At 65.9% G+C, this 44,937-nt stretch carries 40 protein-coding genes; 12 read left to right on the top strand and 28 right to left on the bottom strand.

Annotated features, from left to right (window positions below; genetic code table 11):
• Positions 1-24 precede the first annotated feature (24 nt).
• Entirely contained in the window at positions 25-171 is a 147-nt protein-coding gene (locus AS26_RS14400) for a hypothetical protein (RefSeq protein ID WP_169793472.1), read from the bottom strand.
• A 126-nt stretch (positions 172-297) separates the two neighbouring features.
• On the opposite strand from AS26_RS14400, the gene AS26_RS05200 reads away from it, so the two are divergent.
• A complete protein-coding gene (locus AS26_RS05200) occupies positions 298-1,599 on the top strand; it encodes a glutamate-1-semialdehyde 2,1-aminomutase (RefSeq protein ID WP_062306817.1) in 1,302 nt (433 codons plus the stop codon).
• Positions 1,600-1,602: 3 nt separating this feature from the next.
• Here the strand turns inward: AS26_RS05200 and AS26_RS05195 are convergent, their stop codons facing one another.
• The 4 genes from AS26_RS05195 to AS26_RS05180 form a co-directional block, all read right to left on the bottom strand.
• The gene (locus AS26_RS05195; protein ID WP_245629625.1) at positions 1,603-2,721 is read right to left on the bottom strand and encodes a sodium:calcium antiporter; all 1,119 of its coding nucleotides are present in this window, start codon (positions 2,719-2,721) and stop codon (positions 1,603-1,605) included.
• Between the two features lie 66 nt (positions 2,722-2,787).
• The gene (locus AS26_RS05190) at positions 2,788-3,630 is read right to left on the bottom strand and encodes an ABC transporter permease (protein ID WP_157068451.1); all 843 of its coding nucleotides are present in this window, start codon (positions 3,628-3,630) and stop codon (positions 2,788-2,790) included.
• Positions 3,627-4,562 carry an ABC transporter ATP-binding protein gene (locus AS26_RS05185; protein ID WP_062306814.1) on the bottom strand — a complete coding sequence of 312 codons (936 nt, stop codon included), beginning with the start codon at positions 4,560-4,562 and terminating at the stop codon, positions 3,627-3,629. Before AS26_RS05185 ends, AS26_RS05190 begins: the two co-directional genes overlap by 4 nt.
• Positions 4,559-6,526, bottom strand: a complete 1,968-nt coding sequence (locus AS26_RS05180; RefSeq protein WP_245629624.1) for a DUF8725 domain-containing protein — start codon at positions 6,524-6,526, stop codon at positions 4,559-4,561. The genes AS26_RS05185 and AS26_RS05180 overlap by 4 nt, the downstream gene beginning before the upstream one ends.
• 161 nt (positions 6,527-6,687) lie before the next feature.
• Between AS26_RS05180 and AS26_RS05175 the strand changes: the two genes are divergently transcribed.
• A complete protein-coding gene (locus AS26_RS05175; protein WP_245629623.1) occupies positions 6,688-7,914 on the top strand; it encodes an MFS transporter in 1,227 nt (408 codons plus the stop codon).
• Positions 7,915-7,948: 34 nt separating this feature from the next.
• Here the strand turns inward: AS26_RS05175 and AS26_RS05170 are convergent, their stop codons facing one another.
• Positions 7,949-8,977 (bottom strand): MBL fold metallo-hydrolase, encoded by a 1,029-nt coding sequence (locus AS26_RS05170; RefSeq protein ID WP_373278151.1) that lies wholly within the window; start codon positions 8,975-8,977, stop codon positions 7,949-7,951.
• 18 nt (positions 8,978-8,995) lie between these two features.
• Between AS26_RS05170 and AS26_RS14650 the strand changes: the two genes are divergently transcribed.
• Positions 8,996-9,289: a hypothetical protein gene (locus AS26_RS14650; protein WP_245629628.1), complete on the top strand. Its 294-nt coding sequence runs from the start codon at positions 8,996-8,998 to the stop codon at positions 9,287-9,289.
• 278 nt (positions 9,290-9,567) lie between these two features.
• A complete protein-coding gene (locus tag AS26_RS05165) occupies positions 9,568-10,548 on the top strand; it encodes a Rieske 2Fe-2S domain-containing protein (RefSeq protein ID WP_062306809.1) in 981 nt (326 codons plus the stop codon).
• Positions 10,549-10,643: 95 nt separating this feature from the next.
• Here AS26_RS05165 and AS26_RS05160 read toward each other — a convergent pair whose 3' ends face one another.
• The 13 genes from AS26_RS05160 to queF all read right to left on the bottom strand — a co-directional run bounded on the left by AS26_RS05160 (position 10,644) and on the right by queF (position 24,382).
• Complete coding sequence (locus AS26_RS05160; protein ID WP_062306807.1) at positions 10,644-11,426, bottom strand: enoyl-CoA hydratase-related protein; 783 nt, start codon at positions 11,424-11,426, stop codon at positions 10,644-10,646.
• A 14-nt stretch (positions 11,427-11,440) separates the two neighbouring features.
• A complete protein-coding gene (locus tag AS26_RS05155; protein WP_062306830.1) occupies positions 11,441-12,943 on the bottom strand; it encodes an acyl-CoA carboxylase subunit beta in 1,503 nt (500 codons plus the stop codon).
• 39 nt (positions 12,944-12,982) lie between these two features.
• Entirely contained in the window at positions 12,983-13,888 is a 906-nt protein-coding gene (locus tag AS26_RS05150; protein ID WP_062306804.1) for a hydroxymethylglutaryl-CoA lyase, read from the bottom strand.
• A gap of 18 nt (positions 13,889-13,906) precedes the next feature.
• Positions 13,907-14,122, bottom strand: a complete 216-nt coding sequence (locus tag AS26_RS05145; RefSeq protein WP_062306801.1) for an acetyl-CoA carboxylase biotin carboxyl carrier protein subunit — start codon at positions 14,120-14,122, stop codon at positions 13,907-13,909.
• Positions 14,123-14,134: 12 nt separating this feature from the next.
• On the bottom strand, positions 14,135-15,475 hold the full coding sequence (locus AS26_RS05140; RefSeq protein WP_062306827.1) for an acetyl-CoA carboxylase biotin carboxylase subunit: 1,341 nt from the start codon (positions 15,473-15,475) through the stop codon (positions 14,135-14,137).
• A 12-nt stretch (positions 15,476-15,487) separates the two neighbouring features.
• Positions 15,488-16,621, bottom strand: coding sequence for an acyl-CoA dehydrogenase family protein (locus AS26_RS05135; RefSeq protein WP_062306798.1), 1,134 nt, complete (start codon positions 16,619-16,621; stop codon positions 15,488-15,490).
• A 128-nt stretch (positions 16,622-16,749) separates the two neighbouring features.
• On the bottom strand, positions 16,750-18,723 hold the full coding sequence (acs, locus tag AS26_RS05130) for an acetate--CoA ligase (RefSeq protein ID WP_083515993.1): 1,974 nt from the start codon (positions 18,721-18,723) through the stop codon (positions 16,750-16,752).
• A 35-nt stretch (positions 18,724-18,758) separates the two neighbouring features.
• On the bottom strand, positions 18,759-19,946 hold the full coding sequence (locus tag AS26_RS05125; protein WP_062306796.1) for an acetyl-CoA C-acetyltransferase: 1,188 nt from the start codon (positions 19,944-19,946) through the stop codon (positions 18,759-18,761).
• A 30-nt stretch (positions 19,947-19,976) separates the two neighbouring features.
• Complete coding sequence (locus AS26_RS05120; protein WP_062306793.1) at positions 19,977-20,639, bottom strand: CoA transferase subunit B; 663 nt, start codon at positions 20,637-20,639, stop codon at positions 19,977-19,979.
• A 28-nt stretch (positions 20,640-20,667) separates the two neighbouring features.
• Positions 20,668-21,378 (bottom strand): CoA transferase subunit A, encoded by a 711-nt coding sequence (locus AS26_RS05115; protein WP_062306790.1) that lies wholly within the window; start codon positions 21,376-21,378, stop codon positions 20,668-20,670.
• A gap of 184 nt (positions 21,379-21,562) precedes the next feature.
• Positions 21,563-22,798 (bottom strand): hypothetical protein, encoded by a 1,236-nt coding sequence (locus AS26_RS05110; protein WP_062306788.1) that lies wholly within the window; start codon positions 22,796-22,798, stop codon positions 21,563-21,565.
• A gap of 65 nt (positions 22,799-22,863) precedes the next feature.
• A complete protein-coding gene (locus AS26_RS05105) occupies positions 22,864-23,940 on the bottom strand; it encodes a YheC/YheD family endospore coat-associated protein (RefSeq protein WP_062306785.1) in 1,077 nt (358 codons plus the stop codon).
• Between the two features lie 88 nt (positions 23,941-24,028).
• Positions 24,029-24,382 (bottom strand): preQ(1) synthase, encoded by a 354-nt coding sequence (gene queF, locus AS26_RS05100; protein ID WP_062306783.1) that lies wholly within the window; start codon positions 24,380-24,382, stop codon positions 24,029-24,031.
• A 67-nt stretch (positions 24,383-24,449) separates the two neighbouring features.
• Here queF and AS26_RS05095 point away from each other — a divergent pair, with 67 nt between their 5' ends.
• Complete coding sequence (locus AS26_RS05095; RefSeq protein ID WP_062306780.1) at positions 24,450-25,889, top strand: methyltransferase RsmF C-terminal domain-like protein; 1,440 nt, start codon at positions 24,450-24,452, stop codon at positions 25,887-25,889.
• Here AS26_RS05095 and AS26_RS05090 read toward each other — a convergent pair.
• The gene (locus tag AS26_RS05090) at positions 25,808-26,725 is read right to left on the bottom strand and encodes a 3-hydroxyacyl-CoA dehydrogenase family protein (RefSeq protein ID WP_083515992.1); all 918 of its coding nucleotides are present in this window, start codon (positions 26,723-26,725) and stop codon (positions 25,808-25,810) included. The genes AS26_RS05095 and AS26_RS05090 overlap by 82 nt on opposite strands.
• A gap of 132 nt (positions 26,726-26,857) precedes the next feature.
• Between AS26_RS05090 and AS26_RS14830 the strand changes: the two genes are divergently transcribed.
• Complete coding sequence (locus tag AS26_RS14830) at positions 26,858-26,986, top strand: hypothetical protein (RefSeq protein ID WP_281176946.1); 129 nt, start codon at positions 26,858-26,860, stop codon at positions 26,984-26,986.
• Here AS26_RS14830 and AS26_RS05085 read toward each other — a convergent pair.
• The 4 genes from AS26_RS05085 to AS26_RS05070 all read right to left on the bottom strand — a co-directional run bounded on the left by AS26_RS05085 (position 26,983) and on the right by AS26_RS05070 (position 30,355).
• Positions 26,983-27,759, bottom strand: coding sequence for an SDR family oxidoreductase (locus AS26_RS05085; protein ID WP_062306777.1), 777 nt, complete (start codon positions 27,757-27,759; stop codon positions 26,983-26,985). The two genes, AS26_RS14830 and AS26_RS05085, sit on opposite strands and share 4 nt — an antisense overlap.
• 40 nt (positions 27,760-27,799) lie before the next feature.
• Complete coding sequence (locus AS26_RS05080) at positions 27,800-28,105, bottom strand: LSm family protein (protein WP_245629622.1); 306 nt, start codon at positions 28,103-28,105, stop codon at positions 27,800-27,802.
• A gap of 177 nt (positions 28,106-28,282) precedes the next feature.
• Positions 28,283-29,590 (bottom strand): MFS transporter, encoded by a 1,308-nt coding sequence (locus tag AS26_RS05075; protein WP_062306776.1) that lies wholly within the window; start codon positions 29,588-29,590, stop codon positions 28,283-28,285.
• A gap of 15 nt (positions 29,591-29,605) precedes the next feature.
• A complete protein-coding gene (locus tag AS26_RS05070) occupies positions 29,606-30,355 on the bottom strand; it encodes a PIG-L deacetylase family protein (protein WP_062306773.1) in 750 nt (249 codons plus the stop codon).
• A gap of 150 nt (positions 30,356-30,505) precedes the next feature.
• Here AS26_RS05070 and AS26_RS05065 point away from each other — a divergent pair, with 150 nt between their 5' ends.
• The 5 genes from AS26_RS05065 (at position 30,506) to AS26_RS14640 (ending at position 34,453) form a co-directional block, all read left to right on the top strand.
• Positions 30,506-31,456, top strand: coding sequence for an aldo/keto reductase family protein (locus tag AS26_RS05065; RefSeq protein WP_062306771.1), 951 nt, complete (start codon positions 30,506-30,508; stop codon positions 31,454-31,456).
• A gap of 11 nt (positions 31,457-31,467) precedes the next feature.
• Positions 31,468-32,709: a molybdopterin molybdotransferase MoeA gene (locus AS26_RS05060; protein ID WP_062306768.1), complete on the top strand. Its 1,242-nt coding sequence runs from the start codon at positions 31,468-31,470 to the stop codon at positions 32,707-32,709.
• A 91-nt stretch (positions 32,710-32,800) separates the two neighbouring features.
• On the top strand, positions 32,801-33,691 hold the full coding sequence (gene galU / locus AS26_RS05055) for a UTP--glucose-1-phosphate uridylyltransferase GalU (protein WP_012811348.1): 891 nt from the start codon (positions 32,801-32,803) through the stop codon (positions 33,689-33,691).
• A 165-nt stretch (positions 33,692-33,856) separates the two neighbouring features.
• Positions 33,857-34,102 carry a LysM peptidoglycan-binding domain-containing protein gene (locus AS26_RS14645; protein ID WP_169793471.1) on the top strand — a complete coding sequence of 82 codons (246 nt, stop codon included), beginning with the start codon at positions 33,857-33,859 and terminating at the stop codon, positions 34,100-34,102.
• Positions 34,103-34,204: 102 nt separating this feature from the next.
• Positions 34,205-34,453, top strand: coding sequence for a C40 family peptidase (locus tag AS26_RS14640; protein WP_245629626.1), 249 nt, complete (start codon positions 34,205-34,207; stop codon positions 34,451-34,453).
• Between the two features lie 222 nt (positions 34,454-34,675).
• Here the strand turns inward: AS26_RS14640 and AS26_RS05045 are convergent, their stop codons facing one another.
• From AS26_RS05045 to AS26_RS05035, 3 genes are all read right to left on the bottom strand, one after another.
• On the bottom strand, positions 34,676-35,167 hold the full coding sequence (locus AS26_RS05045; RefSeq protein WP_062306766.1) for a hypothetical protein: 492 nt from the start codon (positions 35,165-35,167) through the stop codon (positions 34,676-34,678).
• Positions 35,168-35,278: 111 nt separating this feature from the next.
• Complete coding sequence (locus tag AS26_RS05040) at positions 35,279-38,974, bottom strand: UvrD-helicase domain-containing protein (RefSeq protein ID WP_062306763.1); 3,696 nt, start codon at positions 38,972-38,974, stop codon at positions 35,279-35,281.
• Positions 38,971-42,480: a PD-(D/E)XK nuclease family protein gene (locus AS26_RS05035; RefSeq protein WP_062306760.1), complete on the bottom strand. Its 3,510-nt coding sequence runs from the start codon at positions 42,478-42,480 to the stop codon at positions 38,971-38,973. The genes AS26_RS05040 and AS26_RS05035 overlap by 4 nt, the downstream gene beginning before the upstream one ends.
• A 116-nt stretch (positions 42,481-42,596) precedes the next feature.
• Between AS26_RS05035 and AS26_RS05030 the strand changes: the two genes are divergently transcribed.
• Entirely contained in the window at positions 42,597-43,811 is a 1,215-nt protein-coding gene (locus AS26_RS05030; protein ID WP_062306758.1) for an MFS transporter, read from the top strand.
• A gap of 92 nt (positions 43,812-43,903) precedes the next feature.
• Here the strand turns inward: AS26_RS05030 and dusB are convergent, their stop codons facing one another.
• Entirely contained in the window at positions 43,904-44,890 is a 987-nt protein-coding gene (dusB, locus tag AS26_RS05025; protein WP_062306755.1) for a tRNA dihydrouridine synthase DusB, read from the bottom strand.
• Positions 44,891-44,937: the final 47 nt, after the last annotated feature.

Genomic DNA, 44,937 nt, shown 5'->3' with positions numbered 1-44,937 from the left:
GGAGCCGCCGGGATGTATCGCCCGTCAGCGCCGATACGGCTTGTCCGGCGAGCCTTTCTCTGTGGGAAAGGCGTCTTCCAAGGCGAGGACGCGCAATTCGGGCTGGCGGCCGACCGCCGCGTGCGTTTGCTGCATCGATCTTCGCGCCATGTCGAGCGGCGTCATGCGCAAGCTCCATCTCCTCCGAACGCCGTTTTCCCTACGTTGCCCCGGCCGCCGGCAGCTCATGCGCGCGGCGCCTTCCCTTGACGGCGCAAAGAGCAGTTGAAACAATGGTGCGCGGAGGAGGAACAGGATATGGAGAGACGTCAGTCGGAAGTCTGGTTTCAGCGAGCCGAACAGGTGATCTTGGGCGGCGTCAACAGCCCGTCGCGATCGTACAAGTCCGTCGGCGGGGGCACGCCCGTGGTCATGGTCCGCGGCGAAGGGCCGTATCTCTACGACGTGGACGGCAACCGGTACATCGACTACCTCGCGGGCTATGGCCCTTCCATTCTCGGCCACGCCCATCCGGCCATCACGCGCGCGATTCAGGAGGCTGCGGAGGACGGCGTGCTCTACGGAACGCCCACGCCGTACGAGGTGGAGTTTGCCGAAATGCTGCGCGCCGCCATCCCGGACTTGGAGCGCATTCGCTTTGTCAACTCCGGAACCGAAGCGGTGATGACGACCGTTCGCGTCGCGCGCGCCTACACGGGGCGAACGAAGGTGCTCAAGTTCGCCGGGTGTTACCACGGCCACTCGGACGCGATGCTCGTCGCTGCAGGCAGCGGCCCGTCATCCATCGGCGTGCCGGACAGCGCGGGCGTCACGCGCAACATCGCGAGCGAGATCGTCACCGTGCCGTTTAACGATCGCGCCGCGCTCAAGGAGGCGCTCGCCGCCCACGGCCGGGACCTCGCGGCCATCCTCGTGGAACCGATTGTGGGCAATTTCGGCATCGTGCCGCCCATCGACGATCGGTACCTGGCCGACGTGATCGACCTGGGCCACGAAGTGGGGGCGCTCGTGATTTTCGACGAGGTGATCACGGCCTTTCGCTTTCACTACGGGAGCGCGGCGCAGCTCTACGGCGTGCATCCAGACCTGTACGCGCTCGGCAAGATCATCGGCGGGGGGTTGCCCATCGGCGCGTATGGTGGGCGGCGGGACATCATGGAGCAGGTGGCGCCACTCGGGCCCGCGTACCAGGCCGGCACCATGGCGGGGAACCCGCTCTCCATGCGCACAGGCATGGCTTGCCTGCGCACGCTGTCCGATCCTCGCCTGTACGACGAGATGGCCCGCCGCGCGGCGTTGCTCGTGGACGTGGCCGAGACGGCTGCTCGCGCGAACGGGATCGATATCGTGGTCAACCGCGTCGGCGGTGCGTTCACCATCTACTTTGGCCGCGAGCCGGTGCGCGATTACGAGGCGGCGACGCGCACGGACAGCCGGCGCTTCGCTCGGTTCTTCCATCTCCTCTCCGATCGCGGCATCCTCATCGCGCCGTCCAAGTACGAGGCGTGGTTTGTTTCGGCGGTTCACAGCGACGCGGACATCGAGGAGACGGCAGAGGCGCTCGATAGTGTGTTCTCCCATCTCGCGAGGGAAGTGTAGCGCCTAGCGGCGAGGGGGCAGGTCGCGCCGAGATCGCACCCACAGGGCCGCGCAGAGCGCCGACGAGGCCAACATCGCGGCTACAAGCGCAAGGCGGGCCGACGGCGACAACGCATGGAGCTGGAAGGCGACGAGGGGAAACGCAAAGTACGCGATGGAGGGAACCACCAACATCCACGGTTCAACGCGCGACGCGAGGTGCACCGCCATCAGCAGGTACGAGGCGGCCGCGACCGTGAGCCCGGCGGTCCACCAGGCCGTGCGCGTGAACGTCCAGTCGGTCAAGAGCATGCCGATGGCAGGCACGAGCGTCCCCTGAAACACCATGGCGCCGGTGATGTTGCCGACGGCGAGGGCGTCCTTTCGGTCTCGCATCCAGAGGACGCTGTTCAACGTCTCGGGCAATTCCGTGGCCAGGGGCACGACGAGCGCGGAGAGCACAAACGCGGGCACCGCTCGCTCCGCTGCGACGGATTCCACGCCCTTCGTGAGAAGGTGCGCGCCTGCCACCACGATCAGAACCGCCAGGGCGATCTGCGCGAGGACGGCGACCGCGGCCGGATGGCCGTGGCGGCGGTTCAGGTAGAGCGGCCGCAGGTCGGGCGCGGACTCGGCTCTGTCGCCGTCGCGCAGGTGCGCGCGGACGAAGACCACATACCAGCCGATGAGCAAACACGCGACCGACGCTTTGAACCAAGGCGCCGGCCACGCTGCGGGCGCGAGGGAGAGGGAGAACCCGACCAGAAAAAAGGCGAGATCGCGCAGAAAGGCCCGGCTGCTGACCGCCATGCCACCCGCGGGATGGCCTGTGCGAAACAGCACAGCGGCGAGCGCGAGCACGAGCCCGCCGAGCGTCGCCAACAGAAACGGCGCCCCCAAAATCCCACCCATGCCGACCTGGTCCGCCTCGCCACCGCCGAGCACAATCGCCGTCATGGGAACCGCCGTCTCGGGCAGCGCCGTTCCGAGCGCCGCCAGCACGCTCCCCACGGCGCCCTCGCCCAGGCGGAGCTTCACGCCGAGCCACTCCACGCCGTTGGTGAACAGCTCTGCGCCAAACAGCACCATGCAGAGCCCGAACGCCATCTGGACGGCCGTCAACTCGTCCACCCCCACGCGCACAGGTCCTTACACCTGTACGCGCCGCCCGCCCCTCCTATGACATGCCCTCGCCGACCGCGCCGCCCGTCACTGATACTGCTTCTCGGTGCCACTCACGAAGGGCAGCCACGAGAACCACTGCGGCCTCAGGCGCCAGAGGCTCGGAACCAACAGGATGGCGATCACGACCGCATAGAACTCCACAAAAGGCACCCACACGTGAGGCGCGGCGGACACCACGCCCAAGAACGCGGCCTCGACGTACAGCGGATCCAACGCGTAGAAAAAGTGAGACCACACGAGCGCCGAGTAGTCGATGGGATTCTGCTCGTACAGGGACTTCAAGCCGTAACCGAGCGCCCCGAAGATGACAGTCATGAGGCCGACACTGCCGTAGGCGAATACCGTGCTCCACGTGGACCTGAGCGCGATGGTCGAAAACAGTACGCATACTACAGAAATGACTACAATCGTAACAAGTTGGAACCCAAGGACGGACGCGACCTGCGCCGGCACGGCACCGCCATAGAGGAACACCAGGCTGTACACGGGCAACGTCAGGACCACGAGCAGGACCAAAAGCGCGCTCGAGGAGACGACCTTGCCGAACAGGATGCCAAAAGGACCGACCGGCGTGGTCAGAAGGACCGCGAGCGTCTTCCGCTCTCGTTCACCGCTCACGGAGCCGGACGCGAACGCCGGCGCCAAAAACGCCACCACCACCATCTGCAAGAGGCTGACCAGCGCAAACACCTGCTGGCTCTTCGTGGGCTGGACCAAGTACAGCTGCCCCTGTACGTTTTCGTACAGGAGAAAGACGGTCAGCGCACTCATCGCAAACAGGTAGGCCGTGATGACGAGCGGGGCCCGAATGGTGCGCATGCGCTGGCGGAACTCCTTGAGGAGCAGCGGGTTGAGGTGCCACTTCACGAGATCGCCCCCTCCTGGATCGCCGCAAGGCGGAGGAACAGTTGCTCAATGTCCGTCGGTTGCTCGCGGAACTGCGTGATGGAAAACCCTTCTGAGACAAGCCGACTCAAAAGTTCGGCCTGCTGCGCCAGCGTGCCCGCGTAGAGCACCTCCCAGCCTGGTGCGAGCGGCCGGACCTCGGCGACGTGAGGATCGGCGAAGAGTGCCTTGACGAAGTCGTCGCCGAGATCGCGCCCGTCAATCACGATGGTGCGGTACGCGCTCGAATGCTGGACCATCACCTGAACCGCTGCCACGGCCACGAGCTCGCCGCGCAGCAGAATGCCCACCTCGTCGGCGACTTCGGCGAGTTCGTTGAGAATGTGCGTGCTGATGATCACGGTCTTGCCCAACTCGCGCAATCCGGCGAGCACCGAGCGCATCTCGAGCCTCGACTTCGGATCGAGGCCGCTCGAGGGCTCGTCCAAAATGAGCACGTCCGGATCGTGCATGAGACAGCGCGCCACCTCGAGGCGCTGCTGCATGCCGCGCGACAGGTGATTGACGTAGACGTCTCGCTTGTCCGCGAGGCGAACGCGTTCCAAAAGTTCCTCCGCGCGGCGCGAGATGGTCCGCCTGTCCACGCCGTAACACTGTGCGAAGAAGCGCAGGTATTCCATCACCGTGAGATCGTCGTAGACGCCGAACGAATCCGGCATGTACCCGATGGCCCGGCGGACCGCCTGCGGTTCCCGCGTCACCTCGTGGCCGCAGACATACGCGCGCCCGGACGACGGCAGCGTCAGCGTCGCGAGCATCGACAGCGCCGTGGTTTTGCCAGCCCCGTTTTCACCCACAAGCCCGAAGATGACCCCACGGTCGACGTTCAGGTTGAGGTTGTTCACCGCCAACGTCTTTCCGTACCGCTTCGTGAGGTTCTGCGTGAGAATCACGATCCCGCCTCCACCACTGGCATCACCGGTGCGTACTCGCGCACAAGCACGAGCGTCTTCTCGCTCGCCACGGCGCGCTGATTGGACGGCACCGAAAGCTCGGGCAGACCGCGACTGGCCGTGGCCACCACGAGGGCTTCCGCAGAGCCAGGGTGCCATTCCGCGACGAGCCCCGACAAATACGCGCCGAGCGTTCGGCCAATTCCGTGCGTCAGTTGGCGGTTGTACAGCCCGTAATCCGAAATCCAGGACGACGTCTGCACCTCTTGGCTCGCGTTGAGCGATCTCGTCTGGCCCGGCGCGAGCGTGCCCAACTTGACCAGCATCCCGTCATACACCACCGCGACATCCGAGAGCGTCATCCGCGTCTCGTTGGTCACCGTGCCGAACAAAAGACCATACGCTTCTTTGAAATTGCACTGGATCCGGCCGGCGGCTTCGTCGAATCCCGACGCGAACACGTAGCGCACATGCCAACGCGGCACGTCGGCGAGAGACACCAGCGTGGCGCCACCGCCGTGTTCGATTCGAGTGTTCGCCACGGGCTCCGTGTCGCTCTGCAAGGTCAGAACGTCGTCGGCAGGGGGCAAGCGGAGGATCTCATCGCCGCTGTCGGGCGACATCATGGCGAGCGCGCCGTACTCAAACGCGCGCCCGTCGCCAAGCAGATCCATCACGCCGACGCCGTTCATCAGAAGTCCCGCGGGCCGCGACGATCCGCCGAGCACAAAGATGCCGACCGTGGTGAGGCCGCTCAGGGCGGGCAGGATGACCCACGCGAGCGCCGCCCGGCGAACGCGCCGGAGCACAAAAAATGCGACCGGCCCCGCCGCCACCAGGTACGCCAGGAGCACCAGGGCAAACGTGGAGAGCCCCGGCATGCGCAGCGGCTCCAGCGCGTCGCCCACGCTCGTCAGGCTAAGCCCGCCCGTCGGGCGCAGGAGGCCGGAGACAGCCACGTCCGCCGTCTGCGCCAGATTGGCGTCGTGAAACAGGGCCGTCCACATCTGCGCATTCCCCGGCCAAGCCAGTAGATCCGGATCGAGCGGAGAAAAGGACGTCTGCCAGATCTGCCCCCGGCCAAACGTTTTGCTCGCCACCAGGGGTTCGGCGTTCGATCCCGCCCAAAGGCGGGCCCAAGCCGCGGCCTGCCCGGCGGTGGACTCGATTTGGCCCGGCCCGCCGCCTGTGCCCGCGAAGTTCGCCAGCGGATCGCCGTTCACCACTTGGAACGCGCCAGGAGAAATGGGAAGCTGCCCGAACTCGGACGGCGCATCGCCCGTGCCCGTCACAATGAGGAGCCCGCCCTGCGCCACCCAGTTCGCGAGCGCCCGCGCCTGCGCGGTGGACAGCGCGCGGAGCTCGTCCACGCTGGCCACCAGCGCGCTCAGATTCGCGAGCGCCTGCGCGGACGTGGGTAAATCGTAAGCCTTGAGCGCAACGGGCAAAACCGGCATGCCGTCCGCGCTCGTTCCGGCCAGAAACTGCGTGGCCTGCGAGCTGTCGCTCACGACCCCGACGAGATCGACGTGCGAGACGCTGTTGCCCCCAAGCCAGGAGCTCGTGACGACGCGCCCACCGACCACCAGGTCGAGCGCCGTCCCCTGCGCAAGCGCGCTGCCCGGCACGTCGATAAACGTCGACGCATAGCCATCCTTTGGCAGCCAAAGCGGCCAGGTCAACACGCCCGTCACGCGCCGATCCCCAATCGACGGGCCGCCCACGCGCAGCACCAGCTTCGCCATGTTCGCCGGGCCCTCGTTTCGGACGAAGACGTGCACCGGCACCCACGCGTCCGCCACGTAATAACCGCCATAGCCCACGGCGGTCGCCATGGATACCGAGTCGGCGGAAGCTTCGGGCGCCAAAAGCATGGAACCGACCAACGACGCCGCGGTGATGGCGGCGCAAGCCAGAGCTCGATATCGGCCAAGCGCTTCAAGGCAGCGCGAGACAAACCTCATGCCACTGTCCCTTTCGAAAGGCATCCCCATGATGCCTCGTGAGATGGCCATCCGGCTCCATTGTAACGCCATCCGAATCTCGCTGCGAATGTCGCGGTGGCTGGCCTTCGCGCCGAGATCGTCGTATGCTGGAATTGTGATCTTTCACTTGGAGGAAGAGGGTGGATCGGGTGCTTCCGTCTCAATCTCCGGGCGATCACGCCTACATCGTGCGAGGCACGCCGGTCTACCGGCGCGTGAGCATCGCCTTTCTCGCTGCGGGCCTCGTCATCTTCGCCAACCTGTATGCGGTGCAGCCGCTCATCCCGACGTTCAGCTTGGCGTTCGCCCGATCGCCGGCAACCGCGAGCCTCGCGCTTTCCGCTTCGACGTTCACCCTCGCGCTGTCCCTCCCCGTGTTTGCGTCACTCTCGGACCGATTCGGCCGCAAACCGATCATGATCTTCTCCCTATTCTCGTCGTCCGCACTCCAATTCGCCATCGGCCTCGTGCCGACGTTCTGGGAGCTGGTTGCCGCGCGGGCCTTGGAAGGGTTCACGCTGGCCGGATTGCCTGCTGTGGCCATGACCTACCTGAGCGAGGAGATGGATGCGTCGAGCCTGGGAGCTGCGATGGGTCTGTACATCAGCGGCAACTCGCTCGGCGGCTTGCTCGGGCGCGTGCTCATCAGCTTGGTGGCCGATGGCGCCTCGTGGCGGATCGGGATGATGGCGTTCGGCGCGGTGAGCCTGGCCTTGAGCGGCTATGTGGCTTGGGCTCTGCCAGCGTCGCGGCACTTTGAGCAGAGAAGGGATGGCGCCCGGGAGATTTTGTCCCGCTTTGCACGCGCGGTGACGCGGCCGGAACTGGACGCGCTGTATCTCGTGGGTGGGCTTCTGATGGGCGGATTCGTGTCCCTCTACACGTACATGGGCTTTCGCCTCGCGCGCGCGCCTTATCACCTCTCGACGTCCGTCATCGGACTCTTGTTCTTCGCCTATCTCGCGGGCACGTTCAGTTCATCGTTCATGGGCAGCTTGACGGATCGAATCGGACGTCATCGCGTGCTGCCGCTGAACATTGCCATCATGGCCGCAGGTGCGGTGCTCACCTGCGCGCGAAGCCTTGCCGCCATCGTCGCCGGGATGGTGGTGTTCACGTTCGGCTTCTTCGGCGCGCATGCCACCGCCTCGTCGAGCGTCGGCAGCCTGGGTGGCGCAGAGCGGGCACAGGCCTCGGCTTTGTATCTCTTTTGTTATTACACTGGTTCTAGTGTCATCGGTTTTGTCGCTGGCCTGTTCTGGACGGACATGGGTTGGCGCGGCGTGATCGGCATGATCTTGGCCGCGCAAGCGGCGGCCGCGATCGCCTTTCTTTTCGCTAAACGAAAATTGAGTGGGGCATCGTGAAGAGACCGGGGCGGCCGGCCGCCTCGGCACCGGCTCACGCCCCGGAAGCCATGGACGCGATGGCGAGAAGGTGAGGCAAGGTGTAATCCACGCGTTCCTCGGGCAGCACCCGCGGGATCCCAGGTGCCATGACGCGCTCTGGATGGAACGAGTGAATGGGCAGGTAGACCCGGGGACGGATGGCCTCGACGGTCCGTTCGATCTCGTCGAGCGCCGCGTGGCCGCTGGTGCCGATGGCGCGAAAGGTCACCTCGAAGTGCGCGAGCCAGCGCTGGAGATTGTCCCAGGCCGGATCGAACGGACCGAGCGGGGCGCCGTTGGAGTGAATATAAAGGCCCGAGGCCGCAGAGCCGAGATCGATGAGCCGCCACAGCCTGTCGTACGCGAGTTCGACGGCAAACGCACCGGATGTTGCCCGCACGCGAGCCGCGTCGAGCGAGGGCAAGCCCGTGTCTTGAAGCCATCTGGCGACCGGATCCGGCAGGGCCTCGTCCGCCCACACGTGGATGCCCTCGGGCAAGTCGTCGGTGAAGTGCGAGGCCACGTAGAGCGTTCGCGCTTCGAACACCGGGATGCGCTTCGCTTCCCGAGCCGCGCGGGCGAACGCGAGCACGCGCTCCGGATGCCGTGGATACGGATTGAAATAGACCATGCGAGCCTCACCCACCATGGCCTCTACAATCAGACGGACGAGCTCCTGCTCCGTCGCCTGCGGGCGCGCCTCGTCTCCGGCCCGTGTCCCCTCGATGAGCAGAACGTCCGGCTCGAACTTTCGCGCCTTCTCGACGAACGCGTGGGTGACCTCGGGCCTCCACCCGTGAAACCGCAGATCTCCCGTGTAGACCAACCGCATATCCGGGGCGCTGACGAAGATGGCCGCGGCACCGGGCGTGTCGTGATCGACCGAAACAAACTGGAACTGCAGATCCCCGACGCTCCGCCACGCCTCGGGCTCCATCGCGATGAGCCGCAGAGGGGGTTGGTCCTCGATCCCGGCTGCGGAGAGAAGTTGCAAGATTTTACAGGTATCTTTCGTCGCAAAAACCGAGATTTCATTTGCCATATAAGGCAAAATAGAGGTATGATCCAAGTGATTATGGCTTATGCAAATTGCCAAAGTGTCACGTATTTTTCCTGCATAAAGTTCAGGAATATCCGGAAGAATGCCGACCGCTCGAAGGTCGGCGGTCGAACGCGGCCGCAGCGCACCTGCGAACATCGGGGAAGTGGGGCGAACGACGTGCCCCATGTCGAAGATGATCTCTGCGGACGAGGTCTTCACCTGGAAAATGGTGCCGCCGATGGTGCGCGTTCCGCCAAAAAACGTGATGCGCGTTGCGTGGTCCACGAGCATCGCTCCTTTGTTCAAGCTTGAATCGCAGCCGAGCACTACAGAATACCACACGAGAGGGGATGAGAACATACTTCGATTTTGAATTTGCGTGAAGTTCTCTTTACTCAATCTTCACTTGGCGCGTCAGACGGATGCGATTACAATGTCGTTGGAGTGGAAGCCGAGGCGCTCGCCGGGCGCTTTCAGACCTGACGAAATCCGGCGGAGGTTCGTGCAGCCCTGTTTCTCTTGCATAATTAACTTACCAGTATATATAATTCAGAATGAATGAGACGATTTCGGCCAGGAGGCGTTTGACCATGGCTGAACGAACAACGCCTACGCCCAGCGAAGACCGCGTGTTTCCCGCGACATGGTACGCGGTCTGTTTCTCCAAGCAGCTCACGCACGGGAGACCGCTTGCCGTGCGCGTGGCAGGGCGCGATCTCGTCCTGTTCCGCGACGCAACAGGGCACGTGCGCGCGCTGTCCCGGTATTGCACCCACCGAGGCGCGGATCTCGCGCTCGGCCGCGTCGAACGCGGACAACTGGCGTGCGCATATCACGGCTGGCAGTTTCAAGGCGACGGCCGCTGCTCGCTCATCCCGGCGCACCCGGACCGCCCCATCCCTGCCTTCGCCCACAACCGCGCGTTTCCCACCTGCGAACGAGGCGGGATAGCATGGGTGTACCTCGGCAGCGACACCAGCCCACCGGAGCCACCCCTGTTTTCCGAGCTCACCGACGGATCGTATCGCCTCGTCCCGTATGAGGACGTGTGGAAGGCCCACCTCACGCGCGTCGTGGAAAGCGTGCTCGACGTCGCGCACCTGGCGTTCGTCCACCGAAAGACCATCGGACGCCGGACACCCGCCGTCATTCCGCGCGTGTCCTTTGACACCGACGATGGCAATCGCATCGTCATTCGCAATGGCGGCGGCGTGCTCGAGTACTGGTTCCCGCAGATGTGGATTCTGCGGCCGGCCGAAGGCAGCGGCTTCATCAATTTTGTCACCTTCACGCCTGTCGACGCGGAGACCACGCGCATTCTCGGCTACGCCGGCCGCTCTTTTCTGCGATCCGTCCCCGGCATCGACGCCCTGTTCCGCCACTACAGCCTGCGGGTGCTGCGCGAGGATCAGCGGGTCGTCGAAAGCCAGCACCCGAGGCCCATTCCCGAAGCGCTCCGCATGGAGGCACACGTGCCCGCCGACGCGCCGCAGGTCCGCTTCCGCCACCGCTGGTATCGGTTTCTGACGGGGGATGAGCCCCGCGTCGCGATCGATCCATCCGCCCCCTGACCGCCCGTGTCGGGGCCGGTGCCTCGCGCCCGCCACAGGGCGCGAGGCGCACCTCCCGCGCGCGGGGCGCGGCGCGAAGACCCACACCCCGCCGCCTATTCGCCGCGGAACTGCGGCTTGCGCTTCTCGGCGAACGCGGCGAGCGCCTCCAGGCGATCCGCCGTCGGCAAAACGCCCTCGTACGCCGCGTCCTCGATGGCGAGCCCCGTCGCGAGATCGACGTCGAGGCCGCGATCGATGGCCCACTTCGCCTGGCGCACCGCTACCGGTCCGTTGTCGGCGATGGCGCGAGCCAGCGATCGCGCCACATCCATGGCGGCCTCGCGCGTATCGGCCACCTCGAGCAGGATGCCGAGCTCTCTCGCGCGCTCCGCATCGATGCGCGCAGCCGTGAAGATCATCCACTTCGCCCACGTCGGCCCGATGAGGCGGGCGAGCCGCTGCGTCCCGCCCGCCCCCGGGACGATGGCGAGGGACGTCTCCGTCAAGCCGAGCCGGAGATCGCGGCTGCCGATGCGAAAGTCGCACGCCAGCGCCAACTCCAGCCCGCCGCCGAACGCGAATCCGTGCAGCACCGCAATGGTTGGCTGCGGCAGGCGCGCGACGCGATCGAACGCCTCGCGCGTCAGGCGCACGTTGCGCCGCACCTCATCTGGCGAAAGCCCGCGCCGCTCCTTCAGGTCCGCCCCCGCGCAGAACCCCTTGCCTTCTCCCCGGACGATCACGGCCCGCACGCCGCGGTCCTGCGCGATCTCGCGCACGGCGTCCTCCAGCGCGCAAAGCAGCGCGTAATTGAGCGCATTCATCGCATCCGGCCGGTTCAACACGAGCTCGGCGATCCCGTCCTCGCCCCTGTGCCAGACCATCGGCTGTTCCACGCTCGTCTCCCCTCTCAAACCGGATACACCGGATGCTTCCGGTGCCCGAACGCGACCGATTTCCCTTCGTACATCGCGAACCGGCGGATGAGCTCGTCCCGCAATTCGTCCGCGTCCACGATGTGGTCCACCACGAGCTCGGACGCCAAGCGGTAAATATCGATGTCGCGCCGGTACTCCTCTCGCTTCCCCTTCACAAACGCGGACCGCTCGGGCTCTTCCAGTTCGGCGATCTTGTTGGCGTAGACCGCGTTCACCGCCGCCTCCGGCCCCATCACGGCGATCTCGGCCGTCGGCAGCGCGATGCACGCGTCCGGCTCAAACGCGGGCCCCGCCATGGCGTACAGCCCTGCGCCGTACGCCTTGCGCACAATCACCGAGATCTTCGGCACCGTGGCCTCGGACATCGCGGCGATGAGCTTCGCGCCGTGGCGAATGATGCCCTGGCGCTCCACCTTCGTCCCAATCATGAACCCGGGCACGTCCGCCAGGAAGAGGAGGGGAATGTGAAACGCATCGCACAGCGCAATGAAACGCGCCGCCTTGTCGGCGGAGTCGACGAACAGAACGCCGCCCTTCACGCGCGGCTGATTCGCGATGATGCCGACCGGCCGCCCCGCGATGCGCGCGAGCCCCGTGATGATCTCCGGCGCAAACAGCGCCTTCACCTCAAACCACGAACCGCCGTCGATCAGCCGATGGATGAGATCGTACATGTTGAACGGCACGTTCGGATTCTTCGGGACAATCGCCGAGGCGGGACGGTCGGACGGCGCCGGATCGCGCGGCGCTTCCACGGGCGGTCGCCCGAGGTACGAGTCCGGCATGTAGCTGAGGTATCGCCTGCACGCCTCGATAGCGCTCGGCTCGTCTTCTACGAGCACGTCCCCGCAACCGCTCACGGTGCAGTGCATGCGCGCGCCGCCCATCTCCTCGAGCGTCACCTTCTCCCCGATGACCATCTCCGCCATGCGCGGCGAGCCCAGGTACATGCTGGCGTTGCCTTCGACCATGATGACGAGATCGCAGAACGCAGGAATGTACGCGCCGCCAGCCGCGGACGGGCCGAAGAGCAGGCAAATCTGCGGGATGTGGCCGCTCAGGCGTACCTCGTTGTAGAAGATCCGCCCTGCGCCCCGCCGGCCGGGAAACATCTCGACCTGATCCGTGATGCGCGCGCCGGCCGAATCCACCAGGTAGATCAGGGGGATGTGAAGCTTCTCCGCGGTCTCCTGAATGCGGAGGATCTTTTCGACCGTCCGCGCCCCCCAGCTTCCCGCCTTGACCGTGCTGTCGTTGGCCATGACGGCGACCTTCCGCCCGTGGATGCGCCCAATCCCGGTCACCACGCCGTCCGCAGGCAGATCGTCCGCGGCGCAGTTCGCGTACAGCCCGTCCTCGACCTCCAGGCCGTCATCCAGGAGGAGCTTCAGGCGATCGCGCACAAACAGCTTGCCCTGTTCCCGGTTTTTCTCGTGATACTTCGCGGCGCCGCCTGCCATCGCGCGCGCCCGCATCTGTTCCAACCGCTCATCCGCCACCGCGCCAACCCTCCCTCATGTGGTCTGACATGCGCTTCTCGCGACTTGCCGCGCGTGGCTCGACAGGGGCTTCCCGAGCTTCCCTTCCAACCAGGCGACAACGTCCAAATACCGTTCGGCGTCGACGCCCGTCTCCGCGCCCATGCTGTGAAAGAGATACAGCACGTCCTCCATCGCCACGTTTCCCGATGCGCCGGGCGCGTACGGACAACCGCCGAGTCCGCCGACGGAGCCGTCAAACCGCCGCACGCCGGCGAGAAAGCCCGCGTAGAGGTTGGCAATCGCCATCCCGCGCGTGTCGTGGAAGTGGAGCGAGATGCGGTCGAGCGGCGCGATGCGCGCCACCTCGCGCACCAGGTCCGCGACCTGCGTGGGCACCGCCACGCCAATGGTGTCGCCGAGCGCCACTTCATCGACGCCAAGCTCGAAGAGCCGCTCCACGACGGCGAGGACCTGCGACACCGGCACCCTGCCTTCGTACGGGCAGCCGAAGGCCGTGGACACGTACCCGCGCACCACGAGGCCTTCCGCCTTGGCACCCTCAATCACGGGTCGCAGCACGGGATACGTCTCTGCGACGGTCTTGTTGATGTTTTTCAGATTGTGGGACTCGCTTGCCGACATGAACACGTGCACCGCGTCCACCTTCGCCGCGAGCGCCCTTGCGAGCCCGCGCTCGTTCGGCACGAGCGCCGACAGCTCCACGCCGGGCCTGCGCCGAATCCGCGCGAACACCTCGTCGGCGTCCGCCAGCTGCGGAATCCACTTCGGATGCACGAACGACGAGACCTCGATGGATGTGAGCCCTGCGTCCATGAGCCGCTCGACGAGCTCCACCTTGACCGCCGTGTCGATCACGCCCGGTTCGTTCTGCAGCCCGTCGCGCGGCCCGACCTCGCGCAGCCACACGCGCTCTGCCATGTGATCGCCCTCTTTGCGTCAGCTTTCCAGCCGGACGAGATCGTCCCCTTCGTTGACGAAGTCGCCCTCGTTCACCAACACCTCGGCCACCACGCCGGCCCCTTCGGCCGGAATGGGGACCTCCATCTTCATCGACTCGAGCACGACGACGTCCTGCCCAGCCTCGACGCGATCGCCAGGCTGAACCAGCACGCGCAGCACGATGCCCGCCATGCTCGCCTGCACCGTTGCCATGACGCACCCTCCTCAGCGCTTCCCCCAGGATTCCAAAAAGTCGGTCGTGGTGTCCCCCGCGGCGAACCGATCCGAGGCGACGATGGCGCGAAGCAGCGGCAGGTTCGAGCGGATGCCTTCGATGACATACGCGTCGAGCGCCTGCTTCATGCGCGCGATGGCCTCGGCTCGATCTCGGCCGTGGGCGATGAGCTTGCCAATCATCGGATCGTAAAATGGCGTGATTTCCGAGCCCGCCTCAACGCCGACGTCGTTGCGAATGCCCTCGCCCTCCGGCAACACCATGCGCGCAATCGTGCCGGGAGACGGCAGCATCCTCTCCGGATCTTCGGCGTACACCCGGCACTCGATAGCGTGGCCGTCGCGCCGGATGTCGCCCTGTTCAAATCCAAGCGGCTCACCGGCCGCGATGCGCAGCTGCCACTCGACGAGATCGAGCCCCGTGATCATCTCCGTCACCGGGTGTTCGACCTGCAGGCGCGTGTTCATCTCGAGGAAGTAGAAATGCTTCTCCTCATCCACGAGAAATTCCAGCGTTCCCGCGTTTTCGTAACCGATGGCCCGGCAGATGGCGAGCGCCGCCTCGCCCATGTCGCGCCGGAGGGCCTCGTCGACAAACGGGGACGGCGCTTCCTCGACGACCTTCTGGTGGCGCCGCTGGATGGAGCACTCGCGCTCCCAGAGATACACGCCGTGCCCGTGCCCGTCGCACAACACCTGAATTTCCACGTGGCGCGGCCTCTGCACGCGCTTCTCCAGGAACATCTCGCCGTTGCCGAAGTACGCCTTGGCGCGCGCCGAGTTCGACGCGAACGCCTTGCGCAACTCCTCCTCGGAATGCACCACCTGCATGCCGATTCCGCCGCCGCCATACGACGCCTTGAGCATGACCGGATAGCCAATCTCGGCCGCGATGCGCGCCGCCTCGTCGACACTCGCCACTGCGCCCTCGCTCCCCGGCACGACCGGAACGCCCGCGCGTTTCACCGTTTCCCGCGCCGCCACCTTGCTCCCCATGGCCGCGATGGCCTCCGGCGAGGGCCCGATGAAGCGGATGCCTCGCTCCATCGCCGCTCGCGCAAAATCCGCGTTTTCACTCAAAAGCCCGTAGCCTGGATGGATGGCCTCGGCGCCGGTCTCTTCGGCGGCGCGCAGGATGGCCTCGATGTTCAGGTAGCTCTTGGCCACCGGTGCCTCGCCGATGCGCACGGCCTCGTCTGCCTCGCGGACGTGAAGCGCTTTCTCGTCCGCGTCGGAATACACGGCCACCGTCGCAATGCCAAGCCGCCTGCACGTGCGAAGGATGCGCCTCGCGATCTCGCCCCGATTCGCGATCAACACCTTGCGGAACACGCCAGCCACCCCCTAACACCCCAGTTGGCGCGCGATGACGAGGCGCTGGATCTCCGACGTGCCCTCGCCAATCTCAACCAGCTTCGCGTCGCGATAATGGCGCTCCACCGGGTATTCGCGCATGTAGCCGTAGCCGCCCAAGATCTGAATGGCCTGCTCGCAGGTCCGCGTGCACATCTCCGAGGCGAAGAGCTTCGCGTACGACGCCTCCAGCGTGTACGGACGGCCTTGATCCTTCAGCCACGCGGCCTTCATCACCGCGTTCCGGGCGAGATCGATGTGCATCGCCATGTCGGCGAGCTTGTGTTGAATCGCCTGGAACTTGCTGATGGCCTGCCCGAACTGCACCCGCGTCTTCGCGTAGGCGAGCGCCGTTTCAAACGCCGCGCGCGCGATGCCGACCGCCAGCGCCGCGATGGCCACGCGTCCACCGTCCAGGGTCGATAGAAACTGCTTGAAGCCGGCGTTCAGCGGGCCGAGCAGGTTCTCCTTCGGGACGCGGACGTGGTCCAGGATCAGTTCGACCGTGTTGGACGCCCGCATGCCCAGTTTCTCATACGGCTTGCTCACGGAGAAGCCCTCGGCGTCGGTCGGCACGATGAACGCGCTGATGCCCCGCGACGCAGGATCCGTCAACGCGGTGAGCACGACGTATTTCGCATAGCCGCCGTTGGTGTTGAAGATCTTGTTGCCCGTGATGACCCATTTGTCGCCCTCTAGGACCGCTGTCGTCCGCGTCCCCCCTGCGTCCGATCCGGCCCCTGGCTCCGTCAGGCCAAACGCGCCAAGCGCCTCGCCCCGCGCCATCGGCACGAGGTATTTCTTTTTCTGTTCTTCCGTCCCATAGAGCAGAATGGGTGTGCACGCGAGGGACACGTGCGCCTCGTAACTGAGCCCCGTCCCGCCGCAGGCGCGCCCGATTTCCTCCACGGCCAGACAGTACGAGATCATGTCGGCCCCTGCGCCGCCGTATTCCTCCGGGATGGTCAGCCCGAGGAAGCCGAGTTCGCCCATCTTGCGAAACACCTCGATGGGGAAGTGCTCGGTCCTATCCCACTCCGCGGCGTGCGGCGCAATCTCGGCTTCCGCAAACTCGCGCACCGTATCGCGGATCATCTTTTGTTCCGAGGTGAGATCAAAGTCCACGCGGCCTCTCTCCCTTCGCACTCACGTTTCACTGTAGCCGAATAAGCAAGCGCTTGCAATGAATGTTCAGATGGCGCGCTTGAGGTGCTCTCGCCTTCTCAATTGGTGGACGGCCTTGTCGCTCGCCATCACTCGTGACCCGGCGCGCGCTCGCGCAAGTCGTGCAAAAGCCGCTCGACGGCCTCCCAATCCTCCAGACCGGTCACGTCGCCCTTCACTTCGCCGGTCTGCAGGATCTCTCGCAACATCCGCCGCAGGATCTTGCCCGACCGCGTCTTGGGCATGGCCTCCACGAAGTACACCCGCGCAGGGCGTGCAAACGAGCCGATGTCCGCGACGACGCGGGCCTTTAGTTCCTCCTCCAGCTCCACGCCTGGTTCCCACCCCCGCTCGAGCGTCACAAACGCCACCGGCACCTGTCCCTTCACCTCGTCCGGCTCGCCCACAACCGCGGCCTCCACCACGGCCGGATGCTGAATGAGGGAACTCTCCATTTCCATCGTGCTGATGCGATGGCCGGACACGTTGATCACGTCGTCGACGCGGCCGAGCACCCAGAAGTGGCCATCCGCATCGCGGACCGCGCTGTCGCCCGTGAAATACAGCCCCGGCATACGCGAGAAGTACGCGTTCAGGTAGAGGCTCCGATCGCCGTAGACGTCGCGCGCGAGCGACGGGAACGGGCGCCGAATGACGAGATATCCGGGCACGCCGTCCGGCACCTCCCGGCCCTGTTCGTCCACCACAGCGAGATCGTGCCCAAAGAACGGCACACCGCAGGAACCGGGCTTCATAGGCACCGCTCCTGGCAACAGCGCGAGCGGCGTCCCGCCTGTCTCCGTTTGACCCCAGGTGTTGTTGATGACGGCCACGTCACCGCCGACCACGCGGCGCACCCAATGCCAGGCCTCCGGGTTGAACGGCTCTCCGACCGACACCAAGAGCTCGAGCGACGACAGGTCGTAGGACCGCGCGACGTCCTCGCCGTGTTTCATCATCATCCGGTACGCTGTGGGCGCCGAGAACAGCTTGTTGACGCGGTAGCGCTCAATCATCTCGTACAGCCTTCCCGGCTTGGGCCAATCGAGCGCGCCCTCGTACAGGAGGGTCGTGGTGCCCAAGGCGAGGCCGCCGACCAACACGAAGATGTGCGACGTGAGCCAGCCGATGTCCGCCGTGTTCCAGTAGATGTCCTCGGGCCGCAGGTCGAGCTGGTATTTCGTGTACGCGTAGGTTCCGAGCAGAAACCCGCCGCCGGCGTGGACAATGCCCTTGGGCCTGCCCGTGGTCCCGCTCGTGAAGATAAGGAACGAGGGCTCGTTCGCCTCCAGCACGGCGGGCGGGCAGTCCCGCGAGGCGCCCTTGACGAGCGACTCGAAGTCGAGATCGCGCCCGGGGGTCATCGGGGTGTCGAGATCGGCGAGGCGCCGATACACAATCACATGCTCCACCGTCTCCACGCCTTCGAGCGCCCGGTCCACGGTTTCCTTCAGCCGCAGCACGCGGCCGCGCCTGAGACTGCCATTGGCGCAGATGACGGCCTTGGCCCCGCAGCGCACAATCCGCTCGCGCAGCGCCTCGGCCGAGAACCCGGCAAACACGGTGTTGTAGAGCACGCCGATGCGCAGACAGGCCAAAAGCGCGACGTAGGTTTCAATGAGGTTCTGCATGTACACGCAGACGACATCGCCCTGGCGCAGGCCGAGATCCTTGAGCGCGTTCGCAAACCGAGACACCGCATCCTGGAGTTCGTAGTAGGTCACGCTCTTGCGCTCGCCGTTTTCCCCTTCGAAGAAGAGCGCCACCTTGTTCCGGTACATCGGGTCCTTCGCGTGCCGGTCCACGCAGTTCTCGCAGACATTGATGTAGCTGCCGGGAAAGAACTGAAAATCAGGGAGATCGCCCGCGATGACCGTCTTTCCGCGCTGCTGCCAGACCAACTCGTCGGCAATCTCGTCCCAGAAGGCCGCCGGATCGTCGATGGACGCCTGGTATTTCGCTCGGTACTCGCCGTAGCTTGACAGATACGACCGGGCCGCGTACGCCTCAGGCGGCGGAACGAGCTTTGCGCTCGCGATCATGCTCAGCACTTCGTCTGCCACGAGGATCCCTCCTCAAGGTAATGGCCGTGTGGGCGTCAGTGCGAGAGGCGTTCCACGACCATGGCCACGCCCTGCCCCCCGCCGATGCACAGCGTGGCGAGGCCAAAGCGGCCGCCGCGGCGCTCGAGCTCGTGAAGCAGCGTGACCAGAATCCGCGCCCCGCTCGCGCCGATGGGGTGGCCGAGCGCAATGGCGCCGCCGTTCACGTTCAATTTGTCATCTGGGAATGACAGCTCGCGAGCCACCGCAAGGGCCTGTGCCGCAAACGCCTCGTTCGCCTCGATGAGGTCCAGATTTTCGACGGAAAGCCCCGCCCTCTCGAGCGCCCTGCGCGTGGCCTCAATGGGGCCAAGCCCCATGACGCTCGGATCCAAGCCCACGCTCGCGTAGCTCACGATGCGCGCCATTGGCTTCACGCCAAGCTGTTCGGCGCGATCCCGGCCGAGCACCAGCATGGCCGCCGCGCCATCGTTGATGCCGGAACTGTTGCCCGCGGTCACGGTACCGTCCGCCTGAAACGCGGGCCGAAGCTTGGCCAGCGCCTCGTACGTCGTGTCGGGGCGCGGGTGTTCGTCGCGATCCACCAAGACTGGCTCGCCCTTGCGCCGCGGAACCGAGACGGGCACCAACTCGTCCTTGAACCGGCCCGCCTCCATGGCCTCCTTGGCGCGCATCTGACTTCGCAGCGCGAACCGATCCTGGTCTTCGCGGCTCACCCCATAGCGGCTCGCCACGTTTTCCGCGGTGACGCCCATGTGGATGTCGCAAAACGCGCACCACAGGCCGTCCCGGATCATGCTGTCGACGACTTCGCGGTGGCCCATGCGGTACCCCTCGCGCGCCCCGGGCAGCAAATACGGCGCATTCGACATCGACTCCATGCCGCCCGCCACGAGGACGCCCGCGTCTCCGGCGCGAATGGCCTGCGCCGCGAGCATGACCGACTTGAGCCCCGACCCGCACACCATGTTCACCGTCGTCGCCGGGACGTCTTCCGGAATGCCGGCGCGCATGGCGGCTTGCCGCGCGGGATTCTGGCCAAGGCCCGCCTGCAGCACGTTGCCCATCACCACTTCGTCCACGTCCTCCGCCCGCACCCCCGCGCGCTTAAGCGACGCTTGGATCACGGCCGCGCCGAGATCGGGCGCCGAAAGCGGCGATAGACCGCCCTGAAACGATCCGATGGGCGTCCGCACCGCCCCAGCAATCACCACGTCTTGCACATGCCAACCCTCCTTTTGGATACCCTCACGTCATTCGACCAGCATCACCTTCACGCCCTCGGGCGGGATGTGGAGCTCGGGCTCCGTGATGCGCTGGACCTCTTCCACGGTGTGGCCGGGGGCCACCTCGCGCAGCACGAGACCCTGTTCCGTCACGTCCATCACGGCGTAGTCCGTGATGATGCGGTGCACCACGCGCCGGCCCGTGAGCGGCAGGCGGCAGGTCTTCAGGATCTTCGGCTGCCCGTCCTTGTTCACGTGTTCCATCGTGACGATCACCCGTTTCGCGCCGTGGACGAGGTCCATCGCGCCGCCCATCCCCTTGACCATCTTGCCGGGGATCATCCAGTTGGCGAGATCCCCGAACTCCGAGACTTCCATGGCGCCGAGGATGGCGATGTCGATGTGACCCCCGCGCACCATGGCGAACGACTCCGCGCTGTCCACAAACGCCGCGCCGGGCACCGCCGTAACCGTCTCCTTTCCCGCGTTGATGAGATCCGGATCCTCCTCGCCCTCGTAGGGGTATGGGCCCATGCCGATGAGGCCGTTTTCGGAATGAAGCATCACCCCGCGGCTGGGATCGATGTAGTTGGCCGCAAGCGTCGGCATGCCGATGCCGAGGTTCACGTAGTCCCCGTCCCGGATCTCTTGGACGGCGCGCCGGACGATTTGTTCGCGCGTGAGAGGCATTCACCATCACCCTTTCTTTCGGCCAGCGTCAGGTCTGTGGGCGCGGGCGAACCGTTCGCCGTTCAATCCGCTTGATGGGATTCGGATGGACCACAATCCGATGGACGTATATGCTCGGGGTGTGGATGAAATTCGGGTCGAGATCGCCCGGCTCCACGAGTTCCTCCACCTCGACAATCGTGACCTTGGCGGCCGTCGCCATGACCGGGTTAAAATTGCGCTCCGTCTCGTGATAGATGACGTTGCCGAGCTTGTCGGCCTTCCAGCCCTTGATCAGCGCAAAGTCCCCGGTGATGGCTCGCTCGAGGACGTACTCGCGCCCGTCGAAGGCCCGCACCTCTTTGCCCTCCGCGACGGACGTCCCCACGCCCGTGGCCGTGTAAAACGCGGGGATCCCTGCGCCGCCGGCGCGGATGCGCTCGGCGAGCGTCCCCTGCGGAACCAGTTCGACCTCCAACTCTCCGCTTAAGAACTGACGCTCGAACGTCTTGTTCTCCCCGACGTAGGAGGAGATCATCTTGCGGATCTGCCGCGTCTGCAGCAAGATCCCGAGTCCCCAGTCGTCCACGCCGCAGTTATTGCTGACGCAGACCAGATCCGACACGCCCCGGTCCCGCAGGGCCTGAATGAGCGCCATGGGAATCCCGCACAGGCCGAAGCCGCCGACGAGCAGCGTGGCACCGCTCCCGATGTCCGCGACCGCAGCCTCCGCCGACTCGTACACCTTGTTGGAACGCATCAACCTCACTCCATTCGACCCAGACGCGACGCGCCGTGGTGCATCCACAACGAGTAAGCGTTTTCATTCTAACAGAAGCGCGAGGAGTCGCGCTAGACCAAAGGCGCCGCTGCGCCGCGGCTCATGACGCCAGGCGGGAGCCAAGGCCGCGGCGCGCCCCGTCCGCATCGCCTTGCGCGGCCTCCTACATGGCCCCTGCGGCTGCCAGGAAGTTGTCGCGAAACAGGCGCTCAACCACGCGTTCGATCTCGTCCCGTGTCACCGGCCACCCTGCCTCGGCCAACTTTGTATACTTGTGTGCCAATAGGTCCACCGCGAGGGCGCGCGCGTTCCTCCACTTGTACACCAAATGCTCCAACACGCGCGCGTCGGAGTGTTGCAGGACGAAGGTGGGCCCGAGAAGTTCCAGGCGCAGCGCGGAAATCTCGCGCGTCAGCGTCTCGGTGTTGACGAACCACCAGCAGCCGAAGGGAAGGAGATTCGCGAACTTGCGGGCCAACACCACGAGCTCGTGCTGGTCCTCGCGCGACAGCACCGTGACGAAGAATCGCACCTCGGGGTTCGACGCGGCAAGGCCCAGAACCGCCGTGAGATTCGCGCGCCCGCTGGCGTCCCCCGCCTCCCGGAGCCTTGGGTTCACCTGCCTGCGCACGCCGATCATGAGCGCGAGGGGAAGGCCGTATTCGCGACACAGGGGAAGGATGCACGCGTCGAGCACGCGCGAAGGCGTGGAATCCGTGGGATAGGCGAACTCGGGCGGCGCCGAAAACGCCAGGTACACGGGCCGCATCCGCGCAATCCAGCTCTCGAGAAACCGGCGTACCTCGGCGAGATCGGCCGAATCCGCGGCGGAAGACACCGAGACGCCCGCGGCGGCGAGGCGCTCGCGAAGCGCGCCCCAATCCCCGAGAAACGGATCGAGGCGTAGCGCGGCGAGGTAACGGGGATGGACAGGGCGTCCCTCCAGCCAGTGCGCGCGCTCGGTTGCATCGAGCGGGTCGTTGGTCATGACCACCCGATCCACGCCGGCGAGTTGAAATACGCGCTCGGCGTAGGCGTCACTCGGCTCGTCCTGAAGCGCTGCGCGCAGCCCTTCGATGCCATCTCGTTTCAGATCCACGCCGAACGCCCGCGCGATGGCCACCACGCCCATCGCCGCCTCGGACAAGGGGCTCGTGCGCGCAAAGAGCTGTTCGTAGACCCACGCCGCCTGTTCTCGCGGCGGCAGCGCGTAGAACCACTCCGGCGAGCGGCCGCCCGCGCGGATGGCTTCCGCAATGAGGTAGTGATAGGTCAGGACGCCATCCGCACCCGAGCGCCAGAGCGAGGCGAACGAGGGCGGGAACAGGTGCGTGTGCATGTCAATCACCTGGACGCGATCGACCGCTTCGCGCACCCAAGTCGAGATGGATGATTCCATAGGCACACCTCCTGGCCCGATTGTATCACGGCCCCTTCGCGGGAGGTGCGCCTTTCCAGCTGCCATCAGCGCCGGATGAGCCAGTGCGCGAAGCCCGCCTGGCAGGCGGCCAGCTTCTCGAGCATCGGCCGGTCCAGGAGCGATCGCGCCGGTTTGGGGTTCATCTCGATCATCCGGACGCTTCCGTCTTCCTCCACCGCCATGTCGAAGCCGACGAGCCCAACCGTCGGGTACCGGCGCGACAGCGCCTCGGCAATCGATTGAGCGGCCTTGACGAGTTGCTCCACGGGCACGTCCTTGCCTTCCCGGTTGGCGGCGGAGACGAGCCGAGCAAGCGTCCACCGCTCTCCGCCCGCGATGAGGTTGGTCACCACGCCGTCTTGGGCCGCGAGTTTTGGCACAATCCCGATGAGCTGCCACTCGCCTCGGTGGTCACGGTGCAACACGACGCGAAAGTCCACCTTGCGCCCGCCCACGCGCAGGAGGCGAAGCCCGCGCTGGACCAAATACCGCCCTCGCAGGGAGCGGATGAAGCTCGCCAGCTGCGCGCGGTCCATCACGCGCTCCCAAGTCCGCACGCGGCCAAAGCGGCGATCCGCCCGGGCCCGCACGCGCCCGTCGAGGAGTTCCAGCCGGTGCACGTTGACGCCGCCGTAGCCGCCGCTCGGCTTGACGTAGACGGTTCGCCAGCGCTCGAGCGCTCGCCACAGCGCCTCCGCCGTGGTCAGCGCCTCTGTCTCCGGCGCCAAGTGGTCCAATTGGGCCCGCTGCAAGAAGCGGATCATCTGCCACTTCCCGGGCAGCATGGGGTTGAAGAGCGGCACGCCGCGTCGCCGCGCCTCCGCTCTGAGCGGCGCGCTGTAACCCTGGACGGCGAGATGCACATACACGTTTTCGTAAATCACATCGGGAAAGCGAACCGAGACAGGTTTCCACTCCCCGTCCGGCCGGTCGGGATCGACGGGAGCGAAGGCCGAAAGGCGAGACCAGTCCGCCTGTCGGCCGGGATCGAACAAGCACACGCGCAGGTTGTGTCGCCTCGCCGCCCGGGCGATCCGCCGATAATGAGCGCCGGGGCGGCCGTGTCGCGGTACCGCGGTGGTGGCAATGCCGAGCCAGAGTCCGTCCTGATGGTTGGCCACGCGAATCCCCTCGCATTCGATTCATGGTATGCGAGAGGCCCCGATTTGCGCGAAAACGCGATCGCGCCCGGGCGATCGCGTTTTGCCGTCATTTGCGGTATTCTACGGTCACCTTGGTGTGAATGCCACCGCGAATCGTGAAGTCGCCCACGACCTTCGCGTAGTGCGGCTCTGCCGCGGCGACGAAGTCGTTCAGAATCCGGTTCACGCAGTCCTCGTGGTAGCTCGCCTCGTTGCGATAGCTCCAGAGGTACAGCTTCAGCGACTTGAGCTCCACCAACTTCTGATCTGGCTCGTACTGAATGTAAATCGTCGCAAAGTCCGGTTGACCCGTCATGGGACACAGGGTGGTAAATTCCTGCGTCTCCATCTCCACGGTGTACCGGCGATCCGGATGCGGATTAGGCACCGTCACAAGCGCCTTCGACGGCTGGTTCAACATGGAGAATCTCACCCCTTTGGCATTCTAACGTTCGGTTTGCGCGCGGACAAGCGAGGAGGATGGACCCATGCGCAATCCACCCGAGATACCGGCGGCCTTTGTGCGCCAAATGGAGCACTGGCTGGGCGCCGAGGCGCGCGATCTCGTCGCCGCGCTTTCCGCCAAACCCTGGCGCGGGCTTCGCTACGCGGCGGTCGCACGGCCTCGCGGCGAGCTGCCGCCAAGCCTCGCGCCGTTTTTGAGCGGCGGCGTCCCTTGGGCTCCCGACGGTTTTTACCTCGCCCCCGGCCCATCGCTCGGCTACACGGTGCTCCATCAGGCAGGCGCGTTTTATCTGCAGGATCCGTCCGCCATGGCCGTCGCCGTGGCACTCGATCCACAGCCTGGCGAGCGGATTCTGGACTTATGCGCCGCGCCAGGCGGCAAGACGACGCACGCCGCGCTGATGGCGGCGCGAAGGGGCGGCGCCCAGCTCGTCGCGAACGACGTCCACCGCGATCGCGTCCTCGCCCTCGCGGAAAACGTCGAGCGCGTCGGCGCGCCGTGCGCCATCACCAACGAATCGCCCGCGGCGCTGGCCGACGCATGGCCGCAGGCGTTCGACGCCATCGTGGTCGACGCGCCCTGCTCCGGCGAGGGCATGTTCCGAAAAGACCCGGCTGTGCGCGCGGAATGGCGGCCCGACGCGCCCGAACGTTTCCAGGCGCTGCAAAAAGACATTCTGCGCCACGCGCTCACCATGCTGAGACCAGGCGGGCGGCTGGTGTATTCGACGTGCACGCTGAATCCACTGGAAAACGAGCAGGTGGTGCTGTGGCTGCTCGACCATTATCCGGTGGCACTGGAACCGCTGCCGGACTGGCCCGAGTGGCGCCCGGCGCGGAGCGACTGGGCGGCCGACCGCGAGGGGGTGGGGCTCGCGAAGCGCCTCTGGCCCCACGTCGGGCGAGGCGAAGGGCACTTCGTGGCGCGCTTCCGCCTGCTGGAGCCGGTGGCAACAAGCCCTCGGCGGCGTCCGAAGGCCGGAACCCCCTCGACCGACAAGGCCTGGGACGCGTGGCTCACGTCGCTCGTCGCGGAGGTGCCGCCCACCTGGCGGAAAACGGTCGCGCGCAAGGCGGTCGTGTTCGCGGACGCATTGGGCGATCTCGCCGTTTCTTCGCTTCGCGTCCTGCGGCCCGGGCCACCGATCGCGGAACGCAAGGGCCAGGTGTTTGTCCCGCATCACGCGGCGTCCCGCCTCCTGCCGCCAGGGGGCTTCCGAGCGACCGTCGAGATCGACGAGGAGACCGCCATCCGGTACCTGGCAGGCGAACCCCTCGCACTTCCCGCTGGCTATGACCACGAGGCCACCTTCTGCGCCGTGGCCCACGAGGGATTTCACCTGGGTTTTGCCAAGCGGGCGCCGGGACGCCTCAACAACCTCTATCCGAGGGGCCTGCGCTCCACGCGCATCGAATCGCTCGCCGCGCTCGCGGCAGAAGTCGATACGTCGTCGTACACGTAAAACCCCTCCCCGCTCTTGCGCCCCAGTTTGCCCGCGCGCACCATCTGGCGCAACAGGCGCGGCGGGAGATAGCGGCTGTCTCCCGTCTCGCGCGCGAGCTTCTCACTAGTGGCGAGGACGTGATCGAGCCCCATGCGATCCGCCAGCTGCAGCGGGCCCACGGGGTGTTGCAGCGCGAGGCGCATCGCCTCGTCGATGTCGCTCGCGCTGGCGACGCCCTCCTGCAGGGCGCGGATGCCCTCGTGGATGAAGGGAATGAGGAGGCGCTGCACGAGAAAGGGCGGCACGTCGATGGTCTGAATGGGCGTGAGCCCCGCGCGCTTGCAGAATCGGAGCGCGAGCTCGTGGGCCTCCTCGCACGTCACGTATCCGCGCACCACCTCCACGACGCGCGAGGACGTGGGCGGCTGCGGAAAGTGGAGCCCGAGGAACCACTCCGGCCGAGACGTGGCGCCGGAGAGCTCCGTGACGGAGAACGTCGACGTGGTGGTGGCCAAGACGGCCCTCGGTGGAGCGAACCGGTCCACGTCCCGCAACAGGGCCATCTTGGCCTCGAAGTCCTCCGGAATCGCCTCCAGGACGAGATCGGCATCGCAGGCCGACTCGAGGCGAGGCACCGTTCGGATGCGCCGAAGCACCTCCTCCATCTCGCCGGGCGTCAGGCCGTAGTGGCGCGAGCGAGCGGCCAAGCGCTGTCCCATGTGGAAGAGCGAGCGCTCGAGAACCTCTTCCTGGATGTCGTACAGAAGCACCCGCATTCCGCCGAGTGCGGCCGCCATCGCGACGCCGCGGCCGATGAATCCCGCCCCGATGACTCCGACGGATTGAACGTCCACCGACCTTCCTCCTTCCGCCCAAGGCCAAGGCGGCTCCTTGTTGACCCGATTGGTGGTATAGGAAGCTCGAATCCATCAAAACCTGTGAAGTGCTGATGCACGATGCGTTTACACGCGGGAGGAGGACCTTGGATGCGCGACAGCACGGCGTATCTCATTGCCGCAGCGTGTTTCGCCGCGTACCTGACCTGGCGCCTTTCCGACGGCCTCAGGCGCTCGTTAAGAAAGCGGCACGGCGCGGACGAAGAGCCGAAGTCTTAAGGCTCGGGCCTGCGCGGAAAGGAGTCCTTCGCCACAATTTCCCGGGCGCCGGTGACTTCGAGCACCGTGCCATTCACTTCCTGGCTGTCTTCTCGCAAGAACCACTCCACCGCGCGGGCTACGTCTTCTCCGACCGGCGGCCGTAATCCTTCCTCGGTCCGCACATCTTTCACGTCCTCGATCATCCGCATCTTGTCCTCGCCGCGGATGTCCCCCGGGCAGACCATGTTGGCCGTGATGCCGTAGATGCGCTCCTCGCGCGCGATGGAACGCGTGAGCGCCGCCAAGCCGGATTTCGCGGCGGCATACGCTGCGCGAAACCGCCATCCGCGTGCTTCGCCCGCGCCGTCGTATCCCACCGTGACGTACCGCCCAAACCGGTTGGCGCGCATCTCATGCACGGTGGCTCGGTACAGCCAGAAGAAATTCGTCAGATTGCCGTCCATCATCAGGCGCCACATCTCGTCGTCGTAATCCGCGAGCGGCCTTCGCTCAAACACGAACGGGCCGAAGTTATGGACCACCGCATCGATCCCGCCCAAGGCGCCCCTCGCTGCGGAAACCGCACTTTGAATGTCGTCGCGGCTAAACAGGTCGCAGTGGATGGGTAGCGCGCGGCGCCCCGACTTCTCCACGCGCCCCGCAAGGGCCACTGCCTCCTGCTGACTGCTCCCGTAGGTAAACGCCACGTCCCAGCCGGCTTTCGCCAATGTGAGCACCATGCTGTGGCCGAGCCCCTTTGCGCCCGACGTGATGAACGCCACTTTCGCCACAGCTTGTCCCCCTTTCGAGCGTGCGGTGGGAGGGGCCCCCTCACCACCAGCAGGGTCCCCACCACCAAGGTGCGAGCGCCAAAGCGACAGCGACAGCCCATGGAATGAAGATGAGCGGCCAGATCCACCACGCCGTCTCGGCGTCGAGCGATTGCGGAAGTTGATCGAGGGTGCGGACGTCGGATTCGCCGTCAAACCCCGTCACGCGCGCACCTGGGCGGTACACACGCAGGTACATGCCGCGATCGTCCACGTGATGAAGGATGCCGTAGTGCACGCCGTTGTGCGTGTGCACCACGACGGGCCGGCCGATGTAATTTCTCGCGACCGCGCGCAGGTCCGCCACGATCCATCCCTCCTTTGCCGCGTTTGTTGTACGGTACGCGGCAAGCGCGCGAAAGGGATGGACGAAACGGAAGGGTGCCCGCGCAAAAGGGCGTAGACCTCGACCCAATTTCCACTCATTGTACGGGTTTTCGGAGTGCGAAGCCAGCCCTGAACGCACGAGCGCGGTTAGGTGCGATCACGCCCCCTCGCGGCGCAGCATTCGGTGGTACACCCACATGCACCAAAAGGCGACCGCGAGAAACAGCGCCGGAACCAGGCCGAGCAAGAGACGAAACCCCTCGATTGCGCTCGGCGGTTGGACCTCCGCCCCGGCCCGATATCCCGAGACCTCGAAAAAGATGGCCATGACGGCGTATTGCAGGGATAGGCCGAGGCGCACGATGCATCCGTTCACGCCCAGGTACATCCCTTCGCGTCGGCGGCCTGTCCGGCGCGCGTCGAGATCGATCACCTCGGCCAAGAGCATGTTCAAGAGCACCATGAAGCCCGCGACGGGGACGCCGAGGCAAAGACCGGTTGCGAGCACGGAAGCGGGCGACCGATCGACGAGGAGGAGGGCTTCGATGCCGGCGTACAGCGCGATGGCGGCCATGGCTGAGCGCGCTGCGCCGTAGCGAATGGCGGCGCGCGCCCAGACGAACGCGACAGGCATGGCCACGAGGAAGATGCCACCGAGAAACAGCGAATTTTGCAACGGGCTCAAGCGTACCACGTACGACGTGTAGAACGAGGAGGCCGTGGTGAAGAGCGTGGTGGTGAACTGGACCAGGAAACTCGCCGCGACGTACCACAGAAAGGCGCGGTTCCGGAACGTCTCCCGGAGCGCCTCGCGTAAGCGAAACGGTTCGACAGGTTGGTCCGTTTCGAAGCTGCCCCACAGGGACACGTACATCGAGGCGACGGCCACCGCGGCGAAGATCCACGCCATGCGCGACCAGCCAAGGGACTGCCCAAGTGACTTCGAGAGGGCGACGCCGGCGATGAGCCCGACGATGCCAAAGACCTGCTGGAGCGCTGACACGTACGCTCGATCTCGGGGCTCGGTGTACATCTCGGCGTACAGCGCGTTGGCGTTCAGGGCTGCGAACGTGAAGGCGAGATCGAACAAGAAGGTCATAGCGAGAAAGTAGACGACGAGCCCTGCCTTAGTCAGGTGAGGCGGGGAGAACAAGAGCGCGAAACAAAGCCCATACGGGATGGACGCGACGGCGACGTAGGGAATGCGCCGGCCGAAGCGGGTTCGCGTGCGATCGCTCACGTGGCCCGCGACGAGATTGAACAGGGCGTTCAGCACGCCATAGACGATGAGTCCGCTCGACAACCGAACCGCAGACACGCCGTGGTAGGCCACGTAGTCGTACACGGCGACGGCGTTGAACGCCTGCCAAAGCATGTTGACGGCGATCTGATTTGCGGCATACGCAGTCTTCTTCGCGGCCGATGGGCGCGGCCGAACGGAAGGATGGAGGCCGACTTGGGCCATGGGCACGCCCCCGTTTCAACTCGTCATGGCATCCGGAAAGAAGTGAAGTTGGCGAGGCGACAGGAGCTTGAAGGACTCCGCGAGCCGCCCGTCTGGTGCGTCAAGGAGCCGTTCCGCTGCCGCCCGCGCTTGATGCTCCAGATAGGCCTTCAACATGGGCCATTCCGGCGTGCCAAACTGGCTCGCGTGCGCTTCGATCGCCCGGATCTTGGCGTGCCAGTGATCCGTCACGTCCACAGCCGTGTTGGAATACGCGCTCGCGTAAAACGCAAACATCGGCGGCACATAGGCCGGCAGCGTCTGCGGTACCGTGAGGCTTGCCAAGCGAATGGCGCAGGCTGCCACGGCGCGCCCGGTTTTGACGTGATCTGGATGCGCCTCGTACGGCGTCCAAGGATCCACGGTGACGACCACTTCTGGGCGGATGTCGAGGAGCACCGGCACGAGCTTGTCGATCACGTCCATCTCCGTGTAGGATCCGAGGTCTTCGAAACCGAATTCGATGTGCTCCCGGACCCCGAGCGCCGCGCAGGCCGCCGCGAGCTCCTCCTGCCGGCGGCGGGCGAGATCCGCCGGTTGAACCGGGCCCACGGCGCCGTAGCGCCCGTCGGTGACGGTGACGGCAACCACTCGACAGCCCTTTGCGGCGAGCTTGGCCATGGTGCCGCCGGCGCCCACCTCGTTGTCGTCTGGATGAGGCTGAACAAAAAGCGCCGACCGCACGTCGTCAAGCGCTTTCAGACCGAGCAATGCGCGTACATCCATACGAGTCCTCCCTGTCGCCGCAGTGGTGTCCGTAGCAAGGATTCGACGCCGGCTTGCAAAGTCCTGTGTGCATTGCAAAATCTGTGGGAGAGAAAGCGGTTTGGTCTTCGCAGAAAAAGCCAGTACAATGGGAGCGGAGGTGTCCGCGCCATGAAGTACCGGAGACTTGGAAAGAGCGGACTGAAAGTGTCCGAAATCGCGCTCGGCAGCTGGCTGACGTACGGAACCGTGACCGAGCGGGAGCAGGCGATAGCCTGCGTGCGCAGGGCGTACGAACTCGGCATCAACCACTTCGACTGCGCGAACGTGTACGGTGCGAAACCGCACGCCGCCGAGGAAGTCATGCGCGAGGCACTCGCGCCCTTCCCCCGCGAGAGCTACATCATCACGACGAAAGCGTTTTGGCCGGTGGGACAGGGGCCGAACGACCGCGGGTTAAGCCGGAAGCACATCGTCGAACAGGTCCACCAAAGCCTCAAGGCGCTCGGCGTCGACTACATCGACATCTTTTACTTCCATCGCTACGATGCCGAGACGGATCTCGAGGAGAGCTTGCGCGCGGTAGACGACCTCATCACGCAAGGGAAGATCCTGTACGCGGGCTTCAGCGAGTGGCCCGCGGATAAGATTGCGGAAGGCGTTCGTCTGCAGCGCGAACTTGGGCTGCACAAGTTTGTGGCCAGCCAGCCCATCTACAACATGTTCGAGCGGTATATTGAAGCCGCCGTCGTGCCCATCTGCGAGACGGCCGGCATTGGCCAGGTGGTCTTCTCGCCGCTCGCGCAAGGCGTGCTGACGGGCAAGTACCGCAAGGGCCAACCCGCCCCGGCGGGCTCGCGCCTCGCGACCCCGGGTGTCAACCAGTTCATGAAGGTGACGGACGACATTCTCGACAAGGTCGAGCGGCTCGAGAGCATCGCGAAGGAGGGCGGCCTCTCGCTCGCGCAGCTCGCGCTCGCCTGGACCTTGCGCCTCCCCAACGTGGCGAGCGCGCTCATCGGGGCCAGCCGGCCGGAACAGGTCGAGGAGAACGCGAAGGCCTCCGGCGTCGCGCTCAGCGACGACGTCCTGGCGCGCATCGAAGAGGTGTTGAAAGGCTGAGGGACCATCCGATGGAAGTCATCGCATTCGACGAGGCGTGGGCGCGGCTAGAGCGGCATCTGCCCGTGCAGTCCACCGCGCCCATCAGCTCATGGGCTTATACCCATCCGCGCTGGCTTGCCGAGGATGTGGCGGCGGCAGTCGATCTGCCGCCGTTCTCTCGCTCCATGATGGACGGGTACGCCATCCACGCCGAAGACCTCGCCGCTCGAACTCCGCTCCACGTGGTGGCGGACGTGCGCGCGGGGGACGAAGCCCCAGGCGCGACCCTCGCGCCCGGGCAAGCGGTCCGCGTGCGTACGGGAGCGCCCGTGCCCCCCGGCACGGCGGCGGTGGCCCGAGAAGAGTGGGTGGAGGCGGAAGATGGCGCCATTCGCCTCCTCCGCCCCGTGCCTGCGGGCGAGTCGGTTCAGCCTCAGGGCGACGACGCGCGGCGCGGCGACGTGATCGCCAGAGCGGGCCAGGTGCTCGACGGGCAGACCCAGGCCGTCTTGCGCGCAGCCGGCGTCCACGAGTGCAAGTGCCTGGGGCCGCTCACGGCGGCCATCCTGTCGACGGGATCCGAGTTGGTGACCTCCCCTCGCGCCGAGGGATGTTTGGCGCCAGGACAGGTGTTTGCTGCGACCGACGCGTTCCTTCAGTCGGCGCTCGGCCAGCTCGGCGTCCCCGTCGTCGCGGTGGAACACGCGGCGGACGATCCCGCCGCCATCACCGACGCGGCGCAGCGACTCGCGACTAGAGCGAATCTGCTTCTTCTGACGGGCGGCGCCTCCGTGGGCGACGCGGATTACGCCCGAGAGGCGCTCGACGCCATCGCGGGCGGCGAAGTTCTCTTCGAACGCGTCTTCATGCGGCCGGGCGCGCCCTTTCTTGCGCGGCCCACGCCCCATGGATTTGCATTTGGCCTGTCGGGCAATCCGGCGGCCGCGTACGTGCAGTTTCACGCCCTCGTGGTGCCGTTCGTGTTGCGCTGGCTCGGTGCGAAGGAAGCGCGCCCGTTTCCACTCACGGCCCTGGTGGAAGGCGAGGTGCGCGCGAAGCCGGTCAAGCATACGCGCGTGCTCCGCGGCCACCTGCATCTGCGCGGCGCCACGCTCGTCTTCCGCGCGGAGGACAGGCAGTCTTCGGGCAGCTTGACGGGCCTCGTATCGACGAACGCCATCGCGCGGATGGACGGCGACCGCCTGGCCGACGGTCAGGCGGTCTCGGTCGCCTGGACGCGAGGCTGGCTCCCGTCGCTCGGCCTCGTTTGATTTCCAGATAGAGGCGTAGCGCGCGCGCTGCAGGATGGCTAAAATATGGAGGACAGGCCGATTTGTGCGAAACATCGCAGAGGTGAAGGATATGAAGGTCAGAAAGGCGGTCATCCCGGCCGCGGGGTTCGGCACGCGGATGCTTCCGGCCACCAAGGCCGTGCCGAAAGAGATGCTGCCCATCCTGAACAAGCCTTGCATTCAATACATCGTGGAAGAAGCCGTGTACTCGGGGATTGAGGAGATTCTCATCATCACCGGGCGCGCGAAAAAGGCCATCGAAGACCATTTCGACCGATCGCCCGAGTTGGAACTGCACCTGGAGCAAAGCCGCAAGTCGAACATGCTGACCGAGGTGCAGGCTATCTCGGATCTGGTCAACATCCACTACGTGCGCCAGAAGACGCCGCTCGGCCTGGGGCACGCGATTCTCTGTGCGCGGTCGTTCGTCGGCGGAGAGCCGTTTGCCGTCCTGCTCGGCGACGACATCATCCAGTCGGACGAGCCCGTGGTCCGGCAACTCATGAAGCAATATACGGATCCGGAGCGCGCCCTGCTTGGCGTGCAGCCCGTGCCCGCGGCCGACGTGTCGAAGTACGGGATCATCGAGCCCGCGCGCCTCGTGGTGGGCCCGGAACCGTTCCCCGTCAGGCGGCTCATCGAGAAACCGAACGAAGCCGAGGCGCCTTCGAACTTCGCCGTGCTCGGACGATACATATTGCCTCCGTCCATCTTTGACGCGCTCGAGCAGACGCCCATCGGCCACGGCGGCGAACTCCAGCTGACCGATGCCCTTCAAAAGCTCGCCGCGATGGGGCTCGTCGACGCGTACCAGTTCGAAGGCGTTCGGCACGACATCGGCAACCTCGAGGGTTGGCTCAAAGCGAACCTGGCGTTCGGTTTGGAAGATCCGAAGCTGGCCGCGTCCATGCGCAAGTGGCTGATGGACGATCGCGTCCAGAGCCGCCTGGCGAATTACTGAAACTGAGTTGGCCTGCCTAGCGCCGGGATCGGGAGAGACCGGCGCCTTTTCATTTGGAACACATCATCACGGATGCTTTTCGCTGCTTTCATTTCCATAAAGGATTCTTGTCCGCCTCGAAATCGAAGTTGGTCTACAACCTTCGATTTCGAGAGGATGGAGAGCATGAGACGACCGAGCGCCTGGATGTTGACCACCCTGACGCTCAGCTTTGTCGCACTTGGCCACGCCATCGTGCTCGCGGCCACCGAAAACCAGCCCGCCACGTACACGGCTCGCCCGGGCGACACCCTGTACCGCATCGCAGAGGCTTGCCACCTGCCGCTTGCCGCCCTGGAACTCGCCAATCCTCAGCTGTCGAACCCGAACGAACTCGTCGCCGGACAACAGGTTGCCTTGCCCACCGTCTAGGCGGTCCAGCCCGGCGACACCGTCAATCTCATCGCCAAGGCGCACAACCTCGCGAGTTCGGCCATCCTCCAGCCCACCCTAGGGATCAACCCCTTGGACCTCATGATTGGGCAGTATGCGAAGTCGTTTCTCGGCACGCCATACTGCTGGGGCGGTGACTCGCCGAAGACAGGCTTTGACTGCTCCGGTTTCGTCGTCTATGTCTTCGGACACTTCGGAATGAAGCTGCTGAGAGAATTGCACGATCCGGCACCGTCGGGGCGCCTGTCAGCGTCTCCAATCTTGAGCCGGGCGATCTCCTCTTCTTCGCCGATACGGACAGCTACGCGTCGCTCTATCCCCACCACGTGACCCACGTGGGCATTCAACATGGGCAACGGCCGATGATTGAGTCGTCGTCCGCCCACAACGGCGAGGCGTGGTCATCGTCCAAAACGTCTTTCAAAATCCGTACTACGTCGCCCATTACTACGGGGCGCGAGACGTGATTGGATCCTAAGGCCTAGCCGGCGGCCGGGGCACCCGTCCCCGGTCCACGCGCGATCCAGCGCCGAGCAACCGCTCCGCTTGTCCTCAGTCCACGCCCCACCACACGACGTCCCTGCGAAACGCAATCAAGGAGAGTCCCACAAAGACGACGATGACGCAGACCACGTTCAGGAGGGGAATGCCAACCCCGGCGTAAAAGTACGCGTAGACGGGGCTCATCCCAAACCCGCGAAACAGCCTGGCAAACCACACCGCCAACACCACACCGCTCACTGTCGACGCGAGGATATTCGCCCACCAGAACGCGTGGCCGCTCCCCGGCGGCGACACGGCCAAGCCGGCGAGCGAGACGGCCATCGGAAGCAGAATCCACCACCCGCGCATGCCGATGGCATTCAGGATCTTGATGGTGTTGTACACCGGGATCCATGCCGCCCACGGCTTGCTGACGCCCGTCTTCTTCAACACCCGATACAAGACGATGGACCCATACACGTACACAGGAACGCTGACGACCACGACGATGATCAGGACAATGCCAAGCACCAAAGCCGTCGTTTGGGGTGAAGCCGCCATGCCTATCCCCATCCCCGATTGGATTGAGCGCTGTCGCTCTCTCCTGACTATATCGGAGACAGGAAGTAGGATCAATGTGTGGTGCTAGACCCTCTTCATTCCTAAGCCATGTCAGCGAGGGAGTTCACCCATCTGGCGCTGCGCCCATTGCGCCAAGCGAACGCCCAGCGGGCTTGGCACCGTCGAACGGGCCGTTCTCGCGTGAACGAAGTACAGATACACCTCGGGCTCCGCCCCAACCGCTTCCCGCACCGCCGCGGCGTAGGTCGCGACCTGCGGCTCGTAGGCCTGCACCAGCCGGTCGAGATCGGACCGATTCCGCACCTGGTCCGTCTTATAGTCAATCACCACATACCCGCGCGCATCCCGAATCATGCAGTCGATCACGCCCTGCACCAGCACGGGCGCCTGAGCGTCCCCCGCGCGCACATCCAGCCGATAGAAGAACGGCTGCTCGCGATACACCTCGTCGGCCGCGAGCACGCGGCGACCCAACGGCGAGGCGAAGAACGCAAGCACGTCGTCGGGATCGAGCGCCAAAGCCGCGCGCTCGTCCAGAAGCCCTTGCTCCAAGAGTGCCTGCGCGACGCGCGCGACCTCATCGGGCGTCGCGTAAGGCTGGATGGGGGCTCGCTGCATGAACACGTGAAACGCGATGCCTCGCTCGCGCGGCGACGCGCTGCGCTGGCGGACGAAGGCTGGATCGTCCAGCACGGCGCCCGCGCGGCGGCCGCGCGCCTGCAGCTCTCGCTCGGCAAACAGGCGCCGGATGTCGGTGGCGGTGAGCTTGCTCGGGAGCGAAACGCGCGGTCCGCTCTCGGCAGTGGCTGGCCGTACCTCGCGATACCGCCACGCCGGGCCTTGCCACAGGCGGCGAAGCTCGCGCTCCACCTCCTGCGCGGGCGGGATCGGCGCTCTGAACGAGGACGGCCGCGCGTCGCCGCTCGTCGATTCCTGCGGCCTGCCGGCCACCTCAACCTGGAGCTCGAATCGAACGCCTGCCGCGTCTGGCAGGGCGGCCCGAGCGTCGCCCGCCTCCCTTCTCAACCAGGCGCCGTCAGGATGGCGCATGAGCGCAGGCAGGATCCAGGACGCGTAGGAGTTCCCTTTGAGAAACGCCTCGGTCGCGAGGCGGCCCTCATCGTCGTGGCTTTCGGCCACATCGGCGAGCTTCGCCACGTCGCCCGCGTGGCCCACGAGCACGAGCCGCTCCTTGGCCCGCGTGAGCGCGACGTAGAGCACCCTGGCCTCCTCGGCGCGCGACGCCTCGAGGTCGGCCTGTTCCACGGCAATGGAAGGGACGGTCCGCCAGGTGACACCGGTCCGCGTGTCGCACATGGCCGCGCCCACGCCCAGGCGGCGGTGAAGCGCGAGCGTGCGCTTGTTGCGCTGAAACTGGCGGCCGATGCCGAGCACGTACACGTGCGGAAACTCGAGCCCTTTCGAGCCGTGAATCGTCATCACCGCCACGCTGTCCGTGCTCGCCCCAGGCGCGTGGCCGAGATCGACATCCGCTTCCTCGAGCCCCCGGACCATGGCGAGAAAACGGTAGAGGTCTCCCGCGTGGGGCGCGTGGGACTTCGCCAGGCGAATCAATTGCTCGAGGTTCGCCACGCGGGCGAGCCCCCGCGGCATGGCGCGGAGATACAGGTCGATCTCGACCTCGCGCGCGATGTCGCGTAACAGATCCCCCGGAGAGCGCGCCTCAGCGAGGCCTCGCCAGCGCTCCAACCGCTCCACGGCTGCGCGCAGTGCCTCCCGCGCCTCCGCGCCATCGGCCGCGGCCTTCCGCACCGCGTACCACAAGGGTCCCCGCGGGTGAGCTATCCGCGCCGCGGCGAGATCTTCGTCGGACAAGCCCAGAAACGGTGATTTCAACGCCTCGGCGAGCGCCAAGCTGTCGAGCGGGTTGTCAAGCGCCGCGAGCAGAGACACGGCCCAGCGGATCTCCATCGCGCGAAAGAATCCGCTCGACGAGCGCGCCACTGCAGGAATGCCGCGGGAAGCGAGCACCTGCACGACAGTGTTCAGCTGCTCGCCGCCCGCGCGAAGCAGGATGGCGACGTCCTGATACTGCAGCTTCCGGGGCGTGTCGGAGGCGCGATCGTACACCTCTTCGCCCGTTTCCATGGCCCGGGCAATCTGGTCCGCGACCCACATGGCCTCGACTTCGAGTTTTTCCCTGGCCACCTGTTCGTCGTCTTCCTCGCCCGCCTCATCCGGCGCCTCGGACAGCCCGTCCTCCTCTTCCCGTCCTGTTTCGGCGTCTCCCGAGAAGAACAACTTGATCTGAACGGGACACGGCCCGCCTTCGTCGTCGGGATACGCCGCTTTGGCCTTCATCTCGTGCCCGTCGGCGTAATCGAATCCCGCGACATCCGCGTGAAACAACTGTGCGAATAGGTAGTTGACAAAGCGCACGATGCCAGATCGGCTGCGGTAGTTGGCCGAAAGGTCGATGGCCTCGCCGCCGTCACCTGCGGCGTACCGGCGATAGCGGGCGAGAAACAGCCCGGGCTCCGCCATGCGAAACCCGTAGATGCTCTGCTTCACGTCCCCCACGAGGAACAGCCCGCCCGGCGGCGCGACGGCGTCCACAATCGCGTCCTGAATGGGGCTTGTGTCCTGGTACTCGTCCACGAACACGTACCGGTATCTCGCGTGAAGCGCGGCGCGAACCCCTTCGTCCTTCGCCAACAGGTCGTGCGCCAGGTGCTCCAGATCGGAGAACGACAGGCGGTTTTCCTGGCGCCTTGTCGACTGAGCGCGGGCCAGCGTGTCGCGGGCCACGCCGATCAGCGCCTCGACGTGCGGGCGCATAGCGCGCACGTCCGCCTCGAGGTCGGCGCGACCGCGGCCGAGCACCTTCCGCGGCACCTTGAGAGTATCGCCTGCCTTTTTCCGCCACTTCTTGTACGGCTCGTACTCCTTGGCGAGCCGCGCCGACCGCCATTCGAGGAGCGGCGCGATCGCGTCGGGATCGAACCTGGCGCCGTGCGCCGCGAGGAGGGCGAGCGCTTCGTTCAGCTGCGCGAGGATGGCGTGCGCGCCCGCCATGGTCGCCTCCGGCGCGCGCAGCCGCTCGAGCTCCTTCACGCCCCTGCGCATGTACTCGGCCGCCTGTGCGACCTTCATGCGCGCCCAGCGCGCGAACGCCTCGGCGAACGGGCCCGCCCACAGCTCGTCTGCATCGTAGTGGTGCGCGATCTCGGCGAGCCAGCCGGCGGGATCGACCTGGCTCAGCGCGACACCGCACAACTCGCACACGGCGCTTACCGCCTGCTGCCGCCGGTGAAGCCTCAGAGCCGCGAGGGCGCTGCCAAGCTGCGGCCCGCGCTCGGGATGGCCCGCCCATTCGTCGAGCACCTGCTGCGCCGCGGCGCGCAGCAGGACGGCGTCCTCCTCGCCGGACAGCACGCGGAAGCCCGGGACAAGCCCCGCCTCCAGCGCGTGATCGCGCAACAGGGAGAGGCAAAAGCTGTGAATTGTCGAGATCTGGGCGTCCTTGGCGCGGTGGGCGAGCCGGCGGAATCGCCGCGCCTTGGCGGATTCGCCTGCTCGTTCCGCCTCTTCGGCGCGTTCGGCCAACCTGCGCACGATGCGCACCCGCATCTCTTCCGCCGCCGGCTCGGTGAACGTCATCACGAGCAGCTGGTCCATCCGAAACGCCTTATCCCCCTCCGCCAAGCTCGCGATGCGCTCTGCGAGCACCGCGGTCTTGCCCGAACCGGCTCCGGCCGACACCACAAGGTTGGTCCCTCGCGCCCGGATGGCTCGCGCTTGTTCCGGCGACCACGTCACACTCACGGGTTCGCACCCCCTCCTGCGATCACGTCGTCAAACGTCAGCTTCGGCACGGCGCGGTACAGATCGAAGTGATCCGCGCGCTCGAAGTGGCACAAGGTGTTGTAGGGACAGTTCGTGCAGCCGCTGTCCTCGTGGCTCAGATGATACGGCGACACGCGCACGTCGCCCTCGGCAATGGCCTTCGCCGCCTCCCCCGCCCGGCGCTGCACGTGGCGAAGGACGGCCTGCCACTCGTCCTCTCGCCAGGCGGTCGCATCCGCTGCCCAGGCGCCGTCTGCCCGCAGCTGCCTGCTGAAGAGGGCGGAGCCGCGGCCAGGCGCAAGGTCCTCGTTCACGCGCACAAGGGCGCCCTCGTCGCGCAGGAAGAAGCCCTTGGCTCGATACGCGCCGAGCTGCGCAAACGCCTCGCGCGCTTCGGGTGGGCTGTCGAGGACGTTTCGCCTCGCCACAAGCGGCATGTAGAATGCGCCGTACAACCTCGCGGGCCGTCCTTCCGCGGCCTCCGCCTCGCGCATCGCCACCAGGGCATACAGCAAGAGTTGCAGCTGCAGCCCTTCGTGCACCTTGGACGGGTGAAGCGACGTGTCCGACGACTTGTAATCGTACACGCACAGCCCCAGCTCCCCTTGCTCGAGGCCATCGACGCGGTCGATCCGCCCGTCCAGCACCACGCGCACCCCGTTCCACGCGCCCACCTCGACATCGCGAAACTCCTTCTCCAGCCACAGGGGACGCATCTGGCCGCGCGCCAACTGCATCCAGATTGCGCGCACCACGAACTCGAAGTGGCGCCGCCGCTCTGCCACATAGGCGCCCATCTCCGGTCGTTCGAGCTCAGCTTCCAGCTTGGTGTCTTGCGCGGCCTGCTCGAGGGCCTGGTGGGCAATCTCGAGCAAGGCGGTCTCCAGCGCCTCGTCGTCCAGGTCAGCCAGGCGCGAAATTTGCTCCGCCAACCGCTGCGTCGCCACCTGGACCGCGGCGTGGATCCAGGTGCCGGCGTTCCGCTCGGCCTCCGGCTGGAGCTCGAGCGGTTCCAAGCGGAGGGCGTACCGGGCGAAGTGACGATAGGCGCACTTGGCGTAGGTCTCCAGTCGACTGACACTGACGCGAATGGGGTCGCCGTACAGATCCCGCACCCACTCGGCAGGCAGTCGCCATGGCCGCGGGCGATGACACAGCCCCGCGAGGACGCGCTGAAACCGGGCGTCGTCCCCCGCCCCGGCCCACACGTGGGTCAGCACGTCCTGCACGAGCGGATTCTTTGAAACCTCCGCAAGCGCCGCCCCGGTGTGCACGCGGCAGAGCGCGTCGGCGAGCAGGCGCATCGCCTGCACAGGGTGAACGGGGACTGCGCCGTTCCCGCGCGCTTCGTCCACCCTCAGGTGACCTCGTTCGACGAGCGACGCCAGGGCTTGCGCGAGGTGTCGTTCGATCCCGCCCTCGCTCGCCGCGCACGTCACCACCACCGCCTCGGACGCTCGCGTCATGACCCGATAGGGAAGGCACTCGAGGTTGCGACGCTCGTCCTCCGTGGTGCGCCCGAGCGGGCGGAGAAAGACCTCGGCGAAGGCGAGGCGCTCGTCGTCGCGCAGGATGCCACTCGGTGCCACGCGCGGCGGCAGCGACGCGTCCTCCGCGGCCACGACGAACACCCGGGGCCGGGACCAGTTGTCGGCGCGCGCAAAGTCGCAGACGAAGACCGCATCCGCATCGCTCGGAATGCGCGTCAGTCGCTCGGTCGCCATGGACTCCAGGACGAGATCCGCCACCTCGTGACTCGGCAGGGCAATCTCAGGCTGGAGCGTGGCGAGATCGTCGAGAAGGGCCGTCACCGCGCTCCACGCCTGCTCGTGGATCACGCCGACCATCGGGTCATCGTCCACCTGAACGACGGATTGTGCAAGCTGGTCCTTGACACCAAACGCCTGGAGCAGCGACCAAAGGGCCCTCGCCGCCTCGCTCAAGCGAAGCGCGGGCTGCGCAAACGCCCGGACGACGGGAGCGAGAGCGTCGGCCAAGCGCCGGCGCGTCTCGTCGGCCTCCTCGTCCGACAGGCCGGACGTCGTGCGGAAGGCGCGGGCGCCAAAGCTCCAGGGCTCCGGATTCAGCCACGCTGCCGCACCGCTGACGCCATGCTCGCGGACGTAGAGATCGAACGCCTCGCGCCGCTTGATGGGCACCAGCGGACAGCGGAGCAGCGTGGCGATGGCGTCGAGATCGAACCCGGTCCGCACCGCGCCGATGGCCCCGCGCAACAGCTGTCCCACAGGGTGATCCGCCAAGGTGGCAAACGAATCGATGGAGACCGGGACCCCGCGCACCGCGAGCTCGTCGGCGAGATCGCGCCCAAGGCCGTCGAGCGCTGGAACGCACACCGCGATGTCCCGCGGTCGCACGCCCTCGTGTTGCACCCAGTACGCGATCTCGTCTGCGACCGCCCCCAACTCCTCGGCGCGATCGCGAAACTTTGTCACGCGGACGCCGCGAATCGGCTCTTCGGGCGCGTGGCCCGCGAGCGCCCGCTCGAAGTGCAGGAGCGGTGAGGCTCCGAATCGGCCGGCCCTTTCGCCCCGCGGCATGCGGCAAAACGCCTGTTCAAGCGAATCTCGCGCAAAATCCCGCGCACATGCGAGGAGGTGGTACGCCGCCACGGCCTCCGACTCGCTCGCGAAATGCTCCTCGTGCGCGTCGATCCAAACGGACAGGTGCGGCCACGAGGCCTGCGACGAAGCCTCCGCAAACAGGGCTTCCCAACCTTCTCCCTCGAGGCCGGTATCCTCCCAGGTGATGACCAGCCGCTTCGTGCGCCGCGCTAGCGCCGAGATGAACTGGCGCTCGGCCGGCGAAAACGCGTGAAAACCGTCCAGGTACACAGACGCGCCTTCGATCCAGGGGACGTGTGGCACGGCCTGGGCGGCCTCCGAAAAGCGAAGAGGCGGATCTGCGAATCCCCTCTCTTCGGCGAGTTGCCTGTATCTCACGTACAGCTTCAGCACGTCGCCCAGTTTCCCCACGAGTGACCGGTGCACCACCCGCCGTGTCGCTTCGACCTCTTGCGAGCGGGCTGCGGACATCTCCAACAACGCCGCGAGTTGTTCCGGTGAGACCCCGTGCGCAGTCAGCTCGTCAAACGCCGCAAGCAGGTGGTGGTAGAGCGATGGGCTCCGCACAGCGCGGCGCAGCGGGCCGAGAGAGGGCTCGAGCTCTTCGTACGCCGCGCGCAGCAGCAACTGCCTCCCCACCGGCGTCAAAAGAGGCCTTGCCATGCCACCGTGCGCGCACACGCGATCTGCCAGTCGCCTCAAGGTCACCACTTCGACGCGAAACGCCGCGCGGACGCGCTCCATCAACAGCGTCTCCGCCGCGAACGCCGTCGACTCCGGAACCACCCACAGGACGGGCGGGCCGAACGGCATCGCTTCCGCGGCGCGGCGCATCTCCTCCGCGACGAGAGACGATTTTCCGCTCCCCGCAGGTCCAATCCACCATTCCACCCGGTTGGACATGGCCTTCATCCTTTCCGCCTATTTCGAGCCATTCTCGTCGCCCCGCTTGGGCGGCTGTCACCGTTCGCACATGCGGCACATATACCGTGGGTAAACGCACAGGAGAGGTGAGCGCAGTGGTCGATCCCGTCTCTCTCCCGGTCAAGCGCGTGTCGGCGGTTCGAATCCTGGTCTCCTCAGGCCTTGGACTTTTGTTCGACGCGTTTGACGTGGGCCTCTTGTCGTATGTACTCGTGGTTCTCGCCAAACAGTGGCATCTGACGCACGCGGTGACCGGCCTCGTCGGAAGCGTGAGTTCCCTCGGCATGGCCGTGGGATCCGCCCTCGCGGGTCTTTGCGCCGATCGATTCGGCAGGCGTTCGCTGTTCATGGTCACCATCTTGATTTACAGCCTCGCGACGGGTCTTTCCGCGTTTGCAGCCGGTATTGGGATGTTCTTTGTGCTGCGCTTCTTCGTCGGCCTCGGGCTCGGGGGCGAGCTGCCAGTGGCCACGACGTACGTGCTCGAGTCCTCGCCAGACGAGGTGCGCGCCCGACGCGTCGTGTTCCTTGAGTCGTTCTGGGCCGTGGGATCACTCGCGGCCGCGCTGGTGTCCTACTTCGTCATCCCGTCCTTCGGTTGGCGCGTGGTGTTCCTCATCGGCGCCATCCCAGCCCTGTACACGCTGGTGTTGCGCTTTGCCTTGCCCGAGGCGGAGCGGTACGCTCGACTCAAGCGCCGGAGCACGTTTGGCGAGTCCGTGCAAAACATCTGGTCGCGAAAGCTCGGCCGCCGCTCGCTCGTGGCTTCCGTCGTCTGGTTCGTCATGAACTACAGTTACTACGGTATGTTCCTGTGGCTTCCGTCCGTCTTGTACGACAAGGGATACTCGCTGGTACACAGCTTGGGCTACTCGCTCATCATGACGCTCGCTCAAATTCCAGGATACATGACGGCTGCGTGGCTTGTCGAACGGTGGGGCCGGAAGCGGACGCTCGTCGCGGCGATGATCCTGACCGCGCTGTCGGCGCTCGCATTCGGGTTTGCGTGGAACACGGTCTCGCTCATCGTCTTTGGCCTCTTGCTTTCGTTCTTCATGCTCGCGGCCTTCGCAGCGACGTACGCCTTTACCGTGGAGCAGTTCCCAACCATGTTCCGGGCGACGGGCATGGGGTGGGCGGCTGGGTTCGGCCGGTTCGGCAGCGCCATCGCCCCGTTTGCCACGGGGTGGCTGCTCGGAGCACATCTTGGTTACGGCTGGGTGTTTGGGGTCTTCTTTGCGGTGCTCTTCGTGGGGTTTGTGATTGTGACGGCGCTCGGCAAGGAGACCAAGGGAGTCGCGCTGGAGTAAGCATTCAGAGGGTTTCGTCGCATGTGGTGGCCGCCGGTCGTCGCACGTCCACGAACGGCGGCCTCCTCTCATGGACAACTTGCGAAGGGCTGTCACGCCGTCTTTCTGCGCAGCACCCAATCGCAGTAGTCGCGCAACACGGCCTCCATGCCGGCCATGGTCGTCTGCTGATTGATGAGCGTCCGGACCTCCGCGGCGCCAGGCAGCCCCTTCACGTACCAGGCCGCATGCTTACGCATCTCGCGCACCCCGATGTCCTCGCCCTTGAACTCCACCAGCATGCGCATGTGCCGCAGCGTCACCTCGAGCCGCTCTTCCACCGAAGGCGGCGGCAGCAGTTCGCCGGTATCTAGATAGTGGGCAATCTCGCGGAAGATCCACGGGTTCCCGAGTGCCGCCCGGCCCACCATGACCGCGTCACACCCGGTCTCTTCCATCAGTTGCTTCGCGGTCAAGGGATCGACGACGTCCCCGTTGCCGATGACGGGAATACGCACGGCCTCCTTCACGCGGCGGATGATGTCCCAGTCGGCCTTCCCGCTGTACATCTGCTTGGCCGTCCGCCCGTGCACGGCCACCGCTTGCGCCCCCGCCTCTTGGACCGCAAGCGCCACCTCCACGGCGTTGACGTGATCGTCATCCCAGCCCTTTCGGAACTTGACCGTCACCGGCTTGTTCACGCGGCTCACGACCGCTCGCACGATTTTCGCGGCGTAATTCGGATCCCGCGCGAGCGCCGCCCCGCTTCCGGTCTTGCAAATTTTCAAGACGGGGCAGCCCATGTTGATGTCGATGAGATCGGCGTTCGTCTCGCCCACCATCTCTGCGGCCTGCTCCATGGAGGCGAGATCGTACCCCACGAGCTGGAGGCTCACGGGATGCTCGTCCGGCAGAATGGTCGTCATTTTTTTGGACTTCTCGTTTCCGCTCACGAGCCCTTTGTCACTGACCATCTCCGCGCACACCATGCCCGCGCCGAGTTCCTTCGCGAGCCGGCGGAACGGAGGATTGCACACGCCCGCCATGGGCGCGAGGATGACCGGGTTGTCCAACGTCACGCCAGCGATGGTGACCTTCACGCGTACCTCTCCTTCGCCCGAACCGGAATGCATGTCCGATATTATAA

The sequence above is a fragment of the Alicyclobacillus sendaiensis NBRC 100866 genome, from assembly GCF_001552675.1.
GTDB lineage: Bacteria > Bacillota > Bacilli > Alicyclobacillales > Alicyclobacillaceae > Alicyclobacillus > Alicyclobacillus sendaiensis.
The sequence above is the reverse complement of the archived record's forward strand: the minus strand, read 5'-3'. Positions and strand labels throughout refer to the sequence as shown.

Coding starts and splice junctions, on each gene's coding strand:
- AS26_RS14830 (WP_281176946.1), top strand. CDS start 26,858: ATGCGCGACAGCACGGCGTATCTCATTGCCGCAGCGTGTTTCGCCGCG.
- AS26_RS05045 (WP_062306766.1), bottom strand. CDS start 35,167: ATGGCGGCTTCACCCCAAACGACGGCTTTGGTGCTTGGCATTGTCCTG.
- AS26_RS14640 (WP_245629626.1), top strand. CDS start 34,205: ATGATTGGGCAGTATGCGAAGTCGTTTCTCGGCACGCCATACTGCTGG.
- AS26_RS05075 (WP_062306776.1), bottom strand. CDS start 29,590: ATGGCCCAAGTCGGCCTCCATCCTTCCGTTCGGCCGCGCCCATCGGCC.
- AS26_RS05095 (WP_062306780.1), top strand. CDS start 24,450: ATGCGCAATCCACCCGAGATACCGGCGGCCTTTGTGCGCCAAATGGAG.
- AS26_RS05035 (WP_062306760.1), bottom strand. CDS start 42,480: ATGTCCAACCGGGTGGAATGGTGGATTGGACCTGCGGGGAGCGGAAAA.
- galU (WP_012811348.1), top strand. CDS start 32,801: ATGAAGGTCAGAAAGGCGGTCATCCCGGCCGCGGGGTTCGGCACGCGG.
- AS26_RS05110 (WP_062306788.1), bottom strand. CDS start 22,798: ATGGAATCATCCATCTCGACTTGGGTGCGCGAAGCGGTCGATCGCGTC.
- AS26_RS05180 (WP_245629624.1), bottom strand. CDS start 6,526: ATGAGGTTTGTCTCGCGCTGCCTTGAAGCGCTTGGCCGATATCGAGCT.
- AS26_RS05170 (WP_373278151.1), bottom strand. CDS start 8,977: ATGGCAAATGAAATCTCGGTTTTTGCGACGAAAGATACCTGTAAAATC.
- AS26_RS14650 (WP_245629628.1), top strand. CDS start 8,996: ATGATCCAAGTGATTATGGCTTATGCAAATTGCCAAAGTGTCACGTAT.
- AS26_RS05165 (WP_062306809.1), top strand. CDS start 9,568: ATGGCTGAACGAACAACGCCTACGCCCAGCGAAGACCGCGTGTTTCCC.
- AS26_RS05060 (WP_062306768.1), top strand. CDS start 31,468: ATGGAAGTCATCGCATTCGACGAGGCGTGGGCGCGGCTAGAGCGGCAT.
- AS26_RS05145 (WP_062306801.1), bottom strand. CDS start 14,122: ATGGCAACGGTGCAGGCGAGCATGGCGGGCATCGTGCTGCGCGTGCTG.
- AS26_RS05120 (WP_062306793.1), bottom strand. CDS start 20,639: ATGCCTCTCACGCGCGAACAAATCGTCCGGCGCGCCGTCCAAGAGATC.
- queF (WP_062306783.1), bottom strand. CDS start 24,382: ATGTTGAACCAGCCGTCGAAGGCGCTTGTGACGGTGCCTAATCCGCAT.
- AS26_RS14645 (WP_169793471.1), top strand. CDS start 33,857: ATGAGACGACCGAGCGCCTGGATGTTGACCACCCTGACGCTCAGCTTT.
- AS26_RS05065 (WP_062306771.1), top strand. CDS start 30,506: ATGAAGTACCGGAGACTTGGAAAGAGCGGACTGAAAGTGTCCGAAATC.
- AS26_RS05150 (WP_062306804.1), bottom strand. CDS start 13,888: ATGGCAGAGCGCGTGTGGCTGCGCGAGGTCGGGCCGCGCGACGGGCTG.
- AS26_RS05200 (WP_062306817.1), top strand. CDS start 298: ATGGAGAGACGTCAGTCGGAAGTCTGGTTTCAGCGAGCCGAACAGGTG.
- AS26_RS05070 (WP_062306773.1), bottom strand. CDS start 30,355: ATGGATGTACGCGCATTGCTCGGTCTGAAAGCGCTTGACGACGTGCGG.
- AS26_RS05115 (WP_062306790.1), bottom strand. CDS start 21,378: ATGCGTTCCAACAAGGTGTACGAGTCGGCGGAGGCTGCGGTCGCGGAC.
- AS26_RS05155 (WP_062306830.1), bottom strand. CDS start 12,943: ATGCGGGCGCGCGCGATGGCAGGCGGCGCCGCGAAGTATCACGAGAAA.